This is a genomic window from Lentzea alba, assembly GCF_047445655.1.
Classification (GTDB): domain Bacteria; phylum Actinomycetota; class Actinomycetes; order Mycobacteriales; family Pseudonocardiaceae; genus Lentzea; species Lentzea alba_A.
Genome location: NZ_JAJAEG010000011.1, coordinates 227,956 through 285,626, shown reverse-complemented (window position 1 = coordinate 285,626; position 57,671 = coordinate 227,956). Strand labels below are relative to the sequence as shown.

Below are 57,671 nucleotides of genomic sequence, written 5' to 3'. Positions count from 1 at the left end.
TGTTGAGGTTGTTCCAGTCGAGGATGTCGGGGTGCTCCTTGGCGAGCCACGGCGGCACGTACCAGCCGATCTGACCCTTCACGCCCGTGGAACCCGCGCTGACGGCGGTCTTCTGCTCGTCGATGTACTTCTTGCGCAGGTCGTCGTGGCCCCAGTTCTCGACGACCGCGTCGACCTCACCGGTGCCGAAGCCCTGCCAGGCGACCTCTTCCTTGAGCTCCTTCTTCGTGACCTTGCACTTGAGCTCCTTCTCGGCCACGTAGGCGAGAACTGCGGCGTTCGCCTCGTAGCCGACCCACGGGTTGACCGCGAGGTTGAACGTGCCGCAGTCACCGGCCGCACCCGACGAGGTGTCACCGACCTTGGCGCCACCGCAACCGGCCAGTGCGAGTGCTCCCACGAGCACCGCTCCCAGCACGCTGTGCCTTGCCACTTCCGAACCTCCTAGTTGGTCCACCGCTTGGCGGCCGCCTGGGTGAGGCGGTCGAGCATCACGCCCAGCACGACGATCGCGACACCTGCCGCGAGCCCCTTGCCGTACAACTGGCCCTGCGAGAACCCGGCCACCACGTCGTAGCCGAGTGCGCCGGCGCCGACGAGACCGCCGACGACGACCATCGAGAGCACGTAGATCAGCCCCTGGTTGGCGGCGAGCGTCAACGCCCCGCGCGCCATCGGCAGCTGCACCTTCACGATCGTCTGCCACGAGCTGGATCCCAGCGCCGTGGAAGCCTCGACGGTCGCGGGCGACACCGCACGGATGCCGTCCGCGATGATCTTGATGGCGACCGGCGCCGCGAACACCACAGCGGCGATGATCGCCGTGAACCGTGACGCGGAGAACAACGCCAGGAACGGCACCAGGTAAACAAAAGCGGGCATGACCTGAGCAGCGTCGAGGACCGGCCGGATGAACCCGTCCGCCCGCCGGCTGCGTCCCATCCAGACACCGATCACGATGCCCAGCACCATCACCAGGATCGTGGCGACCAGCGTGGACGCCAGCGTGATCATCGTGTCCTGCCACAGCCCGGTCGCGACCAGCAGACCCAGGCACACCGCGGAAACGATCGCGGGCTTCACGCCACCGATCATGAACGACAGCACGACGATCACCAGCGCCACCAGGAACCACGGCGACTCGGCGAGCAGCGCCTGCAGCGGGTTGATCAGCGCCCAGGTCACGAAGTCCTTGAAGCCGCCTGTGAGCACTGGAAGCGAGTCCTGCGCCCACTCCGTCACCGCGGTCGCGCCCTTGTTGATCGAGCTGCCGATCTCCACGTCCGTCTGGAACTCCGCCGCCCACAGGTAGGTGTAGGAGAGGTACACGCACACGCCCGTGACACCGAGGCCACCGAAGAGCGCCCAGCGCGGCAGCTTGCGGCGTTCGGTCGCGGCGGTCGTCACGCGGTCCAGCACGATCGCCAGCACCACGATCGCCAGGCCCGCGTTGAACGCCGTGCCGACGTCGAGCGTCTGCAACGCCTTCACGACCGTCTTGCCCAGACCCGGTGCGTCGATCAACGCCGCAATCGTGACCATGGACAACGCGGCCATGATCGTCTGGTTGACGCCGAGCACGATGGTCTTGCGCGCGGACGGCAGCAGCACCTTCACCAGCGTCTGCTTCCGGGTCGCCCCAAGGGACTCCGACGCCTCGACGGTGTTGTGCGGCACCGACCGGATGGCGTGCGCGGTGATCCGGATCGCCGGCGGCGCGGCGTAGATCAGCGTCGCGATCGTCGCCGACGCGGGACCGATCAGGAAGAACAACGTCAACGGCGCCAGGTAGACGAACGTCGGCATCGTCTGCATGAAGTCGAGCACCGGCGTCATGACCCGGTTGGCCCGATCGGACAGTCCGGCCCAGATCCCCAGTGGAATGCCGAAGAGCAACGAGATCACGACCGCGGCCAGCGTCAGTGAGAGCGTGTCCATGCTCTCCTGCCACAGGCCCTGCAGACCGAGGAACACGAAGCCCGCCACCGAGAGCAGCATGACCCGCCAGCCGGCCACGGCCAGGCTGACGAAACCGGCGATCGCGACCACGCCGAGCCAGCCGATCACCGGCACCGGCCGGCCGAACGACGGCTGGGCGATGAGAGCCTGGATGAACGTCACGAACTCGTCGATGACGAGCCGGATCTCGTTGAAGAAGTAGAGGAACAGCGGGTTCGTGTTCCTGGACGCGCCGACGGCGTCGTTGACGCTGTTGATCCAGCGGTGCAACGGGGTCAGCGCGGAGGCGTCCAGCGGCAGCGTCCCGACGTTGCGGAACAACAGCCACAGGACCAGCCAGGCCAGTACGACCACGCCGATGATCAAAGGCTTGCGCGGGAGCTGCCGAGGGGCGGCGACGGCAACCATGTCACGCCTCCCCGGCCACGACCTCGAGGATCTCCTCGTCCGCGACAATGCCGAGCAGTTCGCCGTTCTCCACGACCTTCACCGGCTTGTCCGCGCTGAGCACGCTGCGAACCGCCTCGCGCACCACGGTTTCCGGCCCGAGCTCGGGTCCGTCCAGCTCGTCGTCGGGACGCGGCTCACGCATGATCCACTTCAGCGTCAGCACGTGCGAGCGGGGCACGTCCTTCACGAAGTCGCGCACGTAGTCGTCCGCGGGCGCACCGACCAGGTCCGCACCCGTGCCGACCTGCACGACCTTGCCGTCCCGCATGATCAGGATGCGGTCGCCGAGCTTCAACGCCTCGCTCAGGTCGTGGGTGATGAAGACCATCGTCTTGCCGACCTCGCGGTGCAGCCTGATGACCTCGGACTGCATGTCGCGCCGGATCAACGGGTCGAGCGCCGAGAAAGGTTCGTCGAAGAACAAAACATCGGGATCGCCGGCGAGTGCGCGCGCAAGACCGACGCGCTGCTGCATACCACCGGAGAGTTGGTCCGGATAGGACTTCTCGTTGCCGGTGAGGCCGACGAGGTCGATCACTTCCTGTGATCGCTCTCCACGTTTCGCCCGCGGTACCCCGCGGATTTCCAGCCCGTAACCGACGTTGTCCGCCACGGTCCGGTGCGGAAGCAAGCCGAAGTGCTGGAACACCATGGAGAACTTGTTTCTCCGCAGGTCACGCAGCCGTTTGGCATCCGCCTCGAGAATGTTCTCACCCTCGAACATGATGGTGCCCGCGGTCGGTTCCACCAGCCTCGTGAGGCAGCGGACCAGTGTGGACTTGCCCGAGCCGGACAGTCCCATGACCACGAACATCTCACCCGGAGCGACGTCGAAGTCCACTCCGCGCACGGCGGCGACGGAACCTGTGCGGTCCATCAGCTCCTGCCGTGACAACGATTTCAGCTCGTCCGATGCCACCAGTTGAGACGCGTTGGGGCCGAACACCTTCCACAGGTCCCTGACCGAAATCACGGGATCCACGCCAAACCACTCCGAACCTGTTGCGGAACTTGTTGCGGGCTGTTGCGGACTGCGCACACCGTTTCTCGATGCGCGACAGCATTGACCCTCACACGGGTACGGTCAAGGGCTGATACAAATTACGTCCTTTGTGGACAACCAATCATCCCATGACTTGACGGCGTCTGATCGATCGGGAAAAGCTGAACTGAGCGGTCTTCTGCACCGCTCGTTCCCCTCGACGAGGAGCTGTTCGTGCAAGCCCCCAGAATCGCTCTGGCAATGACGCTCGTGTTGACAATTGCCGGTTGTGGCAGCGGATCGACGGCGTCACCGCGCTCCAGCTCGGCCGCGCCAACAGAGCCCTGCGACTCCATCACCATCGCCGTCAACCCGTGGGTGGGCTACGAGGCGAACGCGGCGGTCGTCGCGTACCTCGCCGAACACCGCCTGGGCTGCAAGGTGACCAAGAAGGAAGTCGACGAGCAGACCGCCTGGCAGGGTCTCGACTCCGGCGAGATCGACGTGATCCTCGAGAACTGGGGTCATGAGGACCTCAAGCAGAAGTACATCGACGAGAAGCGCACCGCCGTGCGGGTCGGCCCGTCCGGCAACAAGGGCGTGATCGGCTGGTACGTGCCGCCGTGGATGAAGAAGACGTACCCGGACATCACGAACTGGCAGAACCTCAACAAGTACGCGGACCTGTTCAAGACCCCGCAGTCCGACGGCAAGGGCCAGGTGCTCGACGGCGACCCGTCGTACGTGACCAACGACGAGGCTCTGGTGAAGAACCTGAACCTCAACTACAAGGTCGTCTACGCGGGCAGCGAGCAGGCGTCGATCAAGGCGTTCCGCCAGGCGGAGGAGAAGAAGACGCCGCTGATCGGCTACTTCTTCGAGCCGCAGTGGCTGCACCTCGACATCGAGCTGGTCAAGATCGAACTGCCGGAGTACAAGGCCGGCTGTGACGCGGACGCGGCCAAGGTCGCCTGTGACTACCCGCGCTACGAGCTCGACAAGATCGCGTCCAAGAAGTTCATGGACAAGGGCGGCCCCGCCGCCCGGCTGGTCAAGAACTTCCAGTGGAGCAACGACGAACAGGACGCGGTCGCGTCGTTCATCGCCAAGTACAAGATGAAGCCGGAAGAGGCGGCGCGGCGGTGGATCGAGGCGAACCCGGACCGGGTCGACGACTGGCTGACCAAGGACAAGCCGTAGCTCTGCCCTCCAAGCCACAAAGCACTGCCTTTCAACTCTTGGCCGTTTGACTCTTGCGCGACCACCACTTCTCGTCGGGGCCGGAGATGTCCTCGACGCTGAGCCTGCGAACGGACCCGGCTCGCTTGAGCCGGGCCTTCAGCTGGTCGGATCGCTGGGCGAGCCTGCGATAGACGTCCACCGCGGACGTCTCGGGCTCGCCCCGCTGTCTCTCCACGGTCCGCCAGTTGCCGAGGAACTCCAGCGTCAGATCGGCGACGGCCTGCCCGGCGTGCGCGGTCAGCTCATCGGCCGGAGTCGCGAACCGGCCGGCGTGGAACGCCAGGTTCCTGGTGACGTAGAGCCATTCCAGCACCGCCGCGGCGGCGTCCTCCTGCTCCCGCAACCACCCGGCGAGCATCTTCGCGTCCGCGAGCCTCGTCCGCCACAGCTCCACCAGGTCCTGCACCAGCCCGCCCTCGTCCTCGGCCACCGCGGTCACAGCCTGCTGTGCTGCTTTGATTTGGGCAGCTTCGAGCTGTTCGTTCGGGCGGTTGTGCTCGACCAGCACCTCCAGCCACGCGTCCACGGACTTCAGGTGGTGCTTCACCCCGGTCGCCGGCACGTACGCGTGGAGAGGTTTCCGCAGCTCCGTGTCGTGGTTGGCGACGATGACGTGCAGGCTGATCAGGTGCTGCCGCAGCATCTGCAGCGCACACACCTTGGCCAGCCACCCGATCTTGCTCGGGTCCAGCCCGGTGGCCTCCAACGCACTCCAGGCGAGCCCGGCGCTGGCCATCGGCGCGTCGACCTGCCGGGCCAGGTTCGCCACCCGCATCGCGGACCGCAGCTCGGCCGGCCAGTGCGCGGTGAGCGGGTACGCGTTGCTGACCGTGCGCTGATGCTCGCTGCCCCGCGTGACGCGCCCGGTAGGCCCGCTGACCTGCCAGACCGGCGCTATGTCCAGCTGGGTGAGCCGCTCCCCCGCCGCGTACTGGTCCAGCACCTCGCTCAGCGCCCGCCGCCCCAGCAACGCCGCCGTGTGCGAGTCGGCCGCGACGACCGGCAACCGCACGAGCACCGACGACCCGTCGACAGCGTTCTTCAAGAAGTCATCTTTCGGCAACCTGTTGCGGTGCAACGGTTCCTGCCGAGCTTGCGGCAGCAGTTCGTCCAAGTGCCGTAACACCCGTGCGCCCCTCACGACGAGCGCCACGACGTGCCTGCGGGGTTCCGGCCAGAGCACGTCTTCGAGGTCACCGGGATTCTTGAGCCAGCGCAGCAGGTCGGCGCGGAGTTGCCTGCCGTCCCGGCCGTGCACCGCCACGACCACCGCGACCTCGGCGATCATCCTGGCGCGCAACGGAAGTTCGATGCTCGGGTCGTCCCACAGCGGCGCGATCCACCCCTTGACCGCCGTGGCCAGCGCCTCGGGATCGAGCTTCGCGGCCGCCGTGGCCGTGATCTGCGGGTCGAGCTTGTGCCCGTCGGCCGCGATCGCCGCGTCGACGTTCAGGAGCGTGCGACGGGCTGCGGCGAGCACTTTGGCACCGCCGTGCGCGTACGCGGGTTTGGCGGCGTCCATGCATGCGAGCGAGGTGGCGATGATGCGGCGCAACAGGTTCCACCGCGGCTGGTCCTCGGTGGCGTGGCTGTCCAGCGCGACCTGGGCCCTGGTCACCGCGAGGAACGCGCTGTTGAGCCCGGCCACGTGCTCGCCGAGGTGCGCGTCGGGGTCGAGCGCGCGCAACACGCCCTGCAGCAGCGCCCGCTGCCCGCGGTCGAGCTTCGCGTCGTCGAACGCCTGCCGCAGCCGGGCATCGAGGTACTGGTAGCGCACCTCGTCGACATTAGAGGTTCACACTGGTGCACATGGACAACCGGAAAGCGATCTTCGCGGGCGCGGACGGCCAGTCACTGGCGGGCCGCCTCGAACTGCCGGCCGGCCCCGTGGTCGCGACCGCCGTGTTCGCCCACTGCTTCACCTGCGGCAAGGACTCGGTGGCAGCTTCGCGCATCGCCCGCGAGCTCGCCGCCCGCGGTGTCGCGGTGCTGCGCTTCGACTTCACCGGCCTGGGCCAGTCCGACGGCGACTTCGCGAACACCACGTTCACGTCCAACGTCGACGACCTGGTCTGCGCCGCCGGCCACCTGCGCGAGACGATCGGCGCTCCGAGTGTCCTAATCGGACATTCCTTGGGCGGCGCCGCCGTGCTCGCCGCCGCACACCGGATCCCGGAGGCTCGCGCCGTCGTCACCATCGGCGCCCCCGCCGACACCGCCCACGTCGAGCACCTGATCGGCTCGTCCAAAGCCGAGATCGAGGCGCACGGCGTGGCCGAGGTACTGCTGGCCGGGCGGCCGTTCCGGATCAGCAGGGACTTCCTGACCGACATCAACCAGCAGAACCAGGTGGCGTGCATCGCCGGCCTGAACCGCGCCCTGCTGGTCATGCACTCCCCGCAGGACGACCTGGTGGGAGTGGACAACGCCAGGCGCATCTTCGACTCGGCCCGGCACCCCAAGTCGTTCGTCTCGCTGGACGGCGCCGACCACCTGCTCACCGACCGCGCGGACGCCTCGTACGTGGCGGAGGTGCTCGCGGCGTGGGCGAGCCGGTACCTGGAGATGTGAAAGCCCTCGACAACACGAGTCGTCGAGGGCTTTCGTCAACCGATCGGGGCGACAGGATTTGAACCTGCGACCCCCCGCTCCCAAAGCGGGTGCGCTACCAAACTGCGCCACGCCCCGGTTGCACCCAGCTTACCGCCCTCCGCTAAGGTATTGACCGCAGCCCCTAAGCGGGCGGCAACGCGGGCGTAGCTCAATGGTAGAGCCCTAGTCTTCCAAACTAGCTACGCGGGTTCGATTCCCGTCGCCCGCTCGTGGCCGAGGCCGACGCGTGTCTGCAGAAAGCGCAGACCTCGTCGGCCTCTCGCATTTCCTCAGAGGCCAAGCCCCCAGACCCCCGGCCGGGGAGGTCCCCGGACCCCCGTCACCCGATGGCGGTGAGCAGCATCACAACGAGCGTTGCGGAGGCTCCGACATGCGGCTCGAGCAGATCGTCGTCGACAGCAACGACCCCGCGCGGCTGGTGCGGTTCTGGGCCGAGCTGCTCGGGGGCGAACCCGTGGAGCGCGAGCACGGCTGGGCCCACGTCGACCCGCCGGACGGGCCGCGGATGTCGTTCCAGCCGGTGCCCGAGCGCAAGGACGTGAAGAACCGGCTGCACCTCGACTTCGAGGTCGACGACATCGAGGCCTCGGTCGTGAAGGCGGTGAGCCTGGGCGCGACCCGCGAGGGAGTGGTGCACATCGACGAGAAGGGCAGCTTCCAGGTGATGCGCGACCCCGAGGGCAACGAGTTCTGCTTCGTCCGCGACTGAACTTGCCGCGACTGGACCCTGCCGCGACTGGACCCTGCCGCGACTGAACCTGTCGCGACCGGACGTGCGCCGGTCAGCTCTGGAACGCCCGCCAGAGCGCCTCACCGAAGCGGATCGCGAGGACCACGAGCAGCACGCCGATCGCGAAGCTGATGAGGCACCGCACGATGACCAGCAGTTTGGCGCCCTTCATCCAGCCATGATTTATCGCTGACAGGCTTGAACAACAGGGTCCAGCTGTACCAATCCCGCACCGAATAGCATGCGGGTGTGACCGACTGCCTGTTCTGCCGCATCGTCGCGGGCGAGATCCCGGCGACCGTGGTGACGGAGACCGACACCACGCTCGCGTTCCGCGACATCGACCCCAAGGCACCCACGCACGTCCTGGTGATTCCCAAGGAACACCACCAGGCCATCGGGGACGTGGACCCGGTGCTCGCGGGCCAGATCCTGGCGACCGCGCACCAGGTCGCGAAGACCGAGGGCGTCGACGAGTCCGGCTACCGGCTCGTGTTCAACACCGGCAAGGACGGCGGGCAGACCGTCTTCCACGTGCACTGCCACGTCCTGGGCGGGCGCGGCCTCACGTGGCCTCCGGGTTAGTCGACCGCCGGGACGGCCATTTCCCGCACGAACTGTGCGTCGACCGGGTTTCCGTGACCTGGCACGACGATCCGCGGTTCGAGCTCCAGCATGCGGTCGAGGACGTTGCGCCAGTTCGAAGGCGTGGCGTCCGAACCCGCCTGAGCCGGCGCGCCCTCCTCGACCAGGTCGCCCGCGAACACCACGCCGACGTCCGGCACGTGCACGATCACGTCGTGCGAGCTGTGCGCGGGTCCGAAGTGGTGCAGGTCGACCCGGCGTCCGCCGACGTCCAAAGTGACGGTGTCCCGGAACGTGTGCGTGGGCGGGATGAGCGTGCCCTCAAAGGGGTCCGAGTAGTACCTGGCGCGGCTTTCGAGCAGCGTCTCGTCGACGATGCAGTCCTCGTGCGCCCACACCTCACACGGCAGGAACGCCTCCGTCGCGAGCACGTGGTCGAAGTGGTTGTGCGTCAACACGATCCTCGACGGACTGATCTCGGCGGCCAACGCCGGGTCCATCCCGGAGTCGACCAGCAACGAGTCACCCGAACCGGTGATGAAACCGAGCGTGAGGTCCAGTTCGGTTTGCCGGCGGATGAACACGCCGTCCGCGATCTCGATCATCCCCGCACCACTCACGACAGCCTCCCCTCGACCAGCAGGCCCTCGGCGAACACCGGCACCGCCTTGCTCACGCCGACCTGCACCGCCAGCTCCACGTCCGCCGCGTGGCCGTTGTCGATCAACTCACGCCCCGACCCGCACTCCCGGACGGCCGACGCGACATCGGTGTTGGTGAAGGCCGCAGCGGCCAGCGCCGCCTCCGGTGAAGCAGATCCGGACAGGGCGGCGAGCACCGCGCCCGCACCCAGGTAGTCCTCGACGCAGGGCCGAAGCGGACCGAACTCGCGCGGCCCCCTCTTGAGGATGTCGAGCCCCCACCGTTCGCCGCCGGGGATCACGCCGATGGTCTCCCCCAGCTCCTGCGCGCGTTCGGCGACCGCCGCGGCGTTGCGCAGGCAGGCCGCGAGCACGTGGGCTCCGGTCTCGGCGGCGAGGAAGCAGAGGTTCGACCCGTTCGGCGACGGCAGGTCGACCAGTCCGGTCGCGTCGACGAGTGATGCTGGTCGCAACGTGGGCCCTGACGTTGGCCTCCAGCGCGAGGGACGGACTTGTCCGCCGTTGCCGACCACCAGGTCGACGGACGTCGTGAACGACAGCACGTCGACGACAACCAGCACGTCACAGGCCTTGAGCGCGTCCACGCCCTCGGGCCCCCACTCCAGCCGCAGCCGGTACCCCTCCTGAGCAAACACGCCGCCCAGCGTGTCAGACTCCGTGACGTGCGCGTTTATCTGGCAGCAGACCACGCTGGCTTCGAGCTGAAGTCCCACCTGATCACGGCTCTCAAGGAGCAGGGTTACGAGGTCGTCGACGTCGGTGCCCACGAGTACGACGCTCAGGACGACTACGTGGCGTTCTGCGTCGACGCCGCCGAGAAGGTCGTCGCGGACCGTGTCAACGGCGAGGGCAGCCTCGGCGTGGTGATCGGCGGTTCCGGCAACGGCGAGCAGATCGCCGCGAACAAGGTGAAGGGCGCCCGTGCCGCACTCGCCTGGAACATCGACACCGCGCAGCTGGCCCGCCAGCACAACGACGCGCTGCTCGTCGGCATCGGCGCTCGCCAGCACTCCACCGAGGAGGCGACCGCGATCGTCCAGGCCTTCCTGGAGACGCCGTTCTCCGGCGAACCCCGGCACCAGCGCCGCATCGACCAGGTCAGCGCGTACGAAACCAAGGCCTGATGCCCGAAGGCCACACGCTGCACCGCCTCGCGCGGCTGCACCAGCGCCGGTTCGCGGGCAAGCCCGTGTCCGTCACCAGCCCACAGGGGCGCTTCTCGGCGTCCCTTGTGGACGGACGCAAGCTCGTCCGCGCCGAGGCGCACGGAAAGCACCTGTTCCACGTCTACGGACCGGACGCGATCGTGCACGTCCACCTGGGCCTGTACGGGACGTTCACCGAGTCACCGCTGCCGGTCCTGCTGCCCATCGGCCAGGTCCGGATGCGCATGGTCGGCGAGACGCACTGGACGGACCTGCGCGGTCCGACCGCGTGCGAGGTGCTGAACAAAGACGAGGTCAAGACGATCCGCGAGCGGCTCGGCCCCGACCCGTTGCGAAAAGACGCCGACCCGGACCGCGCCTACGAGCGGATCACCAGGTCGAAGCAGCCGTTGGCCGTGCTGCTGATGGACCAGAAGATCCTCGCGGGCGTCGGCAACGTCTACCGCGCCGAGGTGCTGTTCCGGCACAACGTGAACCCGCTGCTGGTCGGCAACAAGGTCAGCCGCGAGCTGTGGGACACCCTGTGGGACGACCTCGTCGTGCTGATGAAGGACGGCGTGAAGGTCGGACAGATCAACACCGTCCGCCCCGAGCACATGCCGCGCGCGATGGGTCGTGCGCCACGCGTGGATCGGCACGGCGGTGAGGTGTACGTCTACCGCCGTGCCGGTGAGCCGTGCCTGATCTGCGGCACCGAGGTCATGACCACGGAACTGGCCGCGCGCAACCTGTTCTGGTGCCCTGCCTGCCAGCCCTGAAAAATTTGGTCGGTAGCCATTTGGGGGCCGGCCTGAAAGTGCTCAGTTCGTGAGCACTTAGAAGTCGAACCCGCCGAAGTCGAAGCCACCGGCGTCACCCATGTCGGCGGCACCGCCCATGTCGCCCATCCCGACGTCTCCCATGCCCATGTCACCCATGCCGTAGTCGCCGATGCCGTGCATGCCGGAGAACATGGCGTCCATCAGCAGGAACGTGCCAACGCCCCACGCACCGGCCACGAGCGCGGGCTTCCACCACGGCTCGGAGTACCAGCCACGCGGCACCGGACGTCCGGCGACCATGCCGCCGGGGTAGTAGTAGGGCGTGCCGGAGCCGGAGTGCGGCGACGCGGCGTACTGGTGCCCCTCAACCGTGACCCGGCGGTCCTCGCTGACGGCGCCGGCCTGCTTCTGGCCCGCGACCTCGGGCAGCGCGGGACCGGGGTCCATGCCCATGGCCTCACGGGCCGCGCGCACGTAGTGCAGGCCCTCCATCGCGGTCTCGGTGACCAGCTTGGCCTGCGGAATCGTGCGGGCCTGCTCCATCTGGGACCCGGCCGCCGTGAAGCGTTCCGACGCGTCCGCCAGCGCCTGCGTGGACGCGGTGTCCGTGCCGGAGAGGCTCATCACCTGGCCACCGAGCCGTTCGACCCAGCGGCGTGCCTCGGCCTTGGCGTCGTCGAGCTCCCGCGCCTTGCGCGCTTTGCTCGCGTTGACCAGGTAGAACATCCCAGCGACCAGCAGTACCAGCACAACGACCCACACGATGGTGCCCACGGCTTTACCTCCCACACCAGGTAAACCGTCAACGTGTGAACGCGCGCGCTTGTTCCGTCAGAACACCTCTGGGCAATGCGGGTAGTGCGTGCCGAGGAACGCAATCGTGAGCGCGTCCACATGTCCTGGCGTGTGCTCGACCACGCGGTGTGCTCGCCTGAGCACGGAAAGCCGTGCACCACCGAGGAAAGCACTGCCGAGCGCGGCAGCGTCCAGCGTCACGTCCGCCGGGTCCTCGGTGCGAGCCACGGTGGCCTCGCCGTTCTTGACGGTGAAGCGCCAGCGACCGGAGTTCCACGGGCAGAAGGTGTCCTCCACGTCCAGCACACTGTCCACATCGGACGAGTACTGGCGCAGCGGCAGTGCGCGGTCGAGGTCGACGATCCGCAGCCACAGCGCGTCGGCGTCCTCGCGCCGCACCTTCCGCGGGTTGTCGACCATGTGCAGGATCGGGTCGTCCCACGCGGTGTAGAACGAGATGCTGCCCGCGAGGTCCATGTCCAGCAGGAACCGGTAGAGGTCCACGTACGCCTGTTCGGTCTCGCACACCAGCTCGCGCACGTGCAGCTCGCTCTTCGGCCCACTCGAGTCGCCGTCGTGCTTCACCCGGAACACCACGTACCCCTCGGGGTGCAGGGCGTACCGGTAGGAGGAGAGGCCACCGCGGTCGATGTCGCGGTCAGCGAGCTGCACGTCCCAGGTGCCGTCGATCCGGTCGAGCCAGCCGACCCGCGTGCGCCGCACCCGCTCGTACGTCTCGTGCATGAACGGCATGGCCTCTTCGCGCGTCACCTGGCGGATCCGCGTGTCGCTCACGTGCACGCCGGGGTGGAACGCCATGCGCGTCGGCATCTTGAGCATCGCGAGGCTGGTGGCGTACTCGCCGTAGCCGTAGCGGCGGTAGATCGAGCCTTCCGACGCCCAGAGGATCGCGATCGGCTCGCCGTTCTCGTGCATGCCGTGCAGCTGCGTCTTCATCAGCAACGACGCGACGCCGCGCCGGCGATGGCCCGGCTTCACCGTCACGACCGTCACCGCGCCGACCGGAGCCTGCCGGCCGCCAGGAACGGTGATCTCGCGGCTCAGGATCCCGGCGGTGCCGACCATCTCGTCGCCGTCGAACACGGCGTGTGCGCGCTCCAGTTCGAGCACTTTGAGCCACTTGCTGTCCTCGCCGCGGGGGTCGTCCAGGAACGCCCAGGCCAGGACGTTCTGGAAGTCGCGGAGGTCGGAGTGCTCGATGGTCCTGATGCTCAGCGCCGAGTCAGCCATAGGGCCAGTGATACGCCGCTCCGACGGGTCTCGCAGCTCAATTTCCGTCGGCCCCGCAGTCCACGTGACCCCGAAAGCAATCGTTTTCATCGGGAACGTTCCTGGGTGGCGTGCCGTTTGGAGGCAAGCGAAAAATCGCCGCGCCAGCTCTGGTGAAACAGCCGACCAAGGAGCAGAAATGAGAGCTTTAATCGCTTTCTTGTCCGCCGCGGCCATTCTTCTCGTCACCTCCGCGCCGGCCTCGGCCGCACCCGTTCCGGTGCAGCTGATCGCCGAGACCGGCCTCGCGAAGGTGATCCCGACACCGATCGAGATCCACATGGAGGCGTTCGCCCGCAACGCCAACACCGGCGCGAACCTCAACAACGTGCTGGTCTCGTTCCGCACCACGACCGGCAACGTGCTGTGCACCGATCACACCGACAGCGGCGGCAAGGCCTCCTGCGACGCCGAGGTCGACCAGACACAGCTCGTGCTGGTGCTGCTGCTCGGGTTCGACGCCGTGGTGACCGGAACCGCGGACTACGGACCGGCCACGGCGCACAATTCAGTTCGCATTGTTTAGCGCTGAATTGACTTGACCTCGCAGAACTCGTCCAGGCCGAACTTGCCGAATTCACGGCCGTTGCCCGACTGGCGGTAGCCGCCGAACGGCGCGCTCGTGTTGAACGCGGCGGCGTTGATGTCGACCTGGCCGGTGCGCAGGCGCCTGGCCACTCGCATCGCCCGGTCGGCATCAGCGGAGAACACGCCGCCTGCGAGCCCGTAGATGGTCGAGTTCGCGATCCGCACCGCGTCGTCCTCGTCGGCGTACGGCATGACCGACAGCACCGGCCCGAAGATCTCCTCCTGGGCGATCGTCATCTCCGGCGTCACGCCACCGAACACCGTTGGTGCCACGTAGAAGCCCTGCGGCAGCGGCGCGTCCGGTCCACCGGCGGCCAGCTGCGCACCTTCCTCGACGCCCTTGCGGATGTAGCCGACCACGCGGTCGCGCTGCGCCTTGGACACCGCCGGCCCGATGCGCGTCGACGGGTCTGAAGGATCGGCCGAGGTGTACTTGTTCGCGGCAGCGGCGGCGAGCTGCACGGCCTCGTCGTGCCGGTCGGCGGGCACCAGCAGGCGCGTCCACGCGCTGCAGGCCTGGCCGTTGTTCATGAACGAGTTCGCGACCGCGATCTTCACCGCGCGACCGAAGGCCGAGTCGTCCATGTCGTCGAGCAGAATGCACGCGGACTTGCCGCCCAGTTCGAGGGCGACGCGCTTCACCGTCTCGGACGCCACCGCCGACACCCGCCGCCCAGCGCGCGTCGACCCGGTGAACGACACCATGTCCACGTCCGGGTGGGCGGCCAACGCCTCGCCGACGACCGGCCCGGTGCCGTGCACCAGCCCGAACACGCCTTCGGGGACGGCAGCCGTGATGATCTCGGTGAGCAGGTCGGCGGTCTTCGGCGCGAGCTCACTCGGCTTGAGCACCACGGTGTTGCCCGCGGCGAGCGCCGGCACGACCTTCGCGACCATCTGCTGCAGCGGGAAGTTCCACGGCGTGATGGCGGCGACGACGCCGATCGGCTCGCGGAGGATCAGCGAGTTGCCGATCTCCTCGGGCTCGAAGTAGCCGCGCTCCAGCACGTCCGCGACGCCCTCCGCGATCGAGATGGGGTTCGCGACCTGCACCTTCTGGCTGAACGTGATGGGCGTGCCCATCTCCTGGGTCATGGCGCGCGCGAGCTCTTCGCCTCGCTCCCGGAGGCCGTCGATGATCGCCCGGACGACCTTCGCGCGTTCGTCGACGGAGGTCTCCGACCACGCGGGGAAGGCGGCCTTCGCGGCGGCCACGGCCGTGTCGACGTCGGCCGGTGTGCCTTCGGCGAGCGTGCCGATGACTTCCTCGGTGGCGGGGTTGACGACCTCGATCACGAGAGCCCTCCAGGCGGATGTGACACCTAATGTGCGGACAGCGCCCAGACTGTCACATCATCCCGCGGCGGTCACGTCGGCTGCGACTCCACGTGTGGCAGTGCAGAGAATCCGGGCCGAGCGCACATCTCCAAGTGGAGATCTCCTCGGTTCCGTCGAAAGGCCGTACCCTTCACGGCCGGTCGCCGTTGCGAACGGACGCGTTCAGCACAATGGGGAGAAGATGAGATTGCTCGGCCGGTACCCCTTTGGATTGTGCGCGTTCGCGACACTGCTGGCTGTCGCGGCGTGCACGACAGGTGCGGCCGACACCCCGCCACCAGCTGATTCCGGATCCGCAGAGCAGGACGTCACCGTCGTAGCCCCGCCACCTGACCAGGTGGCGGAGGTCGTGGACGCCAGGACAGTGCTGTTGTCCAACGGGATCGAAGCCCGCATTCTCGGCCTGGCGGCGCCGGGCGAGTGCTATTCGGCGGCCGCGGTGAAGTTCGCGCAGGACACCCTTCTCGGCAAGCAGGTGCGTTACAGCCGTGCGTCGGAGACAGCCATCAGCCTGCGCCTGGGCAACAACGACGACTACGCCGCACTGGCGGTGAGCAAGGGCGCGATTCGCGCCGAACAGAACGACCCGGTGCTCACCGAACTGGAGAAGACCGCCGAAACGTCGCGCCTCGGCCTGTGGGGACCACCCTGCATCGGGCAGAACACCACGCCGACCTCGACGACGACGACGACCACCACCACGCCACCGCCCGCCACGACGACCACAACTCCGCCGCCGCCGCCCGCCCCGCCGGTCACCAACAGGGACTGCGCCGTCGACTACCGCGTGCTCGGCTCGGGGAACGGCGTGTTCTACGCCGAGGTCGCCCTCCGCAACACCTCGCGGATCGCGATCGAGCAGTGGGCGCTGCGCTGGCAGTTCCCCGGCGGCCAGAGGGTCGTGCAGGCCTCGGGCGCCGCCGTGCAGCAGCACGCCGCGGAGGTCCTCGTGCAGGACTCCAACCAGGGTGCGTCGCTCAACTCGGGCGCGTCGGTGAGGTTCCAGTTCGCCGCGTCAGGCTCGCCCGTGACTCCCGGTTCCTTCGCGGTGCACGGCAGGCCCTGCTCGACCGGTTGATCAGGCGCGACCGGATCCGGCGGGCGCCAAGCTCGTCACTCAGCGGCACTCAGCGGGCCGCAGCCGCCGTCACACCTCCGAGCCGCCGCTCACGCAGCACGCGCAGGTGCACCGCCGCCCACGTCCGATACGGCCGCCACGCCTCGGACACCTCGGCGAGCGGCCTGCCGTACCGCTCAGCGACCTCGGCATCCAGCCGCTCCTCGTTGTGCGGCACCGCGTCCGGCGCGTTCGCCCCGCGCAGCACGACCAGCTCGGCGGCGAACGGCCCCAGCCCCTTGACCTGCTGCACCGCCAGCACAGCGGCAGCAGGTTTCATCGACCTCAGCGTCACCGCGTCCAGCAGCCCGTCGAGCGCCGCCTCGGCCACCGCTCGCAGGTACTCCGGCTTGCGACCGGGCAGGTCCAGGTCGAGCGCCAGCAGCTCCGCCGGTGCCGGGAACACGCCGTCCCGGAGCAGCGAAGCCTTCAAGACGGCCGCCTGCGACATGCGAACGCGCTGCGCGAGCACCGACCACGCCGCCGCCTCGTACGGCGAGTAGAAGCCGCACGGGCGTAACCCCGGCAACGCCGCCTGCGCAGAAGCGATCACCGGATCCCGCTGACCGACGTCAGGCCACGCCCGCCCGTCGACGTCCAGCGAGAGGAACCGGCACGCCTGCGCCGCCGCCACGTCGAGATCGCCCTCGCCGGAGAGCGACAAGACGGCAGTGGCGCCGCGCTGGGTCACGGAGACCGAAGCACGACGCCACTCACCCTCGACCAGGAACGCTGACTGCAGCGCCTCGCCCGCGCGCTGAGGCAACGCGGACGGCGTGAAGCCCTCCCAGAAACCCCGGCTGGTCGCGAGCGACCAGGGCCCCTGAACAGCGACTTCGACGCGGTGGTGTGCCATGTCTGAAGACGTTAGCGAGCACCACCGACAAAAAATTCAGCTGAAGTCGAGGTCGCCCGTCCGGGTGCGCTTGAGCTCGAAGAAGTACGGGAAGCCCGCGAGCATCCGAGCGCCGTCGAAGATCGTGCCGGCCTCCTCGCCGCGCGGGATCTTGGTCAGCACCGGGCCGAAGAACGCGACGCCGTCGATGTGGATCGTCGGGGTGCCGACGTCCATGCCGACCGGGTCCATGCCGCGGTGGTGGCTGGCCCTGAGCTCCTCGTCGTACTCGGTCGACGCAGCGGCCTCGGCCAGCTCGGCCGGCAGCTCGGCGTCGGCCAGCGCCAGCTTGATGATCTCGTCGAAGTCCTTGTTGCCCTCGTTGTGGATCCGGGTGCCCATCGCGGTGTAGAGCCGCGGCAGGACCTCGTTGCCGAACTTCTGCTCGGCGGCGATGGCGACCCGGACCGGGCCCCAGCCCTTCGTCATGAGCTCCTTGTACTGCTCGGGCAGGTCGCGGCCCTCGTTCAGCACCGAGAGACTCATCACGTGGAAGGTGAGGTCGATGTCGCGGACCTTCTCCACCTCGAGGATCCACCGGGAGGTGATCCAGGCGAACGGACAAAGAGGGTCGAAGTAGAAATCGACCTTCGCCTTGTCGGCCATGCGTGCCCCTTCAGTCGCGTTCTGTGGCGTTGGGTGCGTTTATCGCCCCATCAGCCCAACCAGATCACCCGCTCATCTCTTCCCGGACGCCTGTTCCGTGATTGGATGCGGGAGTCATAACCATTCCCGACGACGTCAGCGCGTAACCACCCGCGCGGCAGACGAGGTGACCAGTGGCCGCGCCCAACCTCACCCGCGACCAGGCTCAGGAACGTGCTGAGCTGCTGGAAGTGGAGTCCTACCGGATCGAGCTGGACCTGACCGACGGCGGCGGAAAGCCGGGTTCGGACACGTTCCGCTCCACCACCACCGTGGTGTTCCGCAGCCGGACTCCGGGTGCTTCCTCGTGGATCGACATCGTGGCGGCGACCGTGCACCGCGCTGTGCTCAACGGCAGCGAGCTCGACGTCTCCTCCTACCGCGAGGAGGACGGCGTCGTGCTGCCGGACCTCGCGGAGCTCAACGAGCTGACCATCGAGGCCGACTGCCGGTACATGAACACCGGCGAGGGCCTGCACCGGTTCGTCGACCCGGTCGACGGCGGCGTGTACCTGTACTCGCAGTTCGAGACCGCGGACGCCAAGCGCATGTTCGCGTGCTTCGACCAGCCCGACCTCAAGTCCGTCTACTCGATGAAGGTGACGGCGCCGCACGACTGGAAGGTCATCTCGAACGGCGAGATCATCGCCACCGAGGACGGCGAGGGCGGCGCGGACGTGCACACGTTCGCCACCACCAAGCCGATGTCGACCTACATCGTGGCCCTGGTCGCCGGTCCCTACGCCGAGTGGCGCGACGAGTTCGTCGAGGGTGACTTCAAGATCCCCCTGGGCATCTACTGCCGTGCCTCGCTCGCTCCTCACATGGACGCCGAGCGGCTGTTCACCGAGACCAAGCAGGGCTTCGGGTTCTTCCACCAGGCGTTCGGGGTGCAGTACCCGTTCGGCAAGTACGACCAGTGCTTCGTGCCGGAGTTCAACGCGGGCGCGATGGAGAACGCGGGCTGCGTCACGTTCCTGGAGGACTACGTCTTCCGCAGCCGCGTCACCCGCTACCTCTACGAGCGGCGCGCCGAGACCGTGCTGCACGAGATGGCGCACATGTGGTTCGGCGACCTGGTGACCATGCGCTGGTGGGACGACCTGTGGCTGAACGAGTCGTTCGCCACCTGGGCGTCCGTGCTCGCGCAGGCCGAGGCCACCGAGTACCGCCAGGCGTGGACGACGTTCGCGAAGATCGAGAAGTCCTGGGCGTACCGGCAAGACCAGCTGCCGTCGACGCACCCGGTCGCCGCGGACATCTCCGACGTGCAGGCCGTTGAGGTCAACTTCGACGGCATCACGTACGCCAAGGGCGCTTCCGTGCTGAAGCAGCTCGTCGCGTACGTCGGGCTGGAGAACTTCCTGGCGGGCCTGCGGGTCTACTTCGCCAAGCACGCCTGGAGCAACGCGACGCTGGCCGACCTGCTGGGTGCGCTGGAGGAGGCGTCGGGCCGCGACCTGTCGTGGTGGAGCGCGCAGTGGCTGGAGACCACCGGCCTGAACCTGTTGCGCCCCAAGTTCACCGTTGACGCTGACGGCAAGTTCACCGAGTTCGCCGTGCTGCAGGGCGGCGCGCGTCCGGGTGCCGGCGAACTGCGCACGCACCGCATCGCGATCGGTGTCTACGACGACGACGGCTCGGGCAAGCTGGTTCGCACGCACCGGTTCGAGCTCGACGTGACCGGCGACCGCACCGAGGTGCCCGAGCTCGTCGGCGTGCACCGCGGCAAGATCGTGCTGGTCAACGACGACGACCTCACGTACTGCACGATGCGCCTCGACCCGGATTCGCTGGCCGCGCTGATCGACCACATCTCCGACATCGCCGAGCCGCTGCCGCGCACGCTGTGCTGGTCGGCCGCGTGGGAGATGACCCGTGAGGCCGAGCTGAAGGCCCGCGACTTCGTGAACCTGGTGCTCGGCGGGCTGCACTCCGAGTCCGAGGTCGGCGTGGTGCAACGGCTTCTGCTGCAGGCGCAGACGTCGCTGTCGTCCTACGCGGACGACTCGTGGCGTGACGAGGGCTGGCGCCGGTTCGTGGCGACGTCCCTGGAACTCGCGCAGGCCGCCGAGCCGGGTTCGGACCACCAGCTGGCGTTCGTGAACGCACTGGCGTCTTCGGTGCTCGACGAGTCCACTTTGGAGGTCCTGCGCGGCTGGTACGACGGAAGCGCCGTGCTTCCCGGACTGGACGTGGACACCGACCTGCGCTGGCGTCTGCTGCAGGCTCTCGTCGCGCACGGCAAGGCGGACCTGCCGGAGATCAACGCCGAGGAGGAGCGCGACCCGACCGCCACCGGTCACCGCCGCGCCCAGCAGGCCCGTGCGCTGCGCCCGACGGTTGCCGCCAAGGACGAGGCGTGGGACCGCGCGGTGAACGACGACGACCTGCCGAACGCGGTCAGCGAGGCGATCATCGCGGGCATCTCGCACCCCGGCCAGAAGCAGCTGCTCGCGCCGTACGTCGAGCGCTACTTCGCCGACGTGAAGGGCGTTTGGGACCGGCGCACGTCCGAGCGCGCGCAGTCGATGGTGGTCGGCATGTTCCCGGCCTGGTCGATCGCGCGGTCCACTGTGGAGGCTGCTGACGCGTGGCTCGCGGGCGACCACCCGCCGGCGCTGCGGCGGCTGGTCTCCGAGGGCCGGGCGGGCATCGTGCGTGCCCTCGCAGCCCAGGAGTTCGACCGCTCCTGAAATTCGTTGTGCGAGGAACGCCCCGGGCCGCTTTGATGGCGGCACGGGGCTTTCCCGTCTTTCTGGGGGTGTTTTGTTCCGCTACGAGCTCGTGGAAGCCGTGGACGACGAGTTCGTCAACGTGGTGGCGGGTGAGGTGCTGGCGAGAGCTGTCGACGTCGACGGCTGGCTGGCCGACGCGCTGCTGCCCGAACGACGCGAGCTGGTCCTGCGCGGCTGCCCGATCCAGACGCCGGCGGGCTCCCTGCAGCTGTACGTCTGGGACGGTGACGACCCCGCGCAGATCTGGGATCTGGTCGATCCGGTCGTACACGCCAGGCTGCCAGGTGGGGACCTCGTGCTGAGCGCCTCGGTGTGCCTGCGCGACAACGGTCCCCGGTCGAGGCTCAAGGTGAGGCAACCGAGCTACGGGCTCCTCCAGGACGGCGACTTCGCCGGCTCGTGCCGCGCTGTCGAGGGACTGCCCGCACAGCGTGAGGGCTACCGGTGGCCGTCCGTCACGCTGATCGGCTGCGACTTCCCGGAACGCGTCCGCGACCTGGAGACCGTCAACGACTGGGGCGGCATCCGTGCGCTCGACCGCGACGGCAGGCCGATGTCGTTCGCGATGATCAAGTTCGTGGTCGCGGACGTGCGGCCTTCGGTGCTCCGCGACGGCCTCTTCGACGTCGTGCTCGACCAGTCCACCGTGACGTGGTCGCCCGACCACTACCCGGAACGGCCGGGGCCGACGAGCCGGCCGGTGTGGGAACTGTGGCGCGGCGGTGTCCCGCGGGAGAAGAACCTGTGGGCACCGTTCGACTCCGCGGGCCGCCGCGCCTGGCTCAACCTCACCCACGACAACCAGCGCCCGACGGACCCGACAGGCATCCACCACCTCGACGGCCGGTTCGCGACCGACCGCGAAGGCCTGCACCTCGCGCTCGGCGAGGCGATGGCCGGACCTGGCGGGTACTTCGGCCGGAACGTCGCCGAACTCGCCGACTGCCTCGATTTCACCGGCTTCACGTTGGTGTGGCACGACGTCAACGTCGCGGATCAGGTCTATTTCGCCCGCGTGCTGGAGAAGTTGCGCGAGTACGGCGTGACCGTTGAATTCGACTCCACTGTGGACGCTGTCGTGGAACTGGACCGCCTCACCACACTCAGAAAGCTGACCGAGCGGTGGTGCAGAGCCTGGACCAAGGCCGCCGGCCACACCCTGTACGACGGCAGACAACCGCACACCCAGGTCGTGCACGTGAACCAGCCAGGCAGGAAGTACGAGCGGATCGTGACCGACGCGGCGTCCGGGATCGGTTGGGCGGCAGTGGACACGGCCACGGCACCGCATCCGGAATGGCTGACCGCCCCGACCTTCTCCCCGGAGGAAACGACCCGCCTGATCGCCCACGAAGGGCTGCGAATCCGGCCGCAGGAGACGCTCATGCGTCGTGATCTCGCCGGCCACCCGATGCCGTCAGCGCCCGACGGCTACGAGGTCGTGGTGGCGCGCGGCGAGGTCATCGAGGTGGAGATCAGGCGGAACGGCTCGGCGGCGGCGAGCGGGCTGGTCGCCGTTCTGGGTGAAGACGCTGTGCCCCACCGCATCGAGACCGCACCGGGGCACCGGCGCCGCGGCCTCGGCAGTGTGGTCATGGGCGTGTTGATGCGGGAGGCGATGGTGGCCGGCGCCACGACCGGGCTGCTGTTCGCCACCGAGGACGGCCTGCACCTCTACCGCAAGCTCGGCTGGGAAGCCGTTTCCGACGTCGTGATCGCGTCCAATTCCTGAGGGGGAACCATGATCAGTGACCTGATCGAACGCTGGCACCGCGGCTGGATCGCGGCCGACGGTCTGACGTCCGAGTACCGCGACGGCTTCCTGGTCGTCCACGTGAACCGACCGAACCGGAAGTACGAGTGGATCGCCACGGACGACGCGGCGATCGCGGAGATCGCGAAAGTCGTTGCCGCCACTGAGGAACCGAACTGGCTGAGCGTGCCGACGCTCGCACCGGTGAAGGTGGCGGCTGCGATCGAGGAGGCAGGGCTGATCGTCGCACGGCCGGACGAGACCTTCATGCGGTGCGCGCTCGATGAGCACCCTCAGTTCGACCCGCCGACGGGCTACGCGGTGGAGGTGACGAGGGACCCGATCATCGGCGTGCGGGTGCTCGGCGCGAACGGCGAGCAGGCGGCGAGCGGGCTGATGGCCGTCGTCGGCGAAGACGCTGTGGCGCACCGCATCGAGACCTCGGCCGAGCATCGGCGGCGCGGGCTCGGCAGCGTCGTGATGGGGACCCTGGCGTGGGAAGCGGTCAAGTGCGGTGCGCGCACCGGGCTGCTGTTCTCGTCGACCGAGGGCGTGCACCTCTACCGCAGGCTCGGCTGGGAGCGGATCTCCGACCTCGTGGTGGCGAAGAACAAAGCGGTTTGACGCTCACTCGACGACGCGGAACTCCCCGATCGGCGTGCCCGGCGGCAGGTCCTTCACCTGCTGCCACATCTGCCCGGTCACCGACCAGTACACGCGCGTCGAGATGACGACCAGGTTCTCGACCGCGTCCGGGCCGCCGATGAACAACGGGATCTGGTAGCCGACGCAACTGTTGTCCGGCACCGGATCGGGGTGCATGGCCTGCCACTCCGCGTGGAACTCCGGCATCAGGAAGAAGCTCGGGTCCTCGGCCACTGCCTCGTCGACGGACGCGTACGGGTACACGTTCGCCTCCGCCGTGGCGGGGTCGAAGAGCACCAGCCCGCCGTCGATCGCGTACTGGCGACCGGTCCAGTCCTGCGCCACGAACTCGATCGGGCCGACGGCGGGGAACATCTCCCGGACGCACGACAGCGCCAGCGCGGCCGACTCGGGCGAATGCCTGCGGATCACGAGTACCCCCTTGAGGCCACAACAGTCAGCTGATGTCCATGCCGCTGATCGGCGTGCCGGGCGGCAGATCCTTCACCTGGTGCCAGACCTGCGCATGCACCGACCAGTAGACCTGGACGTCGATGACCTCGAGGTTCTCCACCGAGTCCTCACCGCCCAGGAAGAGCGGCCTGCGGTAACCGACGCAGTGGCCGTCCGGCACCCGTTCAGGATGGCGCGCACGCCACTCCCGCAGGAGACCGGCGCACAGGTAGAAGTCCGGATCCTCGGCCACCGCCTCGTCGACCGTGTCGTAGCCGACCTCGTAGATGTCGGCCCAGCCGGGATCGAAGAGCAGCAGCCGCCGACCGGAAAGGCCGTACTGGCGCCCCGTCCAGTCCTCGGCGACGACCTCGAAGCCGTCCAGTTCCGGCTCCGGGAACATCTCCCGCACCATCGCGTACGCGGCCTTGGCCGAGGCCTCGTCGTGCTTGCGCCAAGTCATGAACGCCCCCAAAGGAAAGGCCCCCGGCGCGAACACCGGGGGCCTTCGAACGACAGATCAGGAACGCGGTGCGTTGCCCGCCTGGTCGGTCAGCATGCGCAGGCCCGACAGCAGGCCTCCGGCGAGGTCGCCCTCCTTGAAGGACGCCACCATGCTCATCACGGCGAGCTTGGCGCCGCGGTCGGCCAGGCGGCGGTGCGACTCGTCGCCCGTCACGATCTCGACGACGCGCTCGCCCGGCGACACGGCCACCAGGACGTGGTGCGAGGGGCGCTCGGTCGTGCCGTGCAGCTCCTCCGCGCGCTCGCGGGACGAAGAGCCCAGGGCGCCGAGGTACACGCTGAAGTCGAGGCCCGTGCTGCGGCTCGACAGGGTCAGCGCCTCGTCCAGCTGCGCGAGCTGGGTCGGGGTGAACGGCAGCTCCGGGGCGTGCGGCTCGTACATCTTGGCGGCGGAGACACGGCCGCTGTTCGTCACGACCGCGCCGAGGGGCAGCGTCGACGGGTCGACGGCCTCGATCGCTTTACCAGTTGCCACGGGCGCCTCCCTTGGCGGTCGAGCCCGTCTCAGCGGACTCGGCGGTGCTGTGGTGGTCCGCGCTCAACCCAGCGGGGTTCGCGCTCCACCACACCGGGGCGTAGCCCCACTCCTGGCCGGGCCGGTACCGGGGAATCCGGGTGGCCTTTGGCCTCACCGTCAGCAGCGCGATCACGCCGTAGAGAGCCAGCGGGATCAGCGCGAAGACGAGGACGGTCTCCACGATGGTCACGGACCGGTACGGTAGCCGAACTCAGCCGCGCACGAGCGGCCGGGCCAGCAAGATCGCGGTCAATCCCACGATCGAGCCCGCCGCGACGTAGACCGCGCCCAGCGACGTGCCCGCGGCGAGTGGTCCGGCGAGGCCCGCGCCCAACGGTGAGAGGCCCCACGCGAGCACCCGGTAAGCGCTCGTCACACGGCCCATCATCGGGCCCGGCGTGAGCCGTTGGCGCCGGGTCGCGGACAGCACGTTCCAGCCTGCGGAAGCCGTCCCGAACAGCACGCACATCCCAACCGCCAACGGCAACGGCGCGACGCCGAACACCGCGAACGCCGCCCCGAGCAACGTCAGGAACCCGACCATCACCCGCCCCGCTCCCCAGCGGGAAGCGAGCCGCGGGGACACCCAGGCTCCTAGCAGAGCACCGGCCGCCATGCACACGACCAGGCCGGGAACCACCGGTTCGGCGAGGCCCAGTACCTGGATGGAGTAGAGCGCCAGCATGGCGTTCGCGGCGGCTGCACAGAAAGCTGTGATTGCAACGGCAACTACCAGTGACCGCAGGCCAGGAGTCCGCACGAGGAACCGCGCACCCTCCACGAGTTGACCGCGAAGATCGCCGCCGGAGCGCTCTGGAACGACGTCTGGCACGCGGGACACCAGCAGTGCGGCGATGACGAACGACGCCGCGTCGAGCGCGAAACAGGCCGCCGGAGCCCACCAGAACAGCACTGCGGCGGCCAGCGGGCCGGCCAGGTCCATACCGACCGTCTCGACCGCGACGAACCTGCTGTTCGCCGCCTCCAGCTCGTCCGGGCCGGCCAGTTCGACCAGCAGCACCTGCGACGCCGAGTCCGCGAACGTCTCCGCCGACGTCAGCACGAAAGCCGTGGCGCACAAGACGAGGACCGTCGCGTGTCCGGTGTGGACCGCGAACGCGAGCAGTCCGGTCACCCCGCCGCGCACCCAATGTGCCAGCACGACAACGGATCGCGGTCGCCAGCGGTCCACGAGCGCCCCGGCCGGCAACGCGACGAGCAACCACGGCAACGTCGTGGCGACGGCCACGGCGGACACCGCGAGCGGGCTGCGGGTGCTTGCGGCGGTGAACAACGGCAAGGCGACAATGCGCACGCCGTCCCCGACGAGCGACACCGCCCACGCGGTGGTCAGCGCTCGGAAACCACGTCCGCGCACGCCTCCAGAGGTATGACGCACGTCACGTTCCATCTGTTTGAACGTTACAGAGCGTGTCCATACCGGCCAGTAAGGGCAATGAGTGCTCTCGTGCGGCGCAGCGGTTACACCCGGTCAGGCCTCACCCGGTCGGATGCGAACGGGTGCCGGTTTGGGGTCTTGTTCCCGGAACACCCAGCTTTTAGCTTTTCACCTATACGGCTCTTGCGCAGCCGTACCGAGCGTCCTGGAGGACACAAAATGTTGAACACGACCCGCCCCCAGGCCCTGTCCATCACTCTTCCGAGCTACAAGGACGATTCAGTGCGTATCACGGCAAGTGACTCCGTTCGCATCACGGCGCGTGACTCCGTTCGGATCACTGCGGCCGATTCGGTGCGCATCACTGCCTCGGACTCGGTGCGCATCACGATGGCAGACTCGGTCCGCATCACGGCGAGCGATTCGGTCAGGATCACGTGCGCCGACTCCGTCCGGATCACTGCGCGTGAGGACTCCGTCCGGATCACCGCTCAGCAGGACTCCGTCAGGATCACGGCGCGTGAGGACTCGGTCCGCATCACGGCCCACGACGACAGCGTCCGGATCACGATGGACGACTCCGTGCGCATCACCATGGACGACAGCGTGCGCATCACGGCTCAGGACGACTCGGTCCGCATCACCATGGACGACTCGGTGCGCATCACGGCGCTCGACGACAGCGTCCGCATCACGGCCCAGAGCGACTTCTCCCTCGCGGCCTGACCCGGAACGGCAGATCAGGCCGCGGGTTCACCCAGGTACGGCAACCACTGCGGGTCGGCCTCGGCCACCCCGGCGAGCAGCCTCCAGTGCGGACCCCGCGGCGCGGCAGGCACCACGCGCAGCCGCCACCCCAGCTCGGACAGCAGCTTGTCCGCCTTGCGGTGGTTGCACTTCGCGCAGCACGCCACGCAGTTGGTCCAGGTGTGAGGTCCGCCACGTGAGCGCGGAACGACGTGGTCGATCGTCTCGGCCCGCCCTCCGCAGTAGGCGCAGCGATAACGGTCGCGGTGCATGAGCCCGGCACGGGTCATCGGCACGCGACCGCGATAAGGCACGCGGACATAGGTGCTCAGCCGGATCACGGACGGCACGAGCACCTCTGACTTCGACGAGTGCAGCACGAGCCCGGAAGCGTCCCCGTGCACGACTTCGGCTTTCCCGCACACCACCAGGACGACCGCCCGGCGCAGTGACAACGCCGTGAGCGGCTCGAACGTGGCGTTCAGCAGCAGGACCTTGCGTCTTCCCCAGGGGAAAACCGCCGGCGTCGGACCGGAACCTCCCCCATCTCGATCCCCATCCGGCACCGCCCGCAGCTCGGGCTGATTTCGGCATGGGGGGACCGTCGGCGCCGTCTCGCCAGGTGACGAGGCGCCGATAGGGGTCGGTTGTCGGTCTGGCACGCGACCACCTCCACCGGTTCAGCCATAGGAGACCACACTTACACGTAAAAAATCACGTGTGATAAGTGACGCGTCATGGATGTGTGATCAAACCTGGGGTTAAGCAGCTCCCTATCGGAGATGGTTTTCATCGCCCGCTACCCTTGACAGGGTGACAGAGGTTCCTTCCACTCCACTGCCTGCGACGATCTCGTACCCGATCGCCGAGCGGCTAAACCTCGCCGAGCAGATTCACGGGCGCGAAGTCGCGGACCCGTACCGCTGGCTCGAGGACACGGCTGACCCCCGCACCGAGGCGTGGTCGCAGGCGCAGGACGTGCTGGCGCGCTCCTGGCTGGACGCGATGCCCGGCCGCGAACGCCTCACCGGCAGGCTGAAGGAGCTGATGCGCACGGGTTCGGTGTCCACGCCGGCCTGGCGCGCGGGCAGGGCGTTCTTCACCCGCCGAGGCCCCGAGCAGGACCACCCGGTCGTCATGGTGCGCGAGACCGACGGCACCGAACGCGTGCTGCTCGACGTCAGTGCGCTCGACCCGTCGGGCCGGACCACTCTGGACGGCTGGTCGCCCAGCCTCGAAGGCACGCGCCTGGCGTACCAGGTGTCCGTCGGCGGCAACGAGCAGTCGTTGCTGCACGTCATCGAGGTCGACTCCGGCGAGCTCGTCGAGGGCCCGATCGACCGGTGCCGCTACTCCCCCGTCGGCTGGCTGCCCGGCGGCGAGGAGTTCTTCTACGTGCGCCAGCTCGACCCGGCGCTGCTGCCCGAGGACGAGAAGCTGTTCCACCGCCGGGTGTGGCGCCACAAGGTCGGCACCGACCCGGACACGGACGTCAACGTGCACGGCGACGGCCTCGCGCACACCTATTACTACGGCCTCAACCTGAGCCACGACGGCCGCTGGCTGGTCGTCAACGGCGCCCCCGGCACGGTCCGGCGCGACTCGGTGTGGATCGCGGACCTGCACGGCGACGGCGTGCTCCGGCCCGTGATCCTCACCGAGCAGGGCGCGCAGTGCTCGGCGTTCGTCGCCCGCGACGGCAAGCTCTACCTGCACACGTCGCTGGACGCGCCGATGTTCCGCGTCTGCGTGGCGGATCCGGCGCGGCCCACCGAGTGGACCGAGCTGGTCAGCGAGGAACCGGACTCGGTGCTCGACGACGTGCGCTGGTTCAACGGCGACCTGGTCGTCCTGCGCACCCGGCACGCGGTGTCCGAACTGCACCTGCACTCCGTGACCGGTGCGCACAAACAGGCGATTCCGCTGCCCGGCACGGGTTCGCTGCACGGCATGTCCGTTGTGGACGCGCGCACCGAGCACGACCGCGACACGTTGTGGTTCGGGTGGACGGACTTCGTGACGCCGGCGTCGGTGTTCCGGTTCTCCACCTCCACCGGCGAAACCGTGCTGCACGAGGCCGCGCCCGGTCGGGTCGAGCTGCCGACCGTGACGACGCAGCAGATCGCGTACACGTCCAAGGACGGCACGACGGTCCGCATGTTCGTGGTCAGCGGCGAGCAGAAGCCCGACCTGCCGCGTCCCGCGCTGCTCACCGGCTACGGCGGCTTCGCGATCGGCCGCGGCCCCGGCTACAGCGCGACCACCCTGGCCTGGGTCGAAGCGGGCGGCGTGTGGGTGCACGTGTCGTTGCGCGGCGGCGACGAGGAAGGCGAGGAGTGGCACGTCGCCGGCATGCGCGCGAACAAGCAGAACGTGTTCGACGACTTCCACGCCGCCGCCGAACGTCTGGTGCGCGACGGCTGGACCACGCCGCAGCAGCTGGCGATCATGGGCGGCTCGAACGGCGGCCTGCTCGTCGGAGCCGCTCTCACGCAACGTCCCGAGCTCTACGCGGCCGTGGTGTGCTCAGCGCCACTGCTCGACATGGTGCGCTACGAGAAGTTCCTGCTCGGACGGTTGTGGGCCGAGGAATACGGCAGCGCAAGCGTTTCCGAGGAGCTCGGCTGGTTGTTGTCCTACTCTCCGTACCACCGCGTCGAAGCCGATGTTGAGTACCCTTCCGTACTGTTCACGGTGTTCGAGTCGGATTCGCGCGTGGATCCCAACCACGCCAGGAAGATGTGCGCGGCGTTGCAGCACGCTTCGACGAGTGATCCGGCCAAGCACCCCGTGCTGATCAGGCGCGAGACCGAGGTCGGTCACGCCGGCAGGTCGGTCAGCCGGACGGTCGCACTCGCCGTGGACCAGCTGACGTTTCTCGCGAATGCCACCGGCATGGAGTTGTAGGAGGGCACGACCACGTGACCAGTCCCGTGGATGACGTCACGAACAAGGCCGCCGAGGCGGTCAGCTTCGTGGACAGGTACGGCCCGATGATCCTCGCGGGCGCGCTCAAGATCGTCCTGATCCTGATCGCCGCCTTCGTGATCCGGGCTCTGCTGCGCAAGGTCATCGACCGGATCACCACACCCGGCAAGGAAGGCAAGAAGCCGGGCCTGCTCAAGCCGTTGCGCGAGCGCGCGCCGCAGGCTCTCGGCAACCTGATCTCCGAACGCCGCGAGCAGCGGGCGAAGACGATCGGCTCGGTGCTGAAGTCGGTCGTCACGATCCTGATCTTCGGAATCGCGTTCCTGGAGATCATGATCGTGCTCGGCATGGACATCACGCCGATCCTCACCTCGGCGGGCATCCTGGGCGTCGCGCTCGGCTTCGGCGCCCAGAACCTGGTGAAGGACTTCCTGTCCGGCATGTTCATGCTGCTGGAGGACCAGTACGGCGTCGGTGACGTCGTCGACCTCGGCCCTGCGACCGGCACCGTCGAGGCGGTCGCGCTGCGCACCACCACGATCCGGGACACCGGCGGCACGGTCTGGTACGTCCGCAACGGCGAGATCCTGCGCGTCGGCAACTCGTCGCAGGGCTTCGCGGTCGCGGTCGTGGACCTGCCGCTGAGCTACGGCGCGAACCTCGCCGAGGCGACCAAGGTGTTGGAGCGCCGGGTCTCCGAGGTCGCCGAGGCGGAGCCGTTGAAGGCGGACATCACGGCCAAGCCCGAAGTGCTCGGTGTGGAGAAGTTCACACCGGAGAACATCACGCTGCGGGTGACCGTGAAGACGCGGCCCGGCCGCCAGTGGGCGGTCCAGCGAAACCTCCGTGCGCAGCTCATGCCCGCTCTGGAGGAGGCCGGCTTCACGGCCAAGTGAGGTCGAACACCCATTCGAGACGGCCAATCACCGGGGCGGCCTGCACCACCCGGCTCGCGTGAGTCAGGATGGTTGTGTGGGCAACCCCGTGAGCTTCTTCGAACAGGTCGGTGGCGAGGAGACGTTCCACCGCATCGTCGCGCGCTTCTACAAAGAGGTGAAGGCCGACGACGTCCTGCTGCCCCTGTACCCGGAAGAGGACCTCGGACCTGCGGAGGAGCGGCTGCGGCTGTTCCTCATGCAGTACTGGGGCGGACCCCACACGTACTCCGAGAACCGGGGTCACCCGAGACTGCGGATGAGGCACGTGCCGTTCAAGATCGGACCGATCGAACGTGACGCGTGGCTGCGCTGCATGCGGATCGCCGTCGACGAAGCCGGCCTGGAAGAGGACAAGCGCAAGCAGCTCTGGGACTACCTGGAGATGGCCGCGAACAGCCTGATGAACAGCTGGTCTTGATCGCCCATCACCCGATCGGGCCCAATCGCTGCGAGACGTAAGGCAGGATGACCCCCCGTGCGACGATCCTCCGACCTCAGCCCCGAGATCGCCGAAGAGTCCGTCTGGTGGCGTGACGCCGTCTTCTACCAGGTCTACGTGCGCTCGTTCGCCGACTCCAACGGCGACGGCGTCGGCGACCTCGACGGCATCCGGTCCCGCCTCGGCTACCTGGAACTGCTCGGTGTCGACGCCCTGTGGCTCACCCCGTTCTACCGCTCGCCGATGGCCGACCACGGCTACGACGTGGCGGACCCGCGCGACGTGGACCCGCTGTTCGGCGACCTGGCCGCGTTCGACCGGCTGGTGACGGACGCGCACGAGCACAACATCCGGGTGACGGTCGACCTCGTCCCGAACCACACGAGCGACCTGCACGAGTGGTTCCAGGAGGCCCTGCAGGCCGGTCCGGGCAGCATGGAGCGGTCGCGCTACATCTTCCGCGAGGGCCGCGGTTTCGACGGCTCGCAGCCGCCGAACAACTGGGTGTCCGTCTTCGGCGGACCGGCCTGGACCCGCGTGCCCGACGGCCAGTGGTACCTGCACCTGTTCGCGCCGGAGCAGCCGGACCTGAACTGGGACCACCCGGAGGTCCGCGCCGACCTGGAGCACACGCTGCGGTTCTGGCTGGACCGCGGGGTCGACGGCTTCCGCATCGACGTGGCGCACGGCATGGCCAAGCCGGAAGGCCTGCCGGACATGGAGATCCACGCCCAGGCTCCCGGAGTGCTGTCCGACGACGCGCACGACCCGCGGTTCGACAACGACGGCGTGCACGAGATCCACCGCATGATCCGCAAGGTCATGGACGGCTACCCCGGCACCATGGCCGTCGGCGAGATCTGGGTGAAGGACGACGAGCGCTTCGCCGCCTACGTCCGTCCGGACGAGCTGCACCTGGGCTTCAACTTCCGCTTGGTCGAGGCCGGGTTCGACGCCGACGCCGTGCGTTCGGCGATCGAGCACTCGCTGGGCGCGGTGGCGCTGTCCGGGACGCCCGCGACGTGGACGCTGTCCAACCACGACGTGGTGCGCCACGTGACGCGGTACGGCGGCGGCGCGCTCGGCGAGCAGCGGGCGCGCGCGATGACGTTGGTCGAGCTGGCGCTGCCGGGCGTGATCTACCTCTACAACGGCGAAGAGCTCGGCCTGCCGAACGTGGAGCTGCCGGACTGGGCGTTGCAGGACCCCACCTGGGAGCGTTCCGGCCACACCGAGCGCGGCCGTGACGGCTGCCGGGTGCCGATCCCGTGGGAGGGCACCACGCCGCCGTTCGGGTTCTCCACGGCCGTGAACACCTGGCTGCCGCAGCCGAACGAGTGGGACCACCTCACGGCGGAAGCCCAGCTGGAGGACCCCGGTTCCATGCTGTCGCTGTACCGCGAGGCGCTGGAGCACCGCAAGTCCAACGCGGGCTTCGCGGGCGAGGAGCTGGAGTGGTACGGCGCCCCTCCCGGCTGCTTCGCGTTCCGCCGCAAGGGTGGCGGGCTGATCTGCGCGCTGAACACGTCCGGTGCGTCCGTGCCGCTGCCTCCCGGCCAGGTGCTGCTGTCGTCCGGTCCGATGGACGGTGACCAGCTGCCTCCGGACACGGCCGTGTGGCTCGTCTGAGTGATCAGGCGCGCTGCTTCTCCTCCACGGCGAGCAGCGCGCCGAACACGATCACCAGTGCCGCGACCTGGGCGATGGCGAGCCACAGCCCGATCGGCACGGTCGCGAGCGCTGCTACCGCTCCTGTTACGCGCCAGGTGCTGGTGCCGATGCTCATCCGGTGCCGGAAGAGCGCCTGGCCGAGCAGGAAGATCGCGGCTCCACCACCGAGCGCGAGCGCGCCGCTGAGGTAGAGGTGCTCGGTGGCGTGCCCGATGGTCTTCTTGAGGCCGACGCACACGACGACGATGCCGAGCAGGATCGGTGCGTGGGCCCAGCCGAACGCGGACAGCGCCGCCCTGGCCCGGTCGGCCTGCGACATCGCCGCGAGGCTGTGCTCGGCGCGGACGTCCTGGTTGCGGCCGAAGTGGCACCACCAGAGCTGGTAGGCGAGCACGAGGCCCAGCAACGCCGCGATGACGAGCGACAGGCTGAGCGGCAGCCCAGCGGCGCCGATGCCGATCGCGATGATCGACTCGCCGATGGCGATGATGACCACGAGCCCGTGCCGTTCCACGAAGTGCGCCGGCCTGATCCGGAACTCCCCGTGCCTGCGGTTGACGTACGGCGACACGATCATGAGGACCACGGCCGCGATCCAGGCCGCGGCCCGTGCGGTGGGCGGCAGGAAACCGCCGACCATGACGAGGCCCGCAGAACCGAGGTTGAACGGCGCCAGCCTGGCCATGGCCGCAGCGCTTCCTGGCCCGCCGGCCGAGATGAACAGCCCGGAGTGCACCAGGTTCACGATCAGGTACCCGATCCCGAACGCGGCTCCGGCGGACCCGAAGGCGTTCGGGATCGCCAGCGCGATCACCAGGAACCCGCCCATGCCGACCATCAGCAGCAACCGCCGCACCGTGGTGTCCGGCGGAACGGCGTTGGTGAGCCAGACGTACCCGAAGTACATCCACAGGATCACGCCCAGCATGATCACGGCCTGCGCGAACCCGAGCGGCGACGTGTCGTCGGCCAGCGTGCGGGTCAGCTGCGTGATCGTGAAGACGAAGACCAGGTCGAAGAAGAGCTCCAGCGTGGAGACCCGGTACTCGGACTCCGTGGTCTCTTCTGCAGGTGTTTCGGCGGACACGCGCGACATCGTGCCACGGTGCCTTTCCGCTCGTCAGACGAGCAGCGGCAGCATCGAGTGCCGGCGCCGCACGACCGCACCGAACTTGGCGTCGATCCGCAGCCACGAGTCGGTCGCGGTCACCCGCACCTCACCGTCGTCGCCGAGGAAACCCATGCCCGACAACGCGAACAGGCACCGCAGCGGGATCTTGACGTCCAACCCGGACCCGCTGACCGTGAGCACCGTCTGGTCCAGCAACGACGCCGGCGGCGTCCCCTGCGGACCGGTGTTCTCCCGCGCCACCTCGACGCCCTCGTCCGCGAGCTTCGACACGACCTCGACCGGCAGCCGGTCGACCATCAACCAGCCGTCGGCGGGCGGCAGGGCCGAGCGCCACATCAGGTCCTTGGCGGGCCCGGGATCGATGCGCTCGTCGCGCATCACCGCGAGGCCCGTCAGCAGCTCCGACCCGGACACCGTGACGTCGGCCGGATTCGCCTGCCCCGCAACGGTTCGCGTCGCCAGCGTGTCGAACGGCGTGGCAACCCACGCGTCGAGCAACTCCTCGTTGCGGTTGCGCAGCCGCACCACGGTCTGCCCGTCCAGCCGCACCGCCCGCGCCGCGAACGCGCCGAGGTCGTCTCTCTCGGCCGCGTCGGCCAACACCAGCTCAGGCACCATTACCCCCTGCTCGCCACCCGGCGAGAAAGTCGCGCTCGGCGTCCGTCAGCCGTCGCGGCCGCGCGGTCGTCACGTTGTAGGGCACCATCAGCGTCTCCGCCTTGGTGACCACCGGGCTACCTGCCTCCCGGCTGCTGCGCACAACGTAGTCGAGCGTGAACGATGCGGACTTCAGCTCCCGCACGGACATCTCGACGAGGATCTCCTCGCCGGTGAACACGATCGGCGCGAGGTAGTCGACGAAGAGCTTCGCCACCACCATGCCCTCGGCCATCTCCTTCACGCCGTGGCGGCCGGCCTCGGTGAACAGCAGCTCGATCCGGGCTTCTTCCAGCAACGTCACCGTGTTCGCGTGGTTCACGTGGCCGAACGCATCCATGTCCGACCATCGCGGCCGCACACCAGTGACGAAGACACCCATGCAGGGACCCTACCCAGCGCCACGCGTCCGTTACGAGCGAGTCCCACTCGGATTGGCGCGGAAGAGTTCCGGTATAGGCGCGGAAGCAGACGAGCTGTGCACACGGGCCGTGCAGACGTGGCCGAGCAGCCCGCCGAAGCAGACGGAGTTCGAGCAGCACGGCCGCAGCCGCCGCTGTGCACCCGTCTCCCCGCGCGATTCCTCATGACGCAACGAACGAAAGGCGATTTCGGTTCCCCTCGTGCCCGGAAACCTGTGGACAACTCGATCGGGTGCCGTGAGCGAGCCCGAGGCGGGTGCAGATCGTGGCACGGCGCCCCGACCTTCACAGGATCTCCACGGCCAACCGATTGAAAGTCGATAGCCAGCTCTCGATACTCGATCTATGTCTCGCGTACTGGTGATCTTCCTGCAGGCCCTGCTCGCCGTGGCGTTCCTCGGCGGGCTCTTCGCCCAGGTCGTGGTGATCCCGACGACCGCGGCGGACGAGGTCGCGCTCTTCCCGCCCAACGAGTCCGTGCGGGTGCCGTTCGTGACGTCCGCGATCGTCTTCATCGCGTGCTTCCAGCTTCTGCTGGTGGCGTTGTGGGGTGTGCTGCAGCGCGCGGCGAAGGGCACCGTGTTCGAGGCCGGCGCGCTCACGTGGACCAACATCGCGATCGGTGCCGCCGGTGCCGCGGCCGTGGTGCTCGGTTTCCTGTTCGTCTACGTCACGCTCGCCGACATCCCCTCGCCCTCTGACGGCATGGAGACCCTCGGCCTGTGGATGGGATCCGCCGTCGGGACAGTCGCGGCGATCGGGTTCGCGTTGCTGCTCGTGGTCGGGCGGCAGTGGCTGCGGCGTGCCGTCGCCCAGCGTGCGGAGCTGGAGCAGGTCGTCTGACCTGCCCCAGCTCGGCAAGCACTACCTGACCATGCTCCGCACCTGCCGGGCGGCGACCGAGAGGGTCGCCAGGTCCAGCTGGTGCACACGGTTGATCTCGTCCAGCGCGCCGCGCGAGCGAGCCAGGCGGGAAGCGTTGGCCTGCTCCCACTTGGAGATCTTCTCGCTCGCCGTGTCGCCCTCGTCGCTCGCCCTCAGCACGTCGATGGTGATGGCCCGCAGCGACGAGTAGAAGTCGTCGCGGAGAGCCAGCCGGGCCAGGGCGTGCCAGCGGTTGCCGCGTTCCAGGTTCGTCACCGAGTCCAGCATGTGGTCGATGTCGAGGTGGTCGGACAGCGCGAAGTACAGCTCTGCCGTCTCGCGGTGCGTCCGCTCCGGACCCGCGCCGCCGGTCGGGCCGAACTCGCGTTCGGCCAGCTCGGCGATCTCGGTGACGTCGAGCAGGCCGTACATGTAGAGCAGCGCCGCGACCTTGCGGGCGAGCTCGGCGGGGACGCCCTGTTCGACGAACCGGTCCGCCTTGCCGGCGACCACGTCGTACTCCTTGCCCTGCAACAGTTCGAAGGCGAAGGGGCTGAGCTCCTCGACCACGCCGCGGAAGCGGTTGATCGTCGAGCCCACCGCCAGCGGCTGCGGGCGGTTCGACAGCAGCCAGCGGGACGCGCGGTCGAGCAGGCGGCGCGTCTCCAGGACCATGCTGTCCTGGACCTCCGTCGGCACGACGTTGTCCAGCGCCTCGATCTCGCGCCAGATCGACGGCAGGTCGAACACCTGGGTGACCACGGCGTACGCGCGGACCGCGTCGGTGGCCGACGCGCTCATCTCCTCGGCCAGGCGGAAGGCGTACGACACGCCGCCGCCGTCGACGACCTCGTTGACGACGACCGTGGTGATGATCTGCTTCGCCAGCGGGTGGTTCGGGATCTCGGCGCCGAAGCGTTCGCGCAGCAGGCTCGGGAAGTAGTCCGGGAGCTTGCGGGTGAACGTGTCGATCGTCGGGATGTCGCTGGAGAGCAGCTCTTCCTTCAGCGTGAGCTTGGTGAACGCGAGCAGCGTCGCGAGCTCCGGTGAGGTGAGGCCCTCGCCGTTCTTCTCCAGCGCCTTGAACTCCGCCGCGCTCGGCAGCGCCTCCAGCTCGCGGTTGAGCGCACCGCGCTGTTCGAGGTCGGCCGTGAGGCGCGCGTGCACCGACAGCATCGGGCCCGCGTGCGCCCGGCTGACGCCCAGCACGTTGTTCTGCGAGTAGTTGTCCGCCAGCACGAGCTCGCCGACCTCGTCGGTCATCTCGGCGAGGACCTCGTTGCGCTGCTGCTGCTCCACCGAGCCCTCCCGGACCAGGTGGTCCAGCAGGATCTTGATGTTGACCTCGTGGTCGGAGCAGTCGACGCCGGCCGAGTTGTCGAGCGCGTCGGTGTTGACCTTGCCACCGGTGCGCGCGAACTCGATGCGGCCGCGCTGGGTCAGACCCAGGTTGCCGCCCTCGCCCACGACCTTGACCCGCAGGTCGGCGCCGTTGACGCGGATCGAGTCGTTCGCCTTGTCGCCGACGTCGGCGTGCGACTCGGTCGAGGCCTTCACGTACGTGCCGATGCCGCCGTTCCACAGCAGGTCGACCGGCGCCAGCAGGATGGCCTTCTTCAGCTCCGGCGGCGACAGCTTCTCCACGCCCTCGGGGAGCCCCAGCGCGACGCGGGCCTGCTCGGACAGCGGGATCGACTTGGCCGTCAGCGGGAAGATGCCGCCGCCCTCGCTGATCAGCGAGCGGTCGTAGTCGTCCCACGACGAGCGCGGCACGTTGAACAGCCGCACGCGCTCGGCGAACGACGTGTCCGCGACCGGGTTCGGGTCGATGAAGATGTGCCGGTGGTCGAACGCGGCCACGAGCCGGATGTGCTCGGACAGCATCATGCCGTTGCCGAACACGTCACCGGACATGTCGCCGATGCCGACGACGGTGAACTCCTCGGTCTGCGTGTCCACACCGAGCTCGCGGAACGAGCGCTTCACGCTCTCCCACGCGCCCTTGGCCGTGATGCCCATGGCCTTGTGGTCGTAGCCGATCGAGCCACCGGAGGCGAAGGCGTCGCCCAGCCAGAAGCCGTAGCTCTGGCTCACGCCGTTCGCGATGTCGGAGAACGTCGCCGTGCCCTTGTCCGCGGCCACGACCAGGTACGTGTCGTCGGCGTCGTAGCGCACGACCTGTGGCGCGGGCACGACCTCGTTGTTGATCAGGTTGTCGGTGAGGTCGAGCAGGCCCGAGATGAACATCTTGTAGCAGGCGATGCCCTCGGACATGAAGTTCTCGCGGTCGATGCCGGGGTCGCCCGTCGGAGCGATCGGCTTCTTGACGACGAACCCGCCCTTGGCGCCGACCGGCACGATCACCGCGTTCTTGACCGCCTGCGCCTTGACCAGGCCGAGGATCTCCGTGCGGAAGTCCTCGCGGCGGTCGGACCAGCGCAGACCACCACGCGCGACGCTGCCGAAGCGCAGGTGCACGCCCTCGACGCGCGGCGAGTACACGAAGATCTCGAACTTCGGCCGCGGGGCCGGGAGGTCCGGGATCGCCTGCGGGTCGAGCTTCACCGACAGGTACGGACGGGCGTTGCCCTCCGCGTCGCGGAAGAAGTAGTTCGTCCGCAGCGTGGCGTTGATCAACGTGAGCAGGCTGCGCAGAATGCGGTCCGCGTCGAGGCTCGTCACGTCGTCGATCAGCTTGCCGGTCTCGATGACCATGGTCTCGGTGTGCGCGGCGCGCGTGGTGTCGTCCAGTGCCGGGTTGAACCGGGCCTCGAACAACGCGACCAGCGCGATCGCCACCGACGTGTGGCTGAGCACCGCGTCCTCGATGTAGTCCTGCGAGTACGGCGTGCCCGCCTGACGCAGGTACTTCGCGTACGCGCGCAGCATCGCGGCCTGCTGCCAGGTGAGCCCGGCCTGCAGCACCAGCGAGTTGAAGCGGTCGACCTCGGCCTCACCGCGCCACACGGCGGCGAACGCGTTCTGGAACCGCTCGCGCACGTTCTCGAGGTCGGACTCCGAGAGCTGCTCGAGCGCCTTCTGGTCGATGCGCAGGCCGAAGTCGTAGATCCAGCACTGCACGCCGTCTTCGCGAGCGATCTCGTACGGCCGTTCGTCGACCACGATCACGCCCATGCGCTGCAGCATCGGCAGCACGTCGGACAGCGTGATGCCGTCACCGGTCACGAACAGCTTGAACCGCCGCTCGCCGGGCTCGGCGTCCTCCGGCACGTAGAAGACCATGTCGAGGTCGCCCTCGGCGAGCTTCTCGATGCGCCGGTAGTCCTCGAGGCCCGTCGCGGCCGCGAAGTCCTCCTTGTAGGCCTCCGGGAAGACCGAGGCGAACCGCTGCCCCTGCTCCGTGGCCGACTCGGCACCGAGGTCGTCGCCGCCGACGGCTTCGACCATGCGGTCGTCCCAGCTGCGGACGGCCTCGGCCAGCTTGTGCTGGATCGCGACGGTGTCCGGGTCCAGGGTGCGCGCCGGGTCCGTGTGCACCATGAAGTGCACACGGGCGAGCGCGGACTCACCGATGCGCGCGCTGTACTCGAGGTTCAGGCCACCGAGCTCCGCGAGCAGCACCTCCTGCATCGCGAGGCGGCTCGTCGTCGTGTAGCGGTCGCGCGGCAGGTAGACCAGGCACGAGAAGAAACGCCCGAACGGGTCACGCCGCAGGAACAGCCGCAACCGGCGCCGCTCCGCGAGGGCGATGACACCCGTGACGGTCTGGTAGAGCGTGTCACCGTCCACCGAGAACAGCTCGGTGCGCGGGTAGTTCTGGATCACCTCGAGCATCCGCTGCCCCGAGTAGGACTGCAGCGGGAAGCCGGCGCGGTGGATCACATCGCGCACCCGGCGCCCGATCACGGGGATGTCGAGCACGTTCTCGTGCAGCGCCGTCGTGCCGAAGATGCCCAGGAACCGGTGCTCACCGGTGACGTTGCCCTCGGCGTCGAACGTCTTCACGCCCACGTAGTACGGGTACACGCTCCGGTGCACGCTGCTCTGCGCACTCGCCTGCGTGAGCACCAGCAACTCGGGGCTGAGCGCCTGCGCACCGTTGTCCGGCCCGGCGGTGAGGCTGCGCGCCGCGAGGCTGTCCTGCCTGAGCACGCCCAGCCCGCTGGCGAGCACGGCCCGCAGCGCCGGTTCGCCTTCTTCTTTCACCAGCTCGTACTGCCGGTAGCCCATGAACGTGAAGTGCCCGTCCGCCAGCCACTGGAGCAGCTTCGCGCCGTCCGTGGTGGCCTCGGACGAGTCCTTCGCCAGCTCCTCGGCCAGCTGCAACGCCGTGGCGACCATCCGATCGGTGTCCTCGACGACCTCGCGGACGTCGGTCAGCACCGTCAGCAGCCGGGTCTCCAGCTCACGCGCCCGATCGGCGTCGGTGATGAGGTCGACCTCGATGTTCATCCACGACTCCGCCAGCGCATCCGCGGGCGGGTCAGCCGGATCGGCGGTCGGCAACACCTCGGTGCGCTCCCCCGTCACCGGGTCGCGGCGCACGACGACGATCGGGTGCACAACGCGCTGCACCTGCACGCCACCACGCGTGAGCTCGGACGCGACCGAGTCCACGAGGTACGGCATGTCGTCGGTCACAACCTGCACGACGGTGACAGGACACTGCCACCCGTCCTGCGACCGCGTCGGGTTGAGAATGCGCACCGCGGCGCGTCCGGGAACGCGACTCTCGGCGAGCTGGTAGTTCGACCGCACCGCTCCGACCAGGTCCACCGGGTCGTCGTCGTTGACTTCCTCGGCGGGCACATGGCGGTAGAAGAGGCGGATCAGATCAGCGAGTTCGGGGGCATTGGCGGCGGCCCGTTCGATCAGCTCGTCACGGACCTGCTCAGGACTGGCCGGTCGACTCCCATCACCCGCGGTGGGTACCGCGGAGACGTCGTCGGTTCGGGTCGGGGCTCCAGTCGAGGTCATCTTCAGGCGACTCCACGCTATCCGGCACCTCTGTGTGCCGGGTCCGACCCCACCCTAGATGGGGTGGCGGCCGTCACCGGCAACGGGAGGGGCACTGACGGACCACTGAATCGAGGGCTGAATCGAGTCACATCATCAGCGGCTCCAACGCATTCCGCATCGTGGACGCCACGGGATTCCAGCGGGTGTGACGTCCTCCTCACACCCGGCTTTCCCGTGCGTCCGTTGTTCACTCGTCGATCATGGGTTCGGTGTGGCTCGCGCGACTGCCGAACGGGCCGATTCGCTGGATCTCGGCGAGCGGTCCGGGTGCTTCGGTCTCATGGGCTCGACGGTCGCCGAACCGAGCTGGCCGAGGTTCGGTGGTGGCCGAACCCAGGCCGTCACGGCTCGGCGACGGCTGCCGAACCGAGTCCGCTATCCCGGCAGGGTCCAGCCGGCGGGACCGCCCGGACCACCAAAGCCGCCTGGGCCGTTCGAGCCGCCTGGGCCGTCCGGGATGTCCTGCTGGACGCGGCGGATGGGGCCGGTGGTCTCGTTGTCCGGCGCGGCACCGACCGGGACGATCGGGCCGGTCTTCTCCGCCGAGGACTCCGCTCCTAAAGGGGCTTCGTGAGCGGCTTGAGCCGCGCCGAACGGTGCTTTCGAGGCCGGCTGCTCTGGGAGGAAGAACGAATCCTGGCCAGACGACCCCGTTTCCGCGGGCGGCTCGGTGGAGAAGCGCTGGGTACCGAAGGACTGCCCTGGCTGAAAGAACGAGTCCGTGCCCAAACCCGGGGTCTCCCCGGCCGGCTGCTGCGTACCGAACGACGGTCGCGCCGAAAAGTAGGACTCCCCGCCCGGTTGGGCGGGGACGGACGACTCCCCCGCGGGCTGTTGCGAACCGAACGACGGGCCGGTCTGAAGGTACGACTCGCCGCTCGTCGCTTCAGCGGGCTGCTGCGAACCGAAGAACGAGTCCGCGCTCGAGGCCTCCGCAGGAGTCTCCGGGGAGAACTGCCGCGAGCTGGCCGGCTGTTCCGGGAGGAAGAGCGATTCCGAACTGGACGGTGAGGAGTCCGGCGTGGGCTGCGAGCCGAACGACTCGCCTGGGCGAAAGTACGACTCCGAGCCGGAGGTGTCGTCCGCTCCGGTGGGTCGTTCCGGGAGGGCAGGCTGGTCCGGGGTGGGCTCGACCGCAGACCAGTCCGGGGCGGTCAGGTCGGCCGCGCCGAGCTGCTCTTCGTCGGAGCGGCGGCCGGTCTCGTAGGCGACGAGTGCCTCGGCGAGGAGGTCGGCGAGGCTCAGGTCGCTCGGCTTGCGGCGGCTGCTCGGGCGGCCGGAGCGTCCCTCGGGTTCGGCGTTGCCGGTGTCGGACGGACCGTCGGCGTCGGTCGACGTGGCCACATCAGCGGCATCGGACGGCTCGGTGGAGTCGGGCCTCGTGGCGAAGAAGTCGTACGTGGCCGAGTCGGACTCGGCCGGCTGAGCAGCCGGATCACCGGTCGACGCGACGTCCGGGCTCGCACCGAAGCCTGGCTGAGTCGCGGGCGTCGTCAGTTCGGGGCCGGTGGCGAAGTCTGCGTTGGCTGGTGTGGCCGGCTCCGGGTTGGTGCGCGGGGTGCCGAAGGCGGTTTCGCCTGGGGGCAGTTGGACCGGCACCGGGGCGGTGGGGAGGTCGGCGATGTCGTCGTCGACGTCTGCGGAGCTCAGGAAGGTGCTCGACATCAGGTCCGGTTCCGGCGCCTGCGGGATCTCGTCCGGGACCGGCACCGACGGGACCGGGTCCGGGAGGGGCGGCAGGGGTTTGTGCTCGGGTTCCGGGTCCGGGGCCGGCTTCGGCGGGGTGGGCTTGGCCGGGTCGGGCTGTTCCACGGGGTCCGGGGTCGGGATCGACGCGTCCGGGCGCGGCTGGGACTTCGGGGTGCTGAAGTCGAGCGAGCTGAAGTCCAGGTCGGGGAGCTTGCGCTCGTCCGGGTCTGGTTCGGGCGTGGGGAAGCCCCCGGCCGGGGTGTAAAGCGGGTAGGCCGGGTCCGGGTCGTCCAGGTGCGGGCCGAAGTCCGGGGCCGCCGGCGGGCGGGAGAACGCCGCAGCCAGGCCCGAGCGGGTCGGGCGGTCGGGCATGTCCGGGGAGGCCGGGCCGCTCGGGTCCGCGAAGTGGTTCGGGCCGTCGGGACGGTCGCCTGACGAGCGCGTATCCGCCGAGTAGCCCTGCGTGGCGCGGGAGTCGGAACGGGTCGCGGCCGAACCTGCCGGGTCGGCGAAGTAATCCTGGCCGTCACCCGACGAGCGCGCGTCGGCAGAGAAGCCCTGCGAAGCGCGAGACTCCGAACGAGCCGAGCCCGCACCCGCCGAGTCGGCGAAGTAATCCTGGCCGTCACCCGACGAGCGCGCATCGGCCGAAAAGCCCTGCGAAGCGCGAGACTCCGAACGAGCCGAGCCCGCACCCGCCGAGTCGGCGAAGTAATCCTGGCCGTCACCCGACGAGCGCGCATCGGCCGAAAAGCCCTGCGAAGCGCGAGACTCCGAACGAGCCGAGCCCGCACCCGCCGAGTCGGCGAAGTAATCCTGGCCGTCACCCGACGAGCGCGCATCGGCCGAAAAGCCCTGCGAAGCGCGAGACTCCGAACGAGCCGAGCCCGCACCCGCCGAGTCGGCGAAGTAATCCTGGCCGTCACCCGACGAGCGCGCATCGGCCGAAAAGCCCTGCGAAGCGCGAGACTCCGAACGAGCCGAGCCCGCACCCGCCGAGTCGGCGAAGTAATCCTGGCCGTCACCCGACGAGCGCGCATCGGCCGAAAAGCCCTGCGAAGCGCGAGACTCCGAACGAGCCGAGCCCGCACCCGCCGAGTCGGCGAAGTAATCCGGGCCGTCACCCGACGAGCGCGCATCGGCCGAAAAGCCCTGCGAAGCGCGAGACTCCGAACGAGCCGAGCCCGCACCCGCCGAGTCGGCGAAGTAATCCGGGCCGTCACCCGACGAGCGCGCATCGGCCGAAAAGCCCTGCGAAGCGCGAGACTCCGAACGAGCCGAGCCCGCACCCGCCGAGTCGGCGAAGTAATCCGGGCCGTCACCCGACGAGCGCGCATCGGCCGAAAAGCCCTGCGAAGCGCGAGACTCCGAACGAGGCGCGCCCGAGCCCATCGCGTCGGCGAAGTAATCCGAGCCGTCAGCCGACGAGCGCCTGTCTGCCGAGAGGTCTTGTGGCGCGGACAGATCGGCGTCCCTGGCCGTGAGGTCGGCGTGGAAGCTCGGGTTGCCGCCGGACGTGCGTGGGGTCGCCAGGAAGTCTTGCGATGGTGGGGAGTCCGGGGTGGCGGAGTAGTTCGCGTCGCCGGACGGGTGCGAGCCGGTCGAGAAGTCTTGGGATGTCGGGGAGTCCGCAGGGGTGGTGAAGAAGGTTTGCGGGGTGGCCTGGGGCTCGTCGTCGTTGCGGAGGCGGGATGGGGGTTCTACGCGCCACGACGGGGTTTCGGGCTGGGTGTCGGTGTCCCTGGCTCGACGGCGGCCTCCTGCTCGCAGGCCTTGGGCCTTGAGCATTTCGAGCACGCTTTCCGGCTGGGCGCTGGAGGATTCGCGGGCGGTGGCTTCGGCGCGCGCTGCCTCATCGCGGGCTGCGGCTTCGGCGCGCGCTGCCTCCTGGCGGGCGGCGGCTTCTCGCGCCGTTTCTTGGAACGCTGCCTCGTGGCGCGCCAGCTCCTGGCGCGCGGCCTCCTGGCGCGCGGCTTCGCGGCGGGCTGCCTCTTCGCGTTCTGCGGCTCGGCGGGCTGCTTCCTGGCGAGCCGCTTCCTGGCGCGCGGCTTCTTGCCTGGCGGCCTCTTCGCGCGCGGCTTCTTGGCGGGCCGCTTCTTCGGCCGCTTGCGCTTCGCGTTCGGCTTGGGCCCGTTGTTCGGCTCGGGCTTGGCGTTCGGCCTCGATTTGGCGACGGGCCTCGCGTTGCAGCTCCATGAGCTGTTGCTCGACCTTGCGCTTGCGTTCCTGGTCCGCGGTCAGCTCTGCGGGCTGCGGTTCGGGGGACGCTGGGCCCGCGGGCGGGGGTGTTGGGAGGTCGGTGGGCTGGTCGTCGTCGATTTCGCCGGCGGCCACGCGGGCGGCTCGGCGGCGGCCGCTGACCATGGCGCCTGCCGAGGCGATCAGGCCTGAGGCCGGGACGGTGCGGTCTGAGGGAGTGTGAGGCACAGGAGGTGGGGGCTCGATCGGGTCTGGGGATTTGTCGTCCGGCTCGCCGAACGGTTGGACCATGCGCCAACGGTCGGCGGCGTGCTGGCGTGCCGCTGACAGACCCTCCACGGTCATGTCTTCGGCAGCTCGGCGTACTCGCTTGACCTTCAGGCTGTCGCTGTCGCCCTTGCGCACCTGGACGGGGCGCCATTGGCGGAGTTGTTGTTTCAGGGCGGCGGTCAGGATGCCGTCCGTGACGATCGGCATGCCCTCCACCGGGCGGAGCAGGTCGGCTAGTTGCTGGTGCAGGTCCGCCGGTTGGCGGTGGACGCCGGAGAACTCCGCGGCGAGTCTGGCGCGGACCGCGTAGACGGCGCGGGCTCTGCGGCGTTCGGCTGCGTGGGCGGCACGGAGGTTCGTCAGGGCGTCGGCCAGCTCGCCGGAGACCTCGTGCACGTGGGCCAGCGCGAGCAGGCTTTCGGCGAGCAGGGTGTCCAGCTGGTGGCGTTCGGCGCTGGCCGCGGCGTCGCGCAGCATTTCGCGGGCCAGGACCACGCGGCCCGCGGGCAGGTGCACGCGCGTGGCCAGAGCCAGGCGGAGCCAGCCCGTCGTGGAGGCCGACGGAGCGCGCACCGGGCGGTCGAGCATCGGGGTGCCGATCTCGCTCGCCTCGTTCAGGCGGTTCGCGTCCATCAACGCCAGCGCCAGTTCCAGCGTCAGGCGGCCCAGGCCCTGGCCGCTGTCCGCGGCCGGGTCGGTGAACCGGCTGAGCAGGTCCAGGCCTTCGCGGGCGGCGCCGATGGCTGCGGCGATGTCGCCCCAGCGCCGGTGCTGGGCGGCTTGGACCGCGCGGATCAGGCCGCGCAGCAGGAGTCTGGTGTCCTCGTCCAGCGACGGGTCCGCCACGTAGAGCTGGTCGGCCTCGGCCAGCGCGCGAGTGGGCTCATCGCCGCGGCCGACCGTGACGAGGCATTCGCTGGCTTGCACCAGGGCCGAGGCCCGCAGTTCCGCCGGCACCTCCGGGGCTTCGAGCACCGGGGTCACCGCGGCGAAGCCCGTCAGCGGGGCACCCACGGACCGCGCGCACGCCGCGAGTTCGACTCGCAGCAGCCACGCGGTCTCGTGTTCTCCAGCGGCTTCCGCTGCTTTCAGGGCGTCGATGGCCCTGTCGGCGATGCGGACACCGCGGCCCACGCGGTTGCCCGCGAAGACCACCAGGGCTTCGGCACGGAGCCGGTCGGCCTCGTCGTGACGGGCGGAGGCGAGCGCAAGTGCGCGCTCACCGAGCACCAGAGCGAGCTCCGGTGCCCGCCAACGCAGCCGCCAGGCGGGCACGACCAGCGTGCTCACCTCGACGTTCGCCTGCGTCTCGCCCCTCGCCGCCACGACGTCGCCGTTGCCCTCTCAGTCCCGTGTCAGCTTGCGGTACGTGACACGGTGCGGCCTCGCGGCCTCGGCACCCAGGCGCTCGAGCTTGTTCTTCTCGTAACCCTCGAAGTTGCCCTCGAACCAGTACCACTTCGACGGGTCCTCGTCCGTGCCCTCCCACGCGAGGATGTGCGTGGCGACGCGGTCGAGGAACCACCGGTCGTGCGAGATCACGACGGCACAGCCGGGGAACTGCTCGAGAGCGTTCTCCAGCGAGCCCAGGGTCTCGACGTCCAGGTCGTTCGTCGGCTCGTCCAGCAGGATCAGGTTGCCGCCGAGCTTCAGCGTGAGCGCGAGGTTCAGGCGGTTGCGCTCACCACCCGACAGCACGCCCGCGGGCTTCTGCTGGTCCGGACCCTTGAAGCCGAACGCGCTGACGTACGCGCGCGACGGCATCTCGACGTTGCCGACGTGGATGTAGTCGAGTCCGCCGGACACGACCTCCCACACGTTCTTCTTCGGGTCGATGCCGCCGCGGTTCTGGTCGACGTAGGACAGCAGCACCGTCTCGCCGACCTTCACCTCGCCGGCGTCCGGCTGCTCGAGACCGACGATGGTCTTGAACAGCGTGGTCTTGCCGACACCGTTCGGGCCGATGACGCCCACGATGCCGTTGCGCGGCAACGTGAACGACAGGCCGTCGATCAGCACGCGGTCGCCGAAGCCCTTCTTCAGCTTGTCGACCTCGACCACGACGTTGCCCAGACGCGGGCCCGGCGGGATCTGGATCTCCTCGAAGTCGAGCTTGCGGGTCTTCTCCGCCTCAGCCGCCATCTCCTCGTAGCGGTCGAGACGGGCCTTCGACTTGGCCTGGCGGGCCTTGGCGCCGGAGCGAACCCATTCGAGCTCGTCCTTGAGGCGCTTCTGCAGCTTCTGGTCCTTCTTGCCCTGGACCGCGAGACGCTCGGCCTTCTTCTCCAGGTAGGTGGAGTAGTTGCCCTCGTACGGGTGGGTCCGGCCGCGGTCGATCTCGAGGATCCACTCGGCCAGGTTGTCCAGGAAGTACCGGTCGTGGGTCACGGCGAGCACGGCGCCGGCGTACTGCGCGAGGTGCTGCTCCAGCCACAGGACGCTCTCCGCGTCCAGGTGGTTGGTGGGCTCGTCGAGCAGCAGCAGGTCGGGCTTGCTCAGCAGCAGCTTGCACAGCGCGACACGGCGGCGCTCACCACCGGAGAGCTTGGTGACGTCGGCGTCCGGAGGCGGGCAGCGCAGGGCGTCCATCGCCTGCTCCAGCTGGGAGTCGAGGTCCCACGCGTCGGCGTGGTCGAGCTCCTCCTGGAGCTTGCCCATCTCCTCCATCAGCTCGTCGCTGTAGTCGGTCGCCATCAGCTCGGCGATCTCGTTGAAGCGGTCCAGCTTCACCTTGATCTCGCCCAGGCCCTCCTGGACGTTGCCGAGGACGGTCTTCTCCTCGTTGAGCGGCGGCTCCTGCTGCAGGATTCCCACGGTGTAACCGGGAGACAGGTACGCCTCGCCGTTGTTGGGCTGGTCCAACCCCGCCATGATCTTGAGCACGCTCGACTTGCCGGCGCCGTTGGGACCGACCACACCGATCTTCGCGCCGGGGTAGAACATGATCGTGACGTCATCGAGGATGACCTTGTCACCGTGCGCCTTGCGCACCTTTTTCATGGTGTAGATGAACTCGGCCATGGCGGCGATCGTAGAGCGGTGCTCAGAGGCTCCTGACCTCGGTCGCCGACTAGCAGGCGTCCACCCCCGGATCGAGCGTCACGCGACTCGGTGACCAGCCCGTTCCGTTCGAACGTGAACGACTCTCGGCGATCGGTCCTCATCGGCTCCGATCTACGAGCTTCCCTCCTTCTTGGTTCGCGGTGCGTACATCTTCTCCGGCGGCGCTCCCGGATCGGGTGGGTTCCCGAACTCCGGGCACTCGTTTGCCCCGAACGGCGCAAGTCCGTGTCAGAAGGGGACCGCCTCTTCGGCGAGATCTTCGCCGACCCGCGGTTCAACGACGGGAGCGGACCCCAGTGACTGCACACGACTCAGATCCAGCCCGACGTGTAGTGCGTCCAGACTGATCGACGGTCGTTTCACGTCGTCCTTCTCGTAGTAGCGCATGCGCAGCTTGCCCTGGACGATCACGGGATCACCCTTGGACAGCGTGGTCTTGACGCTGTCGGCGAGCTTGCGCCAGCAGGAGACGCCGAGCCACACGGTCTCGCCGTCCTCCCAGTTGCCCATCGACGTGTTGTAACGGCGTTCGGTCGACGCGATGCGGAAGTACGCGTTCGTCTTGCCGTCCTCGCCGTGCTTGTACGTGATGTCGCCGGTGACGGTGCCAACAACGGTGATCACGGTGGAATTCCAGGACATCGGGTTCGCCTCCAGGTCGCGGGGTGCTGGTCCAGGTTGCTCCGGGGGCAGGAGGGGTGGGCGGGGTGGACCGCGATCTGTGGGTTACTCGCGGGTTGTGGACAGGTCGCGATCTTCGAGCACCTCGAACCGCGGAATTGTCGGACCTGTGTGCTAGTGCGGCGCTTGAGCGAGACGAATGAGTGAGCGCCCACTCATTGACATGAGTGAGTGCTCACTCATACAGTTGCGGACGTGTCACAGGAACCACGCCGCCGCCGCGCCCCCGCGATGAGCCCGGAAGATCGCCGCGAAGCGATCGTCCAGGCCACGCTGCCGCTCGTCGTGAAGGCAGGCGCGAACGTCACCACCAGCCAGATCGCGACCGCCGCCGGCATCGCGGAAGGCACGGTCTTCCGCGTCTTCAAAGACAAGGCGGAACTGCTCGACGCGTGCATCCAGCGCGCACTGCACTCCGACGAAGAGGTCGCACGCCTCGAAGCGATCCCGGCCGACGTGCCGCTGGAGGAACGTCTGACCGCGGGTGTCGCCACGTTCAGCGGCTACCTCGACCGCATGTGGGGCGTCATCGGCGCCCTGCGCGAGTCCGGCTACCAGCCGCGCGACGAGGACCACAAGAAGCACAAGGGACCGCCGATCGGCATGCAGCAGCTGTCCGAGGCCGTCGCCGGCCTGTTCGGCGACGCGGAGCTGCAGGTCAGCCCCGATCTCGCCGCGCGCATGCTGCTCGGCGCCGTCTTCACGAACCGCATGGGCTCGGGCTTCGGCCAGACCGCCGCCGAACCCGCCACCATCGTCGATCTTTTCCTGCACGGCGCGCTCAAAGGGGGAAACAGATGAGTGAGCTCATGATCGAAGCCACCGACGTGAGCAAGAAGTTCGGTGACGTGCACGCGCTCGACGGCGTGAGCGTCACCGCGAAGAAGGGCTCCGTCCTCGGTCTGCTCGGCCACAACGGCGCAGGCAAGACCACGCTGGTCAACATCCTCACGACGATGCTGCCGCTGTCCGGTGGCAGCGCGCGGGTCGCCGGTTTCGACGTCGTCAAGCAGGGCCACGAGGTCCGCAGCCGCATCGGCCTGACCGGCCAGTTCGCCGCCGTGGACGAGCAGCTCAGCGGCCACGACAACCTCGTGCTGATCGCCCGCCTGCTGGGCGCCAGCCGCACGCAGGCCCACCAGCGCGCCGACGACCTGCTGGAGCAGTTCGACCTCACCGACGCCGCCAAGCGCAACGCCAAGACCTACTCCGGCGGCATGCGGCGCCGCCTCGACCTGGCCGCGTCCCTGGTCGGCAACCCCGAGGTGCTGTTCCTGGACGAGCCGACCACCGGCCTCGACCCGGCCAGCCGCCTCGCGATGTGGGAGATCGTGGAGAAGCTCGTCGCGGACGGCACGACCGTGCTGCTCACGACGCAGTACCTGGACGAGGCCGACCGGCTCGCCGACTCGATCACCGTGCTGTCCCACGGAAAGGTCGTCGCGTCCGGCACGTCCGCCGAGCTGAAGGCCCAGGTCGGCCAGCGCACGGTGACCGTGGCGCTCGACTCGGCGTCCGATGTGGACACCGCGCTGAAGGCGATCAACGCGGTGGGGCTCCACCCCGTTGCGGAAGGGCTCACGCTGACCACGCCCGTCAGTGCATCACGCGACCTTGCAACGGTCGTGCGTGCGTTGGACGACAACGGCTTGGAGGCGCACGAGATCGGCCTCAAAGAGCCCACTTTGGACGACGTCTACCTCACTCTCGCCGCGAACTAGGGGGAATCATGGCGACCTTGACCTGGCACGGCAGCAGCTACCCGACACAGGTACTGGTGCTCACCGGCCGTTCATTAAGAGCTTTGCTGCGCACGCCCGCACTCGTCTTCTTCAGCGTGCTGCAGCCGTTGATCATGCTGACGCTGTTCAGCCAGATCTTCAGCAGCATCACGTCGACGGCGAACTTCCCGCCGGGCATGACCTACATCAACTTCCTGCTGCCCGCGATCCTCGTGAACACCGCGATGCAGTCCTCTCTCGCGTCCGGCATCGGACTCGTGCAGGACATGTCGAACGGTGTGCTCGCACGGTTCCGTTCGCTGCCCATCAGGCCGAGCACGGTTCTGTTGGCGCGCAACCTTTCCGACGCGGTCAGGACGGCGTTCCAGCTGCTGCTGATGATCGCGTTCGGCGTGCTGGTGTTCGGCTTCCGGCCTGACGGCGGCATGCTCGGCACGCTCGCGGCACTGGGCCTCGCGCTGATCGTCGGATGGGCGCTGAGCTGGGTGTTCATCGCGATCGCCGCGTGGGTGCGCAAGGCCGAGCTGATGCAGACCGTCGGCTTCCTGGCGATGTTCCCGCTGATGTTCGCGTCCAGCGCGTTCGTGCCGGTCAACGGCCTGCCGGGCTGGCTGCAGGCGATCGCGAAGATCAACCCGCTGACCTACGCGGTCGACGCCGCCCGCAGCCTGGCGCTCGCCCACCCCGTCACCGGAGTGGTCGGCGCGCTGGCCACGAGCGGCGCGATCGCCGTGATCGGCGCTTTCTTCGCGGTCCGCGGCTTCCGCCGACCGCTGTCGATCTAGTCCTTACCGGCCATCTTCCGCAGCATCGCGTTGTAGGCCTCGAGGTCGGCGTCGCCATCGGCGTCGGCCTTGCGGTCCAACCGCTTCGCTTCACGGGAGTCCTGCCGCGCCCATTGCGTGAGCAGGGCGACCATCACCACCAGCAACGGGATCTCCCCCGCCGCCCAGGCGATGCCGCCACCGAGTCGCTGGTCCTCCAACAGGTTCTGCACCCACGGCAGCGCCAGCCCGCGGTAGAACTGCTCGCCGATGACGTTCGCGGAGCTCATCAGCACGACGCCGAAGAACGCGTGGAATGGGATCGACGCGAACAACAGCCCCAGCCGGCCGAGTGGCGGCAGCTTGTTCGGTGACGGGTCAACGCCGATCACGGGCCAGTAGAAAACGTACCCGGCGAGGATGAAGTGGGCGTTCATCGCGAGGTGCGCCCAGTGGTACGGCAGCGCGGCCTCGAACAGCCCCGAGAAGTACAGCGCGTAGAAGGAGCCGACGAACAACCCCAGCGCCACGAACGGGTTCGTCAGCACGCGCGCGACGGGTGAGTGCACAAACGCCAGCACCCACTCTCGCGGCCCCGGCACCTCTTTGTTGACGGGCAACGCGCGCAACGCCAGCGTGACCGGTCCACCGAGGACGAACAGGATCGGCGTCAGCATGGACAGCACCATGTGCGCTTCCATGTGCACGCTGAACATCGCCGGCGAGTACCGCCCCATGCCCGACGACGTGGCGAACAAGAGAGAGAAGCAGCCGCACAGCCACGCGACCGTGCGCCCGACCGGCCACTTGTCACCGCGCTTGGTGAGCCTCCGCACGCCCAGGACGTACAGCGCTGCCAGGATGATCGCCGCCGTGCCGTAGATCAGGTCGAAACGCCAGTCGAACAGGATCCGCGCGAGCGTGGGCGGCCCGTCGAGGTCGTAGCCGATCGCGATCTCCGTGCGGCTGGGCAGCTCGACGTTGCCCGTCGGAGGAGGCGTCCGGGCGAGCGCCACGGCCAGGCCGATCGTGAACATCATCAGCAGGACTTCGAGGCCCGCGAGCTTGAGCAACGCGTGCGGCCTGCCGTCGACCACGCCCTTCACGCCGCGTTCGCGCTGGAAGTAGCCGAACACGCCGAGCAGCAGCAGACAGGCCAGTTTGCCGAGCGTCAGCCAGCCGTAGGTCGATGTGACGAGGTCGACCGGTGTCACGCGCACGAGCGCGTTCACCACACCCGAGATGGCCATCACGATCCAGCAGACCAGCGCCAGCTTCGAGAACCTCGTCGTGGCGAGGGGCAGGTGCGCACCACCACGCCTGCCGTGCGCGAGCAACGCGATGAGGCCACCCACCCACAACACGGCGGCGATGAGGTGGAACAAGAGACTGTTCGTCGCCATGTCGTGCGAGCCGCCCGACGACGAGTGGCCCGTTACCGCGACCGGTACCAACGCGAAGATCGCCAGGAACAGCAGGACCGTCGTCCACGCCCACGACAGCACGAGCCGGCAGCCCAGTGCGAGCAAGCTCACGATGATGGCCGTCAGCAGCCACGCCTTGGACTGCTCCAGCAGCATCGCCGTCGCGATCATCTGGCTGAAGTTGAACGAGCTGACCGGCCGGTCGATCGCCGCCGCCGTGGTGAACGGCACGGACAGAACCGCGCCCACGAGCCACACGAGCGCGAACCAGCCTGCGGTGCGCATCGCGGCGTAACCGTCTGCTGCGAGATTGCCGGACTTCTGCGGTGGCACGAGGAACGCCGCCAACAGCAACGAGCCGATGGTCACCACTGCGCCTGTCTCGGTGAGCACGCGCACGATGAGCAGCCCAGCCGGAGGGTTGCCCGAGAGTGCGCTGAACGCAACGGCGACCAGGGCCGCTATCGCGAAGCCGATGACGACGAGGGGCACCAATCCCGTTCTGGTGGAGCGTTCGATTGCCACGCCCCGGAGCCTACGACCCTCTAGTGTTGCGCCGTGTGAGCCGTTCTCTTCTTCTGTTCGTCGCCCTGCTGCTCGTGAGCGGCTGTTCGTACAGCATCCAGGGCTCGCCTGTGGCAGAACCGTTGCCACCAGGACCGGCCATCGCGACCCCACGCAAGACCGCGAACGTCGACCCGTGCGTGCTCGTCACGGAGAAGGACCTCAAGCCTGTCGGCACGCTCAAGTTCAGGCCCGCGCCGCGTGCCGAGATGGCCAACTCGTGCCTCTACATGCTGAACGAGAACGCCTACGTGCTCGCTGCGGTCCCGTACCGCTCCTTCGACGAGTCGAAGGAGAAGCAGAAGGACGGACGCGAGGTCCAGACCGGCAAGCACGCCACGTGGCTCAGCTGCGGCCAGGAGAAAGAGGACATGGTGTGCACGGCCACGATCGCCGTGTCGCGCAACGAGTCGTTGATGGTCGCGATCGGCATGCGCGGCGCGGCCGAGGCCAAGGCCCGTGACGCCCTGGAGCCGATCGCCAGGGAAGCGCTCAAACGCGTACCGGCTGCCTAGCCGCGCGCCGGGCCAGCCAGGTCGCCGGGATGATCAGCGCGGTGACCAGCGCCACGAACCCGAGCGACACGACCAGCGAGCTCACGTGCGCGAGCCCGCCCACGATCGGCGGCCCGGCGAGGAACCCCGTGTAGGCGATCGTCGTCACCAGGCCCAGCTCGCGTTCGCCACCGCTGCCGTCCGCACGCTTGCCGGTCTCGCTCGCCAGGTCCATGACCACGGGGAACGAGAACGCGAGCCCGAGCCCGGCAAGGCCGAAGCCCAGGTAGCCGGCCGCGGGGAACGGCACCGCGACCGTGATGGCCAGACCTGTCGCGGCCAGGCCACCGCCCGTGGCGAGCAGCCGGTGCGGGCCGAGGAAGCGCTGGATCGGCTCACCGAACCACCGTGCGAGCGCCATCGTGATGGAGAAGCCCGCATAGGCGTATGCACCCGCCGCGTCACCCATGCCGCGCTCACGCACCATGAACAACGCCGACCAGTCCGCCGCCGCCCCTTCCGCGATGGCACTGCACAGCGCGACGCTCGCCAACAGCCAGAGAACCGGGCTCTTGAGGACGTTGGAGCGTTCGGTGACTTCTTCCCTGTGCCGCTCCCCTACTCCTCCGGGGATCTTCTTCGCGATGAGCGCCGTGATGATGAGGCCCACGATCGCTGCTGCGATGAAGTGCTTCATGGGCTCCCACTGCGCCTGAGCTGCCGCTGCGCTGCCGAGCGACCCGACGAGACCGCCGAAGCTGAAGCCGGCGTGGAACTGCGGCATCAACGGCCGTCGCAGGTCACGGACGACGACGACCGCCGCGACGTTCATCGACACATCCATCGCCGCCACACTCGCGCCCAGTGCGATCAGCGTCAGGCCGAACTGCACCGGTGACTGCGATAGCGCGAGCACTGGCAGAAGCAACGGACTGATGATGCTGCTCGCTATCAGAACCCCTCGCGACCCGTGAACCGCACAGATCCGGGCAGCCAACGGTGCAGTGAAGGCCAGTCCGACGCTCGCCCCGAGCAACGCCAGGCCGAGGCTGCCCTCCTCGGCACCGATCTGCGTGGCGAGCGCGGGCACGCGGGCGGCCCAGGTGCCGAAGACGGCGCCGTTCAACAGGAAGACGACGAACGTGGCCAGGCGTGGGGACATGCGTTCCAGAATGACTGAAGCGCTTCAGTCGCGCCAGCGTTTTCTGTCGGCCCCCTCGCCTACGATGCTGTTCGTGGACTCCGATCGCCGACGCAGGCCGACGCTGGACACCGTCGCCGCCGCGGTCGGGGTTTCCAGGGCAACCGTGTCCAACGCGTACAACCGGCCCGACCAGCTGTCGTCGTCGTTGCGCGAACGCATCCTCGAGACGGCACGCTCTCTGGGCTATGCAGGCCCGGATCCCGTTGCGCGCTCACTGGCCACACGGTCGTCGGCGGCCGTGGGTTTCATGCTGCCCCAGGGGTTGCGCGGGGCGTTCACGGATCCGGCGCTGTCGATCGTGCTGGACGGGCTCGCGTCGACCGTCGACGGCCACGACCACAGCCTCGTGCTGATGCCCGGTGACGCCACGGGCGGTCCGCGGCCATCGATCGTGACGCGCGCACAGGCCGACGTGATGGTGGCGTACTCGCTGCCGGACACGGCGCCGGCCCTGGACGCGGTAGCCGCCCGCGGGCTGCCCCTGGTCGTGATCGACCAGCCCGTACTGCCGGGTTCCGCGCGGGTCGAGGTGCAGGACTACCTGGGCGCGTCACTTGCCGCGTCGTGCCTGCTCGGGCTCGGGCACTCCTCGTTCGGCGTCCTGACCTTCTCGCTGCACCCGGACGGAGTATCCGGACCGGTTTCCTCCGAGCGCCGTTCGGACGTGCCGTTCCGCGTGAGCCGCGACCGCCTGGGCGGCTACCTCGACACTTTGGAAAAAGCCGGGGTACAACCGGACAATGTTCCGGTGTGGGAGACGCGCGGCAGTGATCGCGAACTCGGACGCCTCGGCGCGCGGTGGTTGCTCACCCGCACGCCACGCCCGAGCGCTCTGCTGTGCGCGTCGGACCAACTGGCCTTCGGCGCCCTGCAAGCCGCCCGCGACCTGGGCTTGACCGTCCCCCGGGATGTTTCCGTCGTCGGCTTCGACGACGTCCCCGAGGCGGCCTACAGCGACCCGCCGCTGACTACGGTGCGTCAACCCCTGGCCGAGAAGGGCCGCCGCGCCGGCGAACTGGCGCTGAAATTACTGGCCGGAGGCAGACCGCCGAGGCCGACGAGACTCGACGTTTCCCTCGTGGAGAGAGCTTCGACGGCCTCTCGAACGTGATAAGCGTCACGTTTAGACTGTTTTGATCACCCGTTTGGACGTAAGGGCGAAACGGTCGATCGACTCCGGACGATGTGTCCGGTGGGGGCACCGGCGACCACACATCGTGGCCGCTCCGGACTCCCGAGCCTCCGTAGCTCAGTGGAGAGAGCGAGGGACTTCTAATCCCGAGGTCGCAGGTTCGAATCCTGCCGGGGGCGCTCCACAACCACCTCTGACCACCACAAGGTCGTCCGAGGTGGTTTTTTCATGCCCAGAGCCGGACAGCGCGACACGTCCGGTTCCGTTGTACGACCTTCACTATCAGAGCGCTCAAGGTGAATTGGTACTGTCTGCAACCTGGCACCTTGCCAGTATCAACCTCTGATGTGGCGGCGGCGCGGAGGAACAGTGCCAAGGAAGCGCAAGGTCTTCATCGTCTGGATGCACGAGCCCCGGACCAGGGCACTCGTCGCCGTCCTCGAGCAGCTCCTCAAACAGGCTGGTTTCGATGTCGAGCGGGACAGCGCCTTCAAGACGTCCAACCTCCCGAGCCTGGCTCAGCGGATGGCGAACAACATCGAGAACCGCGTGGTCATCTGCGTGGTGACGCCGGGGCTCGCCCGGTGGTTCAACGCCAGCGCCGACGCACCCGTGGGGAAGCACCTGGGGATCCAGTGGGAGATCCGCCAGATGATCCAGCGGATGTACGAGCACGGTTCGAGGCCCGGCTGCCCCGTGATCCCCGTGCTACCTCCCGGTGTGGTGGCCGAGGACGGCCCGATGATCCTGCGGGGCTTGGAGAACACGTCGTTCAACCCCATCACCGGCGAAGGCATCAACATCATCGTGGAGCGGGTCAAGAACGCGAACGCGCACTCCGAGCCGGAGCTCAAGGAGCGGCGGTCGGCCGAGGACAGGACTCTGGCCTCCACCCAGCCGTGGGACGGCCTGTCGACGTCCATCCGGAACGTCGACCCCTCTCTTCAGCACGCCCACGAGCTCAGCGAGTCCTGGATCAAGCGCGCTCGCAAGAAGGGTGTGACGCACTCCAGTGCGATGCTTCCGGTCTATCGGAAGATCCGGATGGCGGCCCTATACGCGGGCGATCTCGTGCTGCTGGAGCAGGCCACGGACATCTGCGTGCAGGCGGTGGACCAGCTCGACCTCGACGACGAGATCCGGGTGGAGAAGTGCACCTACCTGCTCAACCGGGCGTTCCTGCTGTTCTGCGCCCACGAGGTGAACGTGGCGCAGACCGTCGCGGAGAAGGCGCTCGCTCTGGCACACGACGCCAAGAACACCACCTTGATCGCGATGGCGAGGCGGTGTCTGGCCTTCATCCACGTCCACCTCGCCGAGTTCAACTCGGCTGTTGCGCGCGCCGAGGAGGTTCAACGGGCACGCGCCTACGCGACGTCGGCGATGAACCACTTCGAATTTGACAACGAGGACAAGCACCTCGCGGTTCTGGCCATGGCGCAGGTCCACCTCGCCGAGCACCGGCACGAACGCAACAAGCGCTCACTCGATGAGGCCGAGCGGCTCAGCGCCGAGGCCGCCAAGGGATTCCCGGACCAGCGCCTGAACTGGTATTACGAGGCCAGGCTGCTCCAGGTGAAAGTTGCCTTCGAGCTGCGGAAAGCCGACACCGCGACCGAGCTCCTCAACGAGACGCTGCGGGACCTCAGGTCGCGCGCCGAGCAGTCGGAGGCGTACCTCGAACTGCTCGGCGAGGGGCACCTGCTTCGCGCCAGGATCCGGGTGTCGCTGCGCCGTGCCGACGCGCAGGTGGAGATCGGCGAGGCACGCGCGATCTTCGACAAGCTGGGCCTGCAGCGGATGGTGGACGTGTGCGACT

The 57,671-nt window shown here is 68.5% G+C and carries 49 protein-coding genes and 3 tRNA genes (2 of these 52 only partly in view); 25 read left to right on the top strand and 27 right to left on the bottom strand.

All coding sequences use genetic code 11. The features are described from left to right. The 3 genes in view from LFM09_RS20590 to LFM09_RS20580 are tightly spaced (at most 11 nt apart) and all read right to left on the bottom strand, a layout consistent with a single transcriptional unit that may run on beyond the window. Nucleotides 1-433, bottom strand: the 5' end (the start) of a protein-coding gene (locus LFM09_RS20590; protein ID WP_414098113.1) for an ABC transporter substrate-binding protein. Its footprint begins 521 nt before the window's first position; the window shows 433 of its 954 coding nt (coding positions 1-433); its start codon is at nt 431-433; its stop codon lies off the left edge, out of view. 11 nt (nt 434-444) lie between these two features. Then, nucleotides 445-2,367: an ABC transporter permease gene (locus LFM09_RS20585; RefSeq protein WP_414098112.1), complete on the bottom strand. Its 1,923-nt coding sequence runs from the start codon at nt 2,365-2,367 to the stop codon at nt 445-447. Nucleotide 2,368: 1 nt separating this feature from the next. Next, nucleotides 2,369-3,382, bottom strand: a complete 1,014-nt coding sequence (locus tag LFM09_RS20580) for a quaternary amine ABC transporter ATP-binding protein (RefSeq protein WP_414098111.1) — start codon at nt 3,380-3,382, stop codon at nt 2,369-2,371. 243 nt (nt 3,383-3,625) lie between these two features. Between LFM09_RS20580 and LFM09_RS20575 the strand changes: the two genes are divergently transcribed. Continuing rightward, nucleotides 3,626-4,591: an ABC transporter substrate-binding protein gene (locus LFM09_RS20575; RefSeq protein WP_414098110.1), complete on the top strand. Its 966-nt coding sequence runs from the start codon at nt 3,626-3,628 to the stop codon at nt 4,589-4,591. A 31-nt stretch (nt 4,592-4,622) separates the two neighbouring features. Here LFM09_RS20575 and LFM09_RS20570 read toward each other — a convergent pair whose 3' ends face one another. Further along, on the bottom strand, nt 4,623-6,410 hold the full coding sequence (locus tag LFM09_RS20570; protein WP_414098109.1) for a hypothetical protein: 1,788 nt from the start codon (nt 6,408-6,410) through the stop codon (nt 4,623-4,625). A 32-nt stretch (nt 6,411-6,442) separates the two neighbouring features. Between LFM09_RS20570 and LFM09_RS20565 the strand changes: the two genes are divergently transcribed. Continuing rightward, nucleotides 6,443-7,204 carry an alpha/beta hydrolase family protein gene (locus LFM09_RS20565; RefSeq protein WP_414098108.1) on the top strand — a complete coding sequence of 254 codons (762 nt, stop codon included), beginning with the start codon at nt 6,443-6,445 and terminating at the stop codon, nt 7,202-7,204. Nucleotides 7,205-7,247: 43 nt separating this feature from the next. Here LFM09_RS20565 and LFM09_RS20560 read toward each other — a convergent pair. Then, nucleotides 7,248-7,321, bottom strand: a tRNA-Pro gene (locus LFM09_RS20560). A gap of 62 nt (nt 7,322-7,383) precedes the next feature. Between LFM09_RS20560 and LFM09_RS20555 the strand changes: the two genes are divergently transcribed. From LFM09_RS20555 to LFM09_RS20545, 3 genes are all read left to right on the top strand, one after another. Then, nucleotides 7,384-7,454 (top strand) — tRNA-Gly (locus LFM09_RS20555). A 162-nt stretch (nt 7,455-7,616) separates the two neighbouring features. Then, on the top strand, nt 7,617-7,955 hold the full coding sequence (locus LFM09_RS20550; protein ID WP_414098107.1) for a VOC family protein: 339 nt from the start codon (nt 7,617-7,619) through the stop codon (nt 7,953-7,955). Between the two features lie 270 nt (nt 7,956-8,225). Further along, entirely contained in the window at nt 8,226-8,561 is a 336-nt protein-coding gene (locus tag LFM09_RS20545; protein ID WP_414098106.1) for a histidine triad nucleotide-binding protein, read from the top strand. On the opposite strand, the gene LFM09_RS20540 is transcribed toward LFM09_RS20545, so the two are convergent. Both LFM09_RS20540 and LFM09_RS20535 read right to left on the bottom strand, forming a co-directional pair. Beyond that, on the bottom strand, nt 8,558-9,181 hold the full coding sequence (locus LFM09_RS20540; RefSeq protein ID WP_414098105.1) for an MBL fold metallo-hydrolase: 624 nt from the start codon (nt 9,179-9,181) through the stop codon (nt 8,558-8,560). The genes LFM09_RS20545 and LFM09_RS20540 overlap by 4 nt on opposite strands. Next, nucleotides 9,178-9,858, bottom strand: coding sequence for a 2-phosphosulfolactate phosphatase (locus tag LFM09_RS20535; RefSeq protein WP_414098104.1), 681 nt, complete (start codon nt 9,856-9,858; stop codon nt 9,178-9,180). The genes LFM09_RS20540 and LFM09_RS20535 overlap by 4 nt, the downstream gene beginning before the upstream one ends. A 27-nt stretch (nt 9,859-9,885) precedes the next feature. On the opposite strand from LFM09_RS20535, the gene LFM09_RS20530 reads away from it, so the two are divergent. Beyond that, complete coding sequence (locus tag LFM09_RS20530; protein WP_414098103.1) at nt 9,886-10,347, top strand: ribose-5-phosphate isomerase; 462 nt, start codon at nt 9,886-9,888, stop codon at nt 10,345-10,347. Beyond that, on the top strand, nt 10,347-11,147 hold the full coding sequence (locus LFM09_RS20525; protein ID WP_414098102.1) for an Fpg/Nei family DNA glycosylase: 801 nt from the start codon (nt 10,347-10,349) through the stop codon (nt 11,145-11,147). The genes LFM09_RS20530 and LFM09_RS20525 overlap by 1 nt, the downstream gene beginning before the upstream one ends. A 57-nt stretch (nt 11,148-11,204) precedes the next feature. Here the strand turns inward: LFM09_RS20525 and LFM09_RS20520 are convergent, their stop codons facing one another. After that, nucleotides 11,205-11,924, bottom strand: coding sequence for a hypothetical protein (locus LFM09_RS20520; protein WP_414098101.1), 720 nt, complete (start codon nt 11,922-11,924; stop codon nt 11,205-11,207). 57 nt (nt 11,925-11,981) lie between these two features. Beyond that, nucleotides 11,982-13,196, bottom strand: coding sequence for a GNAT family N-acetyltransferase (locus LFM09_RS20515; protein ID WP_414098100.1), 1,215 nt, complete (start codon nt 13,194-13,196; stop codon nt 11,982-11,984). A gap of 178 nt (nt 13,197-13,374) precedes the next feature. Here LFM09_RS20515 and LFM09_RS20510 point away from each other — a divergent pair, with 178 nt between their 5' ends. Continuing rightward, nucleotides 13,375-13,761, top strand: coding sequence for a hypothetical protein (locus tag LFM09_RS20510; RefSeq protein WP_414098099.1), 387 nt, complete (start codon nt 13,375-13,377; stop codon nt 13,759-13,761). Here the strand turns inward: LFM09_RS20510 and LFM09_RS20505 are convergent. Further along, nucleotides 13,758-15,119, bottom strand: a complete 1,362-nt coding sequence (locus LFM09_RS20505) for an aldehyde dehydrogenase family protein (RefSeq protein ID WP_414098098.1) — start codon at nt 15,117-15,119, stop codon at nt 13,758-13,760. The two genes, LFM09_RS20510 and LFM09_RS20505, sit on opposite strands and share 4 nt — an antisense overlap. Before the next feature lie 223 nt (nt 15,120-15,342). Between LFM09_RS20505 and LFM09_RS20500 the strand changes: the two genes are divergently transcribed. Then, on the top strand, nt 15,343-16,239 hold the full coding sequence (locus LFM09_RS20500) for a cellulose binding domain-containing protein (RefSeq protein WP_414098097.1): 897 nt from the start codon (nt 15,343-15,345) through the stop codon (nt 16,237-16,239). A gap of 49 nt (nt 16,240-16,288) precedes the next feature. Here LFM09_RS20500 and LFM09_RS20495 read toward each other — a convergent pair whose 3' ends face one another. Both LFM09_RS20495 and LFM09_RS20490 read right to left on the bottom strand, forming a co-directional pair. Next, complete coding sequence (locus tag LFM09_RS20495; RefSeq protein ID WP_414098096.1) at nt 16,289-17,134, bottom strand: DNA-3-methyladenine glycosylase family protein; 846 nt, start codon at nt 17,132-17,134, stop codon at nt 16,289-16,291. A 36-nt stretch (nt 17,135-17,170) separates the two neighbouring features. After that, nucleotides 17,171-17,779: a DsbA family protein gene (locus LFM09_RS20490; protein WP_414098095.1), complete on the bottom strand. Its 609-nt coding sequence runs from the start codon at nt 17,777-17,779 to the stop codon at nt 17,171-17,173. 173 nt (nt 17,780-17,952) lie between these two features. Between LFM09_RS20490 and pepN the strand changes: the two genes are divergently transcribed. From pepN to LFM09_RS20475, 3 genes are all read left to right on the top strand, one after another. Continuing rightward, nucleotides 17,953-20,514, top strand: a complete 2,562-nt coding sequence (pepN, locus tag LFM09_RS20485) for an aminopeptidase N (RefSeq protein WP_414098094.1) — start codon at nt 17,953-17,955, stop codon at nt 20,512-20,514. Between the two features lie 73 nt (nt 20,515-20,587). Beyond that, a complete protein-coding gene (locus LFM09_RS20480) occupies nt 20,588-22,288 on the top strand; it encodes a barstar family protein (RefSeq protein WP_414098093.1) in 1,701 nt (566 codons plus the stop codon). Nucleotides 22,289-22,297: 9 nt separating this feature from the next. Further along, complete coding sequence (locus LFM09_RS20475) at nt 22,298-22,933, top strand: GNAT family N-acetyltransferase (protein ID WP_414098092.1); 636 nt, start codon at nt 22,298-22,300, stop codon at nt 22,931-22,933. A 3-nt stretch (nt 22,934-22,936) separates the two neighbouring features. Here the strand turns inward: LFM09_RS20475 and LFM09_RS20470 are convergent, their stop codons facing one another. The 5 genes from LFM09_RS20470 to LFM09_RS20450 are packed head-to-tail and all read right to left on the bottom strand — an operon-like array spanning nt 22,937 to nt 25,860. After that, on the bottom strand, nt 22,937-23,386 hold the full coding sequence (locus tag LFM09_RS20470) for a hypothetical protein (RefSeq protein ID WP_414098091.1): 450 nt from the start codon (nt 23,384-23,386) through the stop codon (nt 22,937-22,939). Nucleotides 23,387-23,411: 25 nt separating this feature from the next. After that, the gene (locus tag LFM09_RS20465) at nt 23,412-23,870 is read right to left on the bottom strand and encodes a T6SS immunity protein Tdi1 domain-containing protein (protein ID WP_414098090.1); all 459 of its coding nucleotides are present in this window, start codon (nt 23,868-23,870) and stop codon (nt 23,412-23,414) included. Nucleotides 23,871-23,927: 57 nt separating this feature from the next. Then, a complete protein-coding gene (locus LFM09_RS20460) occupies nt 23,928-24,407 on the bottom strand; it encodes a DUF5130 family protein (RefSeq protein ID WP_414098089.1) in 480 nt (159 codons plus the stop codon). Beyond that, the gene (locus LFM09_RS20455; RefSeq protein WP_414098088.1) at nt 24,394-24,639 is read right to left on the bottom strand and encodes a hypothetical protein; all 246 of its coding nucleotides are present in this window, start codon (nt 24,637-24,639) and stop codon (nt 24,394-24,396) included. The genes LFM09_RS20460 and LFM09_RS20455 overlap by 14 nt, the downstream gene beginning before the upstream one ends. Before the next feature lie 21 nt (nt 24,640-24,660). Continuing rightward, the gene (locus LFM09_RS20450) at nt 24,661-25,860 is read right to left on the bottom strand and encodes an MFS transporter (RefSeq protein WP_414098087.1); all 1,200 of its coding nucleotides are present in this window, start codon (nt 25,858-25,860) and stop codon (nt 24,661-24,663) included. On the opposite strand from LFM09_RS20450, the gene LFM09_RS20445 reads away from it, so the two are divergent. Next, on the top strand, nt 25,840-26,574 hold the full coding sequence (locus LFM09_RS20445) for a DUF2345 domain-containing protein (protein ID WP_414098086.1): 735 nt from the start codon (nt 25,840-25,842) through the stop codon (nt 26,572-26,574). The genes LFM09_RS20450 and LFM09_RS20445 overlap by 21 nt on opposite strands. 14 nt (nt 26,575-26,588) lie before the next feature. Here the strand turns inward: LFM09_RS20445 and LFM09_RS20440 are convergent, their stop codons facing one another. Then, nucleotides 26,589-27,161 carry an HNH endonuclease gene (locus LFM09_RS20440; RefSeq protein WP_112275528.1) on the bottom strand — a complete coding sequence of 191 codons (573 nt, stop codon included), beginning with the start codon at nt 27,159-27,161 and terminating at the stop codon, nt 26,589-26,591. Nucleotides 27,162-27,408: 247 nt separating this feature from the next. Between LFM09_RS20440 and LFM09_RS20435 the strand changes: the two genes are divergently transcribed. From LFM09_RS20435 to LFM09_RS20420, 4 genes are all read left to right on the top strand, one after another. Next, entirely contained in the window at nt 27,409-29,502 is a 2,094-nt protein-coding gene (locus tag LFM09_RS20435; protein ID WP_414098085.1) for a prolyl oligopeptidase family serine peptidase, read from the top strand. A gap of 86 nt (nt 29,503-29,588) precedes the next feature. Beyond that, the gene (locus LFM09_RS20430) at nt 29,589-30,419 is read left to right on the top strand and encodes a mechanosensitive ion channel family protein (protein ID WP_414098135.1); all 831 of its coding nucleotides are present in this window, start codon (nt 29,589-29,591) and stop codon (nt 30,417-30,419) included. Between the two features lie 76 nt (nt 30,420-30,495). Next, nucleotides 30,496-30,879 carry a globin gene (locus LFM09_RS20425; RefSeq protein ID WP_414098084.1) on the top strand — a complete coding sequence of 128 codons (384 nt, stop codon included), beginning with the start codon at nt 30,496-30,498 and terminating at the stop codon, nt 30,877-30,879. 57 nt (nt 30,880-30,936) lie between these two features. Next, nucleotides 30,937-32,529, top strand: a complete 1,593-nt coding sequence (locus tag LFM09_RS20420; protein WP_414098083.1) for a glycoside hydrolase family 13 protein — start codon at nt 30,937-30,939, stop codon at nt 32,527-32,529. A gap of 4 nt (nt 32,530-32,533) precedes the next feature. Here the strand turns inward: LFM09_RS20420 and LFM09_RS20415 are convergent, their stop codons facing one another. From LFM09_RS20415 to LFM09_RS20405, 3 genes are read right to left on the bottom strand one after another with little or no spacing between them, the layout of a single operon-like run. Next, nucleotides 32,534-33,658: a low temperature requirement protein A gene (locus tag LFM09_RS20415; protein ID WP_414098082.1), complete on the bottom strand. Its 1,125-nt coding sequence runs from the start codon at nt 33,656-33,658 to the stop codon at nt 32,534-32,536. A 33-nt stretch (nt 33,659-33,691) separates the two neighbouring features. Next, nucleotides 33,692-34,318, bottom strand: coding sequence for a hypothetical protein (locus LFM09_RS20410; RefSeq protein WP_414098134.1), 627 nt, complete (start codon nt 34,316-34,318; stop codon nt 33,692-33,694). After that, on the bottom strand, nt 34,311-34,742 hold the full coding sequence (locus LFM09_RS20405) for an acyl-CoA thioesterase (RefSeq protein WP_414098081.1): 432 nt from the start codon (nt 34,740-34,742) through the stop codon (nt 34,311-34,313). Before LFM09_RS20405 ends, LFM09_RS20410 begins: the two co-directional genes overlap by 8 nt. Nucleotides 34,743-35,127: 385 nt before the next feature. Here LFM09_RS20405 and LFM09_RS20400 point away from each other — a divergent pair, with 385 nt between their 5' ends. Continuing rightward, complete coding sequence (locus LFM09_RS20400; RefSeq protein ID WP_414098080.1) at nt 35,128-35,625, top strand: DUF2975 domain-containing protein; 498 nt, start codon at nt 35,128-35,130, stop codon at nt 35,623-35,625. A 21-nt stretch (nt 35,626-35,646) separates the two neighbouring features. Here the strand turns inward: LFM09_RS20400 and LFM09_RS20395 are convergent, their stop codons facing one another. The 4 genes from LFM09_RS20395 to ssb all read right to left on the bottom strand — a co-directional run bounded on the left by LFM09_RS20395 (nt 35,647) and on the right by ssb (nt 48,471). After that, on the bottom strand, nt 35,647-40,584 hold the full coding sequence (locus tag LFM09_RS20395) for an NAD-glutamate dehydrogenase (protein ID WP_414098079.1): 4,938 nt from the start codon (nt 40,582-40,584) through the stop codon (nt 35,647-35,649). 417 nt (nt 40,585-41,001) lie between these two features. Next, nucleotides 41,002-46,110 (bottom strand): hypothetical protein, encoded by a 5,109-nt coding sequence (locus tag LFM09_RS20390; protein ID WP_414098078.1) that lies wholly within the window; start codon nt 46,108-46,110, stop codon nt 41,002-41,004. Between the two features lie 18 nt (nt 46,111-46,128). Continuing rightward, nucleotides 46,129-47,805 carry an energy-dependent translational throttle protein EttA gene (gene ettA, locus LFM09_RS20385; protein WP_414098077.1) on the bottom strand — a complete coding sequence of 559 codons (1,677 nt, stop codon included), beginning with the start codon at nt 47,803-47,805 and terminating at the stop codon, nt 46,129-46,131. Between the two features lie 270 nt (nt 47,806-48,075). Continuing rightward, complete coding sequence (gene ssb / locus LFM09_RS20380) at nt 48,076-48,471, bottom strand: single-stranded DNA-binding protein (protein ID WP_414098076.1); 396 nt, start codon at nt 48,469-48,471, stop codon at nt 48,076-48,078. Nucleotides 48,472-48,723: 252 nt separating this feature from the next. Here ssb and LFM09_RS20375 point away from each other — a divergent pair, with 252 nt between their 5' ends. From LFM09_RS20375 to LFM09_RS20365, 3 genes are read left to right on the top strand one after another with little or no spacing between them, the layout of a single operon-like run. Then, nucleotides 48,724-49,329: a TetR/AcrR family transcriptional regulator gene (locus tag LFM09_RS20375; protein WP_414098075.1), complete on the top strand. Its 606-nt coding sequence runs from the start codon at nt 48,724-48,726 to the stop codon at nt 49,327-49,329. Continuing rightward, nucleotides 49,326-50,249 carry an ATP-binding cassette domain-containing protein gene (locus LFM09_RS20370; protein ID WP_414098074.1) on the top strand — a complete coding sequence of 308 codons (924 nt, stop codon included), beginning with the start codon at nt 49,326-49,328 and terminating at the stop codon, nt 50,247-50,249. Before LFM09_RS20375 ends, LFM09_RS20370 begins: the two co-directional genes overlap by 4 nt. A gap of 8 nt (nt 50,250-50,257) precedes the next feature. After that, complete coding sequence (locus LFM09_RS20365) at nt 50,258-51,055, top strand: ABC transporter permease (protein WP_414098073.1); 798 nt, start codon at nt 50,258-50,260, stop codon at nt 51,053-51,055. On the opposite strand, the gene LFM09_RS20360 is transcribed toward LFM09_RS20365, so the two are convergent. Beyond that, nucleotides 51,052-52,983, bottom strand: a complete 1,932-nt coding sequence (locus LFM09_RS20360) for a cytochrome c oxidase assembly protein (protein WP_414098072.1) — start codon at nt 52,981-52,983, stop codon at nt 51,052-51,054. The genes LFM09_RS20365 and LFM09_RS20360 overlap by 4 nt on opposite strands. Nucleotides 52,984-53,018: 35 nt before the next feature. Here LFM09_RS20360 and LFM09_RS20355 point away from each other — a divergent pair, with 35 nt between their 5' ends. Further along, nucleotides 53,019-53,537: a hypothetical protein gene (locus LFM09_RS20355; protein WP_414098071.1), complete on the top strand. Its 519-nt coding sequence runs from the start codon at nt 53,019-53,021 to the stop codon at nt 53,535-53,537. Here LFM09_RS20355 and LFM09_RS20350 read toward each other — a convergent pair. Further along, nucleotides 53,515-54,678: an MFS transporter gene (locus LFM09_RS20350; RefSeq protein ID WP_414098070.1), complete on the bottom strand. Its 1,164-nt coding sequence runs from the start codon at nt 54,676-54,678 to the stop codon at nt 53,515-53,517. The genes LFM09_RS20355 and LFM09_RS20350 overlap by 23 nt on opposite strands. Before the next feature lie 73 nt (nt 54,679-54,751). On the opposite strand from LFM09_RS20350, the gene LFM09_RS20345 reads away from it, so the two are divergent. From LFM09_RS20345 to LFM09_RS20335, 3 genes are all read left to right on the top strand, one after another. Continuing rightward, nucleotides 54,752-55,831, top strand: coding sequence for a LacI family DNA-binding transcriptional regulator (locus LFM09_RS20345; protein WP_414098069.1), 1,080 nt, complete (start codon nt 54,752-54,754; stop codon nt 55,829-55,831). A 127-nt stretch (nt 55,832-55,958) separates the two neighbouring features. Continuing rightward, nucleotides 55,959-56,031: transfer RNA gene (locus LFM09_RS20340), tRNA-Arg, on the top strand. A 190-nt stretch (nt 56,032-56,221) separates the two neighbouring features. After that, nucleotides 56,222-57,671, top strand: the 5' portion of a protein-coding gene (locus LFM09_RS20335) for a hypothetical protein (protein WP_414098068.1). Its footprint extends 206 nt past the window's final position; only the first 1,450 of its 1,656 coding nucleotides appear in the window; it begins with the start codon at nt 56,222-56,224; its stop codon lies off the right edge, out of view.

What these genes read in the sequence shown, in the direction of transcription:
- LFM09_RS20585 (WP_414098112.1), bottom strand. Translation starts at nt 2,367, where the DNA reads ATGGTTGCCGTCGCCGCCCCTCGGCAGCTCCCGCGCAAGCCTTTGATC.
- LFM09_RS20565 (WP_414098108.1), top strand. Translation starts at nt 6,443, where the DNA reads ATGGACAACCGGAAAGCGATCTTCGCGGGCGCGGACGGCCAGTCACTG.
- LFM09_RS20550 (WP_414098107.1), top strand. Translation starts at nt 7,617, where the DNA reads ATGCGGCTCGAGCAGATCGTCGTCGACAGCAACGACCCCGCGCGGCTG.
- LFM09_RS20525 (WP_414098102.1), top strand. Translation starts at nt 10,347, where the DNA reads ATGCCCGAAGGCCACACGCTGCACCGCCTCGCGCGGCTGCACCAGCGC.
- LFM09_RS20515 (WP_414098100.1), bottom strand. Translation starts at nt 13,196, where the DNA reads ATGGCTGACTCGGCGCTGAGCATCAGGACCATCGAGCACTCCGACCTC.
- LFM09_RS20510 (WP_414098099.1), top strand. Translation starts at nt 13,375, where the DNA reads ATGAGAGCTTTAATCGCTTTCTTGTCCGCCGCGGCCATTCTTCTCGTC.
- LFM09_RS20500 (WP_414098097.1), top strand. Translation starts at nt 15,343, where the DNA reads ATGAGATTGCTCGGCCGGTACCCCTTTGGATTGTGCGCGTTCGCGACA.
- LFM09_RS20495 (WP_414098096.1), bottom strand. Translation starts at nt 17,134, where the DNA reads ATGGCACACCACCGCGTCGAAGTCGCTGTTCAGGGGCCCTGGTCGCTC.
- LFM09_RS20490 (WP_414098095.1), bottom strand. Translation starts at nt 17,779, where the DNA reads ATGGCCGACAAGGCGAAGGTCGATTTCTACTTCGACCCTCTTTGTCCG.
- LFM09_RS20475 (WP_414098092.1), top strand. Translation starts at nt 22,298, where the DNA reads ATGATCAGTGACCTGATCGAACGCTGGCACCGCGGCTGGATCGCGGCC.
- LFM09_RS20465 (WP_414098090.1), bottom strand. Translation starts at nt 23,870, where the DNA reads ATGACTTGGCGCAAGCACGACGAGGCCTCGGCCAAGGCCGCGTACGCG.
- LFM09_RS20445 (WP_414098086.1), top strand. Translation starts at nt 25,840, where the DNA reads ATGACGCACGTCACGTTCCATCTGTTTGAACGTTACAGAGCGTGTCCA.
- LFM09_RS20450 (WP_414098087.1), bottom strand. Translation starts at nt 25,860, where the DNA reads ATGGAACGTGACGTGCGTCATACCTCTGGAGGCGTGCGCGGACGTGGT.
- LFM09_RS20430 (WP_414098135.1), top strand. Translation starts at nt 29,589, where the DNA reads ATGATCCTCGCGGGCGCGCTCAAGATCGTCCTGATCCTGATCGCCGCC.
- LFM09_RS20405 (WP_414098081.1), bottom strand. Translation starts at nt 34,742, where the DNA reads ATGGGTGTCTTCGTCACTGGTGTGCGGCCGCGATGGTCGGACATGGAT.
- LFM09_RS20400 (WP_414098080.1), top strand. Translation starts at nt 35,128, where the DNA reads ATGTCTCGCGTACTGGTGATCTTCCTGCAGGCCCTGCTCGCCGTGGCG.
- LFM09_RS20395 (WP_414098079.1), bottom strand. Translation starts at nt 40,584, where the DNA reads ATGACCTCGACTGGAGCCCCGACCCGAACCGACGACGTCTCCGCGGTA.
- ettA (WP_414098077.1), bottom strand. Translation starts at nt 47,805, where the DNA reads ATGGCCGAGTTCATCTACACCATGAAAAAGGTGCGCAAGGCGCACGGT.
- LFM09_RS20370 (WP_414098074.1), top strand. Translation starts at nt 49,326, where the DNA reads ATGAGTGAGCTCATGATCGAAGCCACCGACGTGAGCAAGAAGTTCGGT.
- LFM09_RS20365 (WP_414098073.1), top strand. Translation starts at nt 50,258, where the DNA reads ATGGCGACCTTGACCTGGCACGGCAGCAGCTACCCGACACAGGTACTG.
- LFM09_RS20350 (WP_414098070.1), bottom strand. Translation starts at nt 54,678, where the DNA reads ATGTCCCCACGCCTGGCCACGTTCGTCGTCTTCCTGTTGAACGGCGCC.